Genomic DNA, 57671 nt, shown 5'->3' with positions numbered 1-57671 from the left:
TTTAGGCTTAATTAAGGCTGCCCAAAGGTTTGATGAAACAAGAGGTTTTAAATTTATTTCTTATGCAGTTTGGTGGATTCGTCAATCAATTTTACAAGCCTTGGCTGAACAAGCAAGAATCGTTCGTTTGCCATTAAATAAAATTGGTTCCATCAACAAAATCAACAAAACTTTCTCTCAGTTAGAGCAAGAGTATCAGCGTGAACCTTCAGCTGAAGAAATTGCCAACATTTTAGAAATGAGCCCAAAAGATGTAAAAGAAGCGTTGAAAGCATCTGGTCGTCATGTTTCTATGGATGCCCCTATCAATCCTGAAGAAGAAAATACGCTTTATGACATCTTATTAAGCAATGATGAAATTAGTCCTGATAAGGCTTTAATTAGAGATTCGCTTAGAAAAGAAATAGAGCGATCTTTATCTACACTATCAAAAAGAGAAGCCGCTATCATTCGTTTGTATTTTGGTTTAAATGGAAAACCACCATACTCACTTGAGGAAATTGGAAAAGAATTTGGCTTAACTCGTGAAAGAGTTCGTCAAATTAAAGAAAAAGCCATAAAACGAATGAAGTCAACTTTTAGAAGTAAAATCTTAAAAACCTACTTAGGAGAATAAATACTTACATTATTGAATGATATTTAAAGGATAAGGGAAAAAATTCAGCATTTCTTTCTTATCCTTTTTTAATTATATCTTTGCGCCAAATTAAAATACTAATATTAAACAATCAGATGCAAACAATTGTTTCACCATCGTTATTATCAGCAGATTTCACCAATCTGAAAGCTGACATTGAGATGGTTAATAAAAGCGAAGCCGACTGGTTTCACCTGGATATTATGGATGGTGTTTTTGTTCCTAATATCTCATACGGACTACCAGTAGTACAACAAATCAATAAAATTGCTGAAAAGCCATTGGATGTTCATTTAATGATTATTGATCCGGATAGATATGTTGAAGCTTTTCAAAAAGCTGGTGCAGACTATCTAACTGTACACTACGAAGCATGCACTCACCTACACCGTACCGTACAAAATATCAAGCAACATGGAATGAAAGCTGGTGTTTCTTTAAACCCACACACTCCTGTATCTGTTCTTGAAGATATTATTCAAGATATTGATTTGGTATTGCTAATGAGTGTAAATCCTGGATTTGGAGGGCAAAGCTTTATTGAAAACACTTATAAAAAAGTAAAGCAATTAAAAGCTATGATTGCTGAGAAAAATGCCAATACAATAATTGAAATTGATGGTGGTGTTAATTTAGAGACCGGTAAGAAATTACTTGATGCAGGAGCTAATGCGTTAGTCGCAGGTAGCTTTGTCTTTGGATCTGATGATCCAACACAAACCATATCAAATTTGAAAAACTTATAATATTTCAGAAAGAGGCTGTTTTAAATGATTAAAACAGCCCTTTTTATTTGTATACCAATTAGATACTTTTCAAATATTAAATTGTAAGTGAGTTACTCTGACTTATGATACAGCCTCTTTTCTTTTAAACAGTTACGGCATCTTTGCCTTCCAGGTAATCCTGCAAATAAGCAAAATGCTTTGTTAGTTTTCCTTCTTTAGCTATGGTAGCTCGTTCTAAGATTCCCTCCGGGTCATCACCAAATAAAGCTTCGTAAACATTCTCAGCCAAAGCTTCTCCAAAGTCTATAGATGAATCACGGGGCAATTCTCCTGGTAAATTATCAACTGCCATAACCGTAACATTACGTTTATCTACAAACGGAATGGCCTCTTCTTCAGTAAATCTATCATATCCATAAAATGAGGATGCAATGGTGGAAGGTCTCAGAGTCGAAGGCAATGGTCCATCAATGTCACAACTAACATCTGCGATTACCGAAATTCTAAAATCATCCTCTTTATAATCCTCAGGAGTTAAGAATTTTGGTGCTTTTGGATCCCAATAATGACAAGCTATATATAAATCCGTAACTTTTGAGAATTTCTTAAATGTTGATCGATACATCTCAGGATGATCGTAAAAATGCTGCAAATTAAAATCCGACCCATCAACTCTTTCGACGTATTTATCTGGATCTATTCTGCACACTACAGGCTCATCATATTCTGTAGTTAAAAACTCTTCAGGATCAACTTCCTTCAAATTTAAAACTCGAATGGTTTGCATAGCACCCATTGCAACTCTTCCTCCACCTGTTATCAGAATTTTAATTGGTTTTAAAGTTATCTTTTTTAAATGCCTGTACATTTCATTCATATCCAAACAGGATCGTGCAGGAGGTAAATCAAAGAAATCAGTTCTCATACCCCTTGCTCGCAAAGCTTTGTAGGCTCCAACAACTCCAGCCCAATGCCCAAATGCAACAAGTCTCTGCCCCAAAGTATTGGTTAGATATTCATAATCAATCAATGTAATGTTTCTTTTTATTACTTGTCGGAGTAATTCCCGATTATGAGCTTGCTGTTTTGCTGTATGCGAAAAAAACAGATAGGTTTTATTGGGTATTAAGGTGGGAATATTCACTTCCTTTACTCCTATTAAAATATCGCACTCCCTGAGGTCTTCAGTCAAAAAATAACCTTGATCACGATACTCTGCATCGGTAAAACATCTTATATCGCTAGGTTGAATAAAAATGCTTACATCAGGATATTTTTCCAGTATTTTCAAACCCGTTATAGGTGGAATAGCCACTCTTCTATCAGGTGGATTTTTTGTCTCTCGAAGTACTCCTACTCGAATGCGATTCTTCATAATTCAAAATTTTAGGTGTGAGTCAAAGGTGTTCCTAATAATTTAAGCTTAACTGATATCAGAAACACTATACTTATTTAAATTTAATAAACATTTAACAGATTTCAGAATTTCCATTAAATTTTTAACACACTATTCCATTACTGATTTTTAATATGATACAAAAACTGGTAAGTAAAAAAAGCACTAAAACAGCTATTTCTGATCTAATAAGTTTAACAGCTAAATGTTTTTTACTAATTTTGCGTGAATTCTAGGGGCTGACGTGGTTTTGACAGCATGTAGAATTGATATGTAAGCATGTCGAGCGTTGTGATTCCAGCTCGTAAATATCGGATCTCACACTTTTTAATTGGCGAAAATAATTACGCTCTTGCTGCTTAATCGAATCATAGTAGATTAAAGCTTAATTGCGGCACAAGGTTGCTGCGACGAGACATCCCGCTTATGGTTCCACCTTGTTCCGGTAAGTATATGGGATGCTGGCAATTCAGGGTTAGCTGACTTCAAGCTTCGGGGAGTTCGCGAAATTTAGAAGATAAGCTAAGGTTTCGGGTGTGCTTTCCCTACCCTTAGTCGAAAACCAATAAATCACTAAGCATGTAGAAAGCCTATTGGTCGCATGTTTGGACCAGGGTTCGATTCCCTGCAGCTCCACACAACACAATACCCGTTTGAATCAATGATTCAAACGGGTATTGTGTATTTATTAAACTAGCCTGAATATTAAAAATACATCTAAACATATTATCCTTCTAATATAAAACGAAGCCCTTCATTCTTATGAATAAAGGGCTTCTGATATCAAATAAATATTTGATGTGAGCTTCTATTTAATTTTCCAAATGCCAAAATGCTCTCTTTGGGATAGCCTGTCGTTTAATTCCTGGGCCTTCCCACTCAACAACCAAATCAATATTATCTGAACATTGATAGAAACCCATCTGAATTTGGTGCAATCCCTTCTCCAATTGTAACTGTGCCTGTTGACCAAAAGTAACTGTTTTTCGTCCATCGCTTTCAAACAGTTCTTCTCCATTAATACTCAACTTACATCCATCGTTCGATGACATGTAAAAAGTATACTCACCCGATTTTGGAATGCTGATCAATCCTTTAAAATCAAGTCCAATCCATTCTTTTCTTAAGCAAACATCTAAAGTGGGAACAGAAACAATTCCTGTTTTCGCAGGCTCATCCAATTCATAATCATAAACAGAACGGTAAATTCCTTCGAAATATGAGTACTGCAATCCTTTTTGGACCTTCTCTGCAAGATAGTTTCCAGAGTTTTGCTTTGTTAATCTTCGCTTAACTACAATTCCGGGTTCACATCCTTCTTTATAGGTTCTGAAACTCAAAATTGAACTTTTATTAATTTTAAATGGATTTTTAAATTGTTGGCTTTGTTTATCTGGTTCTGATCCGTCGAGAGTATAGTAAATTTCTGCTTCGGGATCATTGCATTTTATATCTACCAAAAATTTGTCGATAAACACATCTGATGGTTCCGTCAAGTAAGCAATTGGCGAAGCTTTAAACTCAACAGTCAAATCAAGATTTACACCCCATTTTTTATTTGGTTTATTCGCCATTTCAAATACCAAATTTCCTCCTTCTAGAATATCTGAATGTGATAAAAAACTCACGTTCAATTCATTTCCATTTAGTTTTGCTGATTGTATATACTTGTTCTCCCCACTATTGTTATTTGCCGTAAGAGTAAAAGTTTTTCCATTATCCAAATGGATTTTCACTTTAGAAAATATCGGCGAACCAATGGCATATACAGGTTTACCCGGACAATCGGAATAAAAGCCCATTGCGCTTAATACATACCAGGCCGACATTTGACCACAATCTTCGTTTCCACACAAACCATCAGGCGTATCCTGGTATTGTGTAGTCATAATTTCACGAACCATTTCTTGTGTTTTCCAGGCTGCTCCAGAATAATTGTACAAATATGCCATATGATGACTTGGTTCATTTCCGTGAGCATACTGACCAATTAGACCACTTACATCCGTATCATCACCAAGTTCGTGTTCCATTTCGGTTACAAATAATTCATCGAGCCAATTTTCCAACTCCTTTTTTCCTCCCAATAAATCGATTACACCAGGAATGTCATGCGGAACAAAGAGGCTGTATTGAAAGGAGTTTCCTTCGGTATAATTGTATCCAACTGCTGTAGGATCAAAATTGGGAACCCATTTGTGTTCATCGGTTTTGCCACGCATAAATCCAACTTCCGAATCATAAATGTTACGATAGTTTGAAGCCCTATTCATGTAATAAGAATATCTGTCGGCCTTCCCTAGTGCTCTTGCCACTTGTGCTATACACCAGTCATTGTATGCATATTCCAATGTTTTGGATACGGCCTGACTACTTTTATTTGAAGGTACATATCCTAAAGTTCGGTAGGCTTTTAATCCTCTTTTATCAAGCATTGCAGTTCGCTCCATTTCGGTGTAAGCATCCTCCAAATTAAAATTTGTAATTCCTTTTACATGTGCATCTGCAATTAACGAAACAGCATGATAACCAATCATACAACGGGTATCGTTAGAAGCCAATTCCCACATTGGATATTCTCCAAACTCTTTACTCTTTTGAACCAAACATTGTGCAAATTCACCAGATCGATCTGGCTCAATAATGGTTAACAATGGATGTAATGCTCTAAAAGTATCCCACAAAGAAAAAACCGTGTAATTCGCAAATCCCTCTGCTTTATGAACTTTCCCATCCATACCCCGATACATACCATCAACATCCTGAGAAACATTAGGCGTTAACAAGGAGTGGTAAAGTGCGGTATAGAAATTACGTTTTTCCTTCTCGCTTCCTCCTTCTACCTCAATTTTCCCAAGACTTTTAACCCAACTCTCTTTTGCATTAATTCTTGCTTTTTCAAAATCAATTTCTTTCGCTTCTGCTTCCAGATTTTTGCGTGCCCCTTCGATACTAACATTCGATAGAGCTACTTTAATTTCTATGGTCTCACCATCCAAAACATCAAAGAAGGCAAGAGATTGTAGCTGAATTCCTTTCGCTTGTCGTTCTGATATGACTTCCTTCTTATCTTCAAATATTTTTGCAGATTCAAAAGGCTTAGAAATCTCCATTGCAAAAAACAAATGTTGATCACCAGCCCAATATTTAGATCTTCTTTTTCCTTCAATTCGATTATTACCAACAATTCTTATTTCTGATTCAATAACCGGGTCACGATGGATTAGATCTAATAGTAATTTGACTTTTCCCGCTTCTTCAAAAGTGTATTTGTGATATCCAACTCTGTTCCCCGCAGTCAGCTCTACTTTTACCTTGTAATCATCCAAATAAACAGAATAATAGCCAGGTTCCGCACTTTCAGAGTCAAGAGAAAAACGTGAACGATAACCCGCATCCGGATTTTTACTTGTTCCTGAATTCAAATTGACCTTACCTGTAATAGGTAATAATAAAACATCTCCATAATCGGAAACCCCTGTTCCTGACAAGTGAGTGTGGCTAAATCCGATAATAGAAGAATCGGAATAATGATAACCTCCGCAACCATCCCAGGATTCGTCGTTTCGAGTATCAGGGCTTAGTTGCACCATTCCAAATGGAACCTGTGCACCAGGGTATGTGTGACCATGAGCACCTGTTCCGATAAAAGGATCAACATACTGCGTATAATCCTTTTTTGTATCACACGAATGCAAGATTATACTTAAGACTAAAATTGATATAAAATTTCTCATTATTGTGGTCCAAATTGTTAATTATAAATATTTATCAAGACACCCCTTAAACATTTTTTTGTTAAAGTATATATAACGAAAGGTTCCAGCGCAATATAGCTAACTGGAACCTTAAGGTTGTTTATTAGATCTTCTAATTCGAACTATTCAGCAGTACCAAATAATTCCAATTCGCCAATCATTATTCTTTTGTTATCGTTCTCTTCTATTTCAGCAGTCATAGAGATTCTGTGGTAAGAGTAATACTCTGAATTGGTGAAAGTAAATTCTTTTCTTTCTTCGAAAGCTACTATTCCTGTTTCAGATACAGAGGTAATTTCAGTCCAGTTTTGGCCATCATTCGAACCTTCTAATACAAAAGTATCAGGTGTAAACACATAATCGATGCCTAAAATATTAGCAGTTGCTGTAATTGCTACTTTAGTAACATTGTGTTTAGCTTCTGTTTCGAAAATAAACCAAGTGTTGTCATTCATATTAAAAAATGCAGTTCCTGCATCATTATCAAAAGCAAAACTTGGTAATCCCCAATCGAAAAAGTCAAAACCTTCCTCTTGCCATGTAGCTGTAGAATTATCAGTAATATCAACAGTTTCTGAAGAAGAACCAGAATCTCCACCTTCTTTGGTTCCCATTAGCTCTAATTCTGCTAACTGGAAAATTCCACCTTGATCGGTATTTTCAAAATCGAATTTGTAGAATTTATACTCTTTACTATTGCTAAACGTAAATGTTTTGGTTTGCTGTCTTTCTTCAAAAGCAACATCCTCTCTTGTATCTAAAACATCCCAGTTTTCGCCATCGTTACTAGCCGAAAGAGTTACTTTTTTAGGGTCTCTACCTGGAGCATCATCAGCAGATGTTAAGGTATAAGAAGAAACAACTGAAGGAGTTTCACTCTCTAAACGTACCCATGTATTGTCGGTAAAAATCAAAAACTTACTAGCTATATTGTTATCAATGATATTTCCTATTTCTTCAGCAGCAGGAGAATCAAACTCAGTATCTCTAATAGCTGTAAAGCCTGTATCTGTAATATCAATTAGATCTGCTACAGGCTCCTGATCAGTATATACAGGCTCTTCTCTAGCCTCTCTCATTTCTTTTAAATCAGCATCTATTTCAGAAATTTTTCCTGAAGTAATATCCGACTGATACTCGTTCCACAATGCACTTACCGAAGCATCTGCTCCCAAGACCATTTTAATTGCTTCTTCCCACGACCATGGGTTCAAATTTTTTGCAGTAGCATTAAACTTATGAATGAACTTAGGATCTTTTGAATGCAACCAATCGATAAAGAAAGCCGAAGTATTGTAACCATCGTTCCAGTGTCCACCAGCTTGACGCTTGCTAATAGGAGTAAAGCCTTCAACATAGCGAACGTAATCAGCTAAACCTTCAATAAAACCATAAAAATCAGTTCCCGGCTCATATCCACCAGCTCCTTGAGGCTCGTATTGGTACCCATGAGTAATTTCATGAATCAATACTCCTTCTATTTCTCTAATCAATTCTTCATCGCTTAAACCTTGATTTTTCTTTTGAACCAAATAGCTTGAGCTAAAATCGATTTTAATATGTGGAGTAGCTCCTCTTTTAGCAGAAATAGTTTCAGAATCTTTTACTGTATAGGTAATGTCAGTAACCTGATTTACATCATTAGCTAACAAGTACATTTCGAAACATACTTTTAAGCAAGCACGCCTGATAAAGTCTTGCTCGTTAGGTATTAACTCCTTATACAATGCACCATTTTCATTAATGGTTTGATTGGTAAAATGAATCGTTGGAAAAGTGAAGTCACCCCATCCTGCATCATCTGTTACTGTAATAAAATCAACAACTTCTTTAACATTCTCACCATACTCGTTGCTAATTTTTAAGATTGCCTTAAAAGATCCTAATTCGTTATAAGTAACAACAGGATTTTCCTCAGTACTAGTAGCAGGAGAACCTCCCTCGAAAGTCCACTCAATATTTTTTGCATAAACCGATGAGTTGGTAAACTGTATTGCATCTCCAGGAAATACAATTTGCTTATCGGATACAAACTTGGCTTCTACATTGGCCTCAACTTTATCAAGTTGAAACGATTCTTCTTTATCGCAACTGCTTAAAGTTGCTAGTAATGCAATAAAGAAAACACTTACTAATTTTCTCATAATTAAAATTGTTTAGGGTTATTTATTTTTACAATCAAAATTGATAATTATTAATTATTCGCTTTTAAATACTCCTGATACTCATCCCATAACGATTGAGTAGTTTGATCAAATATTTTATTGGTAGCTGCATCCCAAGACCATGGAATAATTGTTTTTGCTGTTTGGTTCATCTTGTATACAAAATCAGGATCCTTTGTGTGCAACCAATCGATGAAAAAAGCAGTTGTTTTGTAACCATCATTCCAATGACCACCAACTTTTCTGTACTTATAGCTAGAATATCCTGCTTTTAATCGAACATAGTCAGCTATTCCTTCCAAAAAGCCGAAAAAATCAGTTCCTCCCGTATAAGCTCCTGCTCCTTTTGGCGAATACTGATAACCATGAGCCAATTCATGATACAAAACACCTACAATCTCATCTACCAAATCCGCATCGCTCATTTCTCCTTTTTTATTTTTCAGGTACAATGAGCTAAAAAAGATATTGATATGTGGTGGATTCCCTCCTTTTGCTGATATGGTTTCTAAATCCTCTATAGAATAATCTAAAACATTTAAAACATCAATTTCATCAACACTTCTGTACAAAATCTTACAAACATCTAAACAGACATTATTGATTAATTTTTTAGGATTTGGCACCAATTCTGTATACAAATCGCCATTTCCTCCCAAAGTTTCATTTACGAAGTTAATTTTAGGATAAGAGAATTGATTCCAAGCACCTTTGCGTTTAACATTCACATAATCGTTTAAGATTATAGTGTCTTTCAATCCCTTATTCTCAGCTATTAACTGCACAGGATATTTCCCAAAACTTTCATATTTCACCTTTGGATTTTTTGCTGTACTTGTTTCTGGCTTTCCTCCTTTAAAATACCAATGGTAAGCATCTGCCTGTACAGACAAATTGTTAAACTCAACCAATCCTTTTGTAAAAAAAGCTCTATTTTCCGCTTTAAACAAAGCTATTGGAGTGTTATCATTGCTATCCCAGGTAGCCAATAGTTCTACTTCGGAAAGTTGCAAAATGTCAGTTCCCTTATTTTCCAATTGCAAACGATAATATTTATAGTCTTCTTTTGCAGATACTGGATAGCTTAGTTTTTGATTGCGCCCAGAAAACTGCAAACCTTCTTGCCTATCAATTTCTTGCCACGATTTTTTATCATTACTAGCTTCTAAAACGCAAATCACCGGATCACGTTCTTCGGCATCTCCTCCCGAAACCAGGGAATAGGAACTTAACTTGCATTTTTTTAAAGTGGTAAATTGAATGCTAGCATTGCTATTAAATGTTAAATATTTCGAATAAATATCACCATCAACCAATTTACTAACATCTTCACCAACAGGAGAATCATCTCTGTCAGATATTACTTTACACTTGTAATCCGTTACATTTACAGGAGTGGTTTCCTGCAAATTACAAGACATAAGTAGTGCTGTTACACATGCTAACAGCATGAGTTTACTTGTGTTTTTTATCATGTTTATTTTATTTCGCTTACTGTTATTTTTAAGTGATTTAAAAAGGGTTTTCTATAGCCAAAAGTCAGGCTTCCAGCCATAGAAAATCACATTAAAATTATTTTGTAGTAGAATAAGGATAAGAATCCTTTGAAATTCCGCGCTTTTTATTTGGGCGACTGCTCATTTCGAATAACAACTCTCCTCCATTTACAATATCAGTATGGTTCACATAGTTTTTATCCCACTTTTTACCATTTAATTTTACCGATTTGATATAAATATTCTTCGATGAGTAATTTTTAGTTTTTATGGTAAACTGCTTGCCATTTTCCAAATTTAGAACTGCCTGATCAACCGAAGGTGCTCCAATTGCATACTGACCAGAACCAGGACAAACAGGATAGAATCCTAAAGATGAAAAAATATACCAGGCCGACATTTGTCCACAATCATCGTTTCCACACAAACCATCAGGTTTGTTCAGGTACTTGGTTTTCATTATCTGATTGATTCGTTCTTGTGTTTTCCAAGGCTTTCCTGCCCAATTGTACATGTAAGCAACATGATGACTAGGCTCGTTTCCGTGCACATATCCACCCATAATCCCCTCACGGGTAATGTCCTCGTTGTGCTCAAAATATTTGTCTGGAATATGCATGGTAAAAAGCGAATCCAAATGATCTGAGAAACGCTTCTCACCCCCCATTTTGCTAACCAAACCACTAACATTCTGAGGAACATATAAGGAATAGTTCCACGAATTTCCTTCAATAAAACCAGCTGCATGAGTATCCAAAGGATCGAATGGACTTACCCACTCTCCTGCTTTGCTTTTAGCTCGTACATAGCCTGTATTATCATCAAATAAATTTCTCCAATTTTCCGATCGCTGTATGTATTCTTTTGCAATAGCATCTTTTCCCATTGCTTTAGCCAATTGTGCAATTGTGTAATCATCGTAAGAATACTCTAATGTGATTGATGCTCCCACTCTGCTTGTTTCGTGAGGCACATACCCATAGCTTAGGTAATCACCAATACCATCGTATTTTTTATAATTTGCACTTGATAAACAAGCCTCCAAAGCTCTTTCTTTATCAACTCCTTCCAATCCATTCACCAAAGCATCAGCAATTACAGGTACTGCGTGGTAACCAATCATACACCAATTTTCATTACCAAAATGACTCCAGATAGGAAGAATTTTATGAACACTTTGATCGTAATGTGCCAACATGGAATTAATCATATCAGCCGAACGTTTTGGCTGTATCAGCGAAAGCAAAGGATGTTGTGCCCTGTAAGTATCCCACAAAGAAAAAACAGTATAGTTTGTAAAACCTTCAGCCTGATAAATGTTATGATCCAAACCTCTGTATTTCCCATCCACATCCATGTATTCAACAGGATTGATGAATGAATGGTATAAAGAAGTATAGAAAGTAACTTTTTTCTCTTCAGACGCCGCCACTTGCACACGACTTAACTGCTTTTGCCATTCTGTTTTGGTAGCCTTTCTAACTTTGTCGAAATCGAAATGAGGAATTTCTGCTTTCAAGTTTTTTAATGCTCCTTCGGTACTCACTGCCGACAAAGCGAATTTTACTTTTATCTTCTCATTTTCCTCGGTAGAAAAATCAAAATTCGCAGTTAATGCTTTTCCGGCCATTTCTGGAAAATTATCCGTTTCGTCGAATTTGCGCCAAAAACCATTGTACACCACTTTTTCATTATTACGACATCCGTAATTTTTAATAGGCTTAGAAAAAGTCATGGCAAAATATTGGTAATTCGATCTTGCCCAACCTCTTGTTATTCGATAGCCTGTTACCAAAGTATCATTTTCAACACGAATGGTAGACCACAAAACCTTGCCATCGTAATTATAAATTCCATGAGTTAAATCAAGAATAATATGAGCATTATCGGTAGCAGGAAAAGTATACTGATGAAACCCTACTCGCTGGGTGGCTGTTAATTCAGCTTTCACCTTATAATCATCCAATTCAACGGTGTAATATCCAGGCTCTGCTTTTTCAGTTTCTTTTCGAAACATTGAACGGTAACCTTTTGATGTATCGTCAATTGTTCCAGGATTGTAATTTACCTTCCCAACTGTTGGCATGATAAGGAAATCCCCTAAATCGGAATGTCCTGTTCCACTTAAATGGGTATGACTAAAGCCAACAATAGATTTGTCTTTATACTGATACCCTGCACAGTAGCGGTAAACTTCTTTATTATACTTTCCCTCATGAATAAATTGTACACTATCTGTATCGGGACTCAGTTGAACCATTCCGAATGGAGCACAAGCCCCAGGAAAGGTATGTCCCATTTCTTCCGTTCCAATAAATGGATCTACATACTTTGTTAAATCAGTATCCTGAGCAAATGCTCCTCTTCCAAAAACAAGAAAGAAACAGCAACTTATGGCAAAAATAATTGATCTCATAAATCTGTATTTTAGTAATTTGTTACTAATTTATAAAAATACTTTTGTCTGGCTTTAAGCCGATTACTTCTCTTTTAAATCATCAGAAAATGAAGGAGGGCAAGCTGATTTTGATGATGCAAAGCCTTTATTCATAACATCACCTAAAACAAACTCTATTTTCCCTCCATTCACTATATCTGAATAACTAAACCAAGCTTTGTTCCAATCAATACCATTTATTTTTACCGATTGGATATAAATATTTTTCTCTGAAAAATTCTTAGCAATAACTTCTATTGCATTACCATTGCTCATGTACATTTTGACATATGGTAAAGCTGGAGAAGTAATTATGTACTGATCGCTACCAGGACAAACTGGATAGAAACCCATAGCATTAAAAATATACCAAGCCGACATCTGTCCACAATCATCATTCCCACAGAGTGAACCTGGTTGATTGCCATATTGCGTTTCAATAATTTTACGTGTTAACTCTTGAGTTTTCCATGCCTGTCCTGCATAAGAATACAAATGACTAATATGATGACTAGGCTCGTTTCCATGCCAGTAATCTCCTATTCGACCATGAATATCATCTACTCCTAAATAATCTTTACCCTCTTTATTGGCAAAAACAGCATCTAATTTCTGAGTAAATTCCTGATTTCCAACATAGCAGTTAATTAATCCCTGAACATCATGAGGAACGGTCCATGTATACTGCCAGGTAGTACCCTCGGTAAAAGCACCCAAGTGTTTGAAGAAATGAGGATCAAAATCTTGCATCCACTCTCCTTTACTATCTTTAGGTCTCATCCAACCAATTTCTGAATCGAACAAGTTTTGATACGCCATTGCTCTTTTTGAGAAACGCTCAAAATCTTCAGTTTTTCCCATTGCCTTAGCCATACGAGCAATGCAATAATCATCGTAAGCATATTCAAGGGTTTTCGATACCGATTCGTTTTCTATATCGTATGGCACGTAACCTAATTTTTCGTATTCTTTTGTTGCATCGTATTCGGGATGAGTTGCCGAATGAACACATGCTTGATAGGCCAAATCCCAATCTACACCTTTTACTCCTTTAAAGTAAGCATCAACAATTACAGGCACAGCATGATAACCAATCATACACCAGGTTTCGTTATTCCAAAAAGACCAAATTGGTAACATTTTATCCGGGCTTTGTTTGTAATGCTCCAACATAGAATTAATCATATTGGCATTTCTATCGGCCTGTGTTAAGCAAAACAACGGATGCGTTGCACGATAAGTATCCCACAAAGAAAATACGGTATAATTGTCAAATCCTTCTGCTTTATGAATATTCTGATCAAAACCTCGGTAAGAACGGTCTACATCAAAATAGGTGTTGGGTGCCATAAATGCATGATATACGGCTGTATAAAAAGTTTCTTTTTGAGCTTTGCTTCCTTCTACTTCGAATTTAGCCAATTCGTTTTTCCAAAGGGCTTTTCCTTCAGATTTAATTTTTTCAAAATCCCAATGGGGAATTTCTGCATCTAAGTTTTTCATGGCATTTGCAGTACTTACTGCCGAAACACCCACTTTTACCATAATTTGTTCCGCTTCTTTTGTGCTATAATCGGCAACAAACTGAATGTCAGGACCAGCTGACTCGACACTACTTCTAAATCGGTAGGTTTTATATGAGTCGTATTTTTCTTCCTTTTTGTTCGAAAAAATACGAGTAGCATCGAAAGGACGAGAAAATTTAGCAGCGAAATAAACATAGCGTTCTTTCGCCCAGCCTTTTACCTGATGCATCCCAGTAATGGTGTTGTCATCCTCAACTCTAATATTCGACCAAATTACCTTATGACGCAATACATGACTCAAATCCAAAACAATATGTGCACTATCTGATTCTGGAAAGGTAAAACGCATTAATCCTGCTCTATTACTAGCTGTTAATTCCGCTTTAATTTGGTAGTCATCCAACAAAACAGAGTAATAATTGGCTTCAGCAATCTCATTTTTATGAGAAAAGCTTGATAAATATCCAGGTTCTGATAAATCTTTTTTCCCTTCGTTAATGTACAATTTACCTGTTGTAGGCATAAATAAAATATCACCTAAATCAGGAATTCCTGTTCCATGCAAATGAGTCATGGAAAAACCATAGATGGTACTATCAGAATATTCGTAACCCGAGGCAGCACCCCAATCCCATTTTTCAGTATCTGGACTTAATTGCACCATTCCGAAAGGAACCTGAGCACCAGGATAAGTATTTCCTTCGCCTAAAGTACCCACCAAAGGTTTTACAAATTTTGTGTAATCTCCCCCACTTTTAAGATTTCCATTCTTTTTTGCTGAACATGCTTGCAAAAGCGAAGCTGCAAAAATGAAAACTCCTAACAATAATTTATTCATGCTTTACTATTTTCTATTAACTACAATAATTTAGGCAGCTAAATCTTATTAGTTGAACTGGGCAACAAGTGCCCAGCTCAAATTTCTTAATTAATAACCTTCGTTTTGTTTCAGGTTGGTATTGATATCTCTTTGAGTTTGTGGTATTGGAAATAGAATTCTTGTAGCGTCACTAGTTGATTCTTTTTCCCAACGAGGCTGTAAATATTTTCCAAATCGAATTAAATCGGTTCTGCGGTGTCCTTCGTAAGCAAACTCTCTACCACGCTCTGCCAATAACTCATCTAAAGTTAAGGTAGTTGTTGTGTATTTGTTTTCTTCAAATTTATCTCCAAATGCACGTCCTCTCAATTCATTTACCAAATTAACTGCAGTTTGATCTGCTTGTCCGTTGTTTTGACGCATAATTGCTTCTGCTTTGTTCATAAGCACCTCTGCATAACGAATTAAAACAATATCGTACTCTTGATTCCAGTTTAAACCTGCAATAGCCTCATATTTTTTACAACGTGCTCCTTCAAACAAACCTTCACTATGAAAAGTTGTTACCTCTTTAGAATAAACAAGCTGTCCACTACCTGGATTTCCTGCTTCAATATAAACAGGAGTTCCATCTGCATAAAACTGAGGACCAACCGCAAATTGATTTTTACGAGCATCATCATCACTATAAGAATCATAAAAACCCTCTTGTGTGATAATTCCGTTCCATCCACCTGCATCTACGTGATTGCTCCAGTAACAAGTAAGTGCGTGCAAAGGTGCTGACATAGAAGATCCTCCTTTTTGGGTAAGCACCTGAATGTTTTCTTTTGATAAATTATTATCTTTTGAGAAAGCATCCAAGTAGTCTGCCTCTAACTCATAGAAATCAGAAGAAATAACCGCATCACACATTTTTATAGCATCCGCATACTTATCAACCCCAATATAAGTTTTGGCATTTAAATACAAACGAGATAGTAAAGCTTCAACACTTTGCTGACTAAAAAATCCTTGAGCATAAGGTTCGAAAGCATTTGGTAAATTACCCTTAACAGCCAAAAATTCTGTCTCTACAAATTCGAATACTTCTTGTGCTGATTTTGTTTCTGGATAGTAAGGATCTCCTACTTTTGTTACAATCGGAATGTTTCTCCAAAAGTCAAGACCAATCATGTGCATGTATGCTCTGTAAGCTCTCAATTGTGCTTGCATTTCAGCTTTAGAAATGGATACTCCCATTTCTTCAAAATCCTTATCTTCTATCCCCTCAAGAACAGCATTAGCAAAACCAATACCTTCCCAAACTGTATTCCATGATGATTCTATCTCGCCGTGACGAGTACCCCAGGTATGCTTGTGCAATTCAGACCAAAGCGCATTATCATAACCATGATTTTCTGATGTTTTGGTTGTCCATGCTGCCATATCTGTACCTAAAGTTCTCAACTTTAAATAGTAATAGGTATCACAGAAAAGCAAATGCGACCAAGGACGCATATAAGCTCCTTCAATTTCCTCAGCTGAAGTATAAAAATTAGTAGTTAAATTACTACTGTACACTTTCTCATCTAATTCGGAACAAGAGTACTGCATGAACAATGCCAGGACTCCTACTATAAATAATGATATTTTTTTCATTCTATAATCTCCTCTAATTAAAATTTAACAACAGCGCCAATTGTAAATGTGCGTGTTACAGGGTAAAAATTCAAATTATCAAATCCTGGGGTTATACCAGAATGGCCTCCAAGTTCAGGGGATAATCCTGAGTAATTAGAGAAAGTATGCACATTGCTACATGAAGCATATACTTTTGCATAGGAGATACTCTTCCATTTGCTTGTATCAAAAGTATATCCTAAAGAAATATTCTGAATTTTTAAATAATCTCCATCCTCTAAATAGTAATCGGAATATTGAGAAGGAGCACGTAATGGACTTGATAAAGCAGATGTATAAATATTACTTTGAGGAAATTTATCAAGATTCTCCATATAAATTCTACCCACATTAAGCACTTGATAATCGAAAGCACCACGCATAAAAATCTCCAAATCGAACCTTTTGTATTGCAAACTATTGGTTAAACCAACAAAATAGTTCGGCATTCCATTACCAATTACTTCTTTATCGGTATCAGCATGGTAACCTTCAACTTCATCATTAAGATCTTTGAATACCCATCCACCTTCTTCATCGAACTTATCGAAACGAGGGCCATAAAAATCACCAATCGATCCACCTTCTTTTACTCTGTAGGCACTACCTAAACCATTTCCAGGTAATTCTCCAGCATAAAAAGGAACTGGTTCTTCATCGGCATTGGATAGTTTCTCAACCTCGTTTACATTGTAAGAAACATTAAAATTAGTGTTCCATTTTACTTCTGTATCTTGAAGAATTTTAGCATTAACACTTACCTCAATACCCTTTGAAGAAATCTCACCAATATTACTAACAATGGTAGGCTTAATTAAAGAAGGAACAGGAGCAGCTGCGCTATACAACATATCATCTGTTTTTCTTGAGTACAAATCTACACTACCATCAAAACGATTTTTTGCGATAGCATAATCGAAACCAATATTGTACTCTTTTTTACGCTCCCATTTCAAATCAGGATTTGGATTTTTTTCTAAAGCGTAAGCACTTACCACATTTCCATTAAACACATAAGGCAAACCTTCCTGAACAACAGTTGATAATGAATTATATGGTCCTGTAGCAGGGTTACCAGTTTCACCATAACCAACACGCAATTTTAGGTAATTAACAAATGATAGACTTTCCATAAAATCTTCATCAGATATGGTCCAACCTGCAGATACTCCATAAAAATTACCCCATTTGTTATTTTCTCCAAAAATAGAGCTACCTTCTCTGTTGTAACTAACTGTTAATGCATATTTATCATCATAAGTATACACTAAACGTCCTCTCCAAGATTCAAGGGTTTTCTCACTTCTTCCACTTCCCATACTTGCAGGTCCATTCAAATCCTGAACTCCATCATCATTAACAGGATTTGTTAATTTAAGTCCTGAACCAATAGAATGCCATAAAAATTTATCGTTTACAAAGCCCGAGTTACTCATAGAGTAAGTATACCAAGTATCTTCTTCGTGAGTATAGTTGGCCATTACATTAAAATCGTGCTTATCGAATCTTTTTCTGTAGTTAATGTTTCCCTCGTAAGTATATTTATAGCTATAAAAAGATGATGTACTTGCCACACCCTTAATATCATCTTTTGCTAAATTTTCATTTTTCGATGAAGTATAAGATCCTGAATTTGCATCTTCTACTTTCCAGGCAGCTCTACCTCCAACTGTTAAACCTTTTACTACTTCGAACTCAGCAAAAACATTCGCTAATAAAACTTTCTTAATATTCTCTGTAGAGTAATTTCGTATGTTTCCAATTGGGTTATCTACGCCAAATTCCTGGAAGGTTGCAAATTCTCCATTTTCTTCATAAACAGGTCTGGTAGGATTAAACTTTGCAACAGAACCAAAAGCGCCATAATCTGCTAATCTATATTTTGCTTGAGAAGCAGATAAACTCAAACGCACATTTAATCGATCGTTAATTGCTTTGTGATTGATGTTAATACGACCACTTAAGTTTTTCTTAAAAGATTCTAATGCAACACCTTTATTATCCATATAATTAATAGATGCGCGATAATTAGAATTTTTATTTCCTGCACTAAATGCGATATTATGAACCGTGTTGTGATTAGATTGTAGCATTTCGTCGTACCAATCGGTAGAAGCATCACCTGTTGCAACGCCCATCTTATTTCCTAAAGCTCGAAACTCATCAGCAGTTAAAACATCAGGTCTTTTACTGATCTGATCGAAAGCATAATAGCCAGAATATTCAACAGTTGGTTTTGATTCTTTCCCTTCTTTGGTAGTAATTAAAATCACACCATTTGTACCTCTGGATCCATAAATTGCAGCTGCAGAACCATCCTTCAAAATTGAAAAAGTAGCAATATCTTCAGGAGCAACAATATCTAAAGATCCAACAGCAACACCATCAACAATAATTAGTGGCGATTGACCTCCTGTAGAAGTTACCCCACGAATTAAGATGTCTGGACTAGCATTAGGATCTGATCCTTTAGGAGTAGACACTGTTAAACCTGCTACACGACCTTGAATTTGTTGCACTGGAGAAGAAGCAGTTACCTTAGCAATATCATCAGTATCAACAGTAGCTACCGAACTGGTAATTTGTTTTCTTTGAACAGCACCATAACCAATTACAACAACTTCCTCTAAACCTTGTGTATCGTCTTGAAGTGTAATGTCGAAGCTTGTAGCTTCAGATACTATAACTCTCTGCGTAGTCATACCTATAAAAGAGTATAGAATAACCTGATCTGACTCTACGTTATCGATTTCGTAATTTCCATCAAAATCAGTTACTCCACCACGTGTGGTTCCTTCGATAACCACACTAACTCCAGGCAATGGCAATCCATTAGAATCGATTACCTTACCCGAAATTTTCTTTTCCTCTTGCTTATTTTGTTGAAGAGGAGAAATAACAATATCCGTATCTACAAGCTTGAATGTTAAGTTTGTACCATTTAGTACTCGATTAAGAATTTTCTCAACAGATAAATTTTTTGCATCTACACTAAACTTTTTTGATTGAGGCAATTGCTCATTCTTATAAAAGAAATCAAAGTCAGTTTTTGCTTGTATTTCTTTAAACACATCTACAATAGAAACATTCTGCATTTTTAATGTAATACGTTTCTCTTGATTGATGTTCTGTGCATACCCTACAGATGCAGTAGAAAGTAGCAGCAATATGTTCACCAAACAAACAATTGCAAACCGTCTGCCATATTCTCTCCATTTAGCAGACATTAAAAACGATTTTTTTTTCATAAATTTAACGGTTATTAATTAATGAATCTTCTTTTCAATAAAGAGGTTTATTTTGTGAGGGGAAATGTTACCGCATTTCCCTTTTTACACTTAAAAGCTCCTTACCGGCAATAGTATTTTCAACTTTTTTCTTCCTTTACACTACTAAAACGTTTTAGTAAATGGTAAAATAAAAAATCAATTGTTAATATTTATTCAACAGGGATAATGACAATAACATCCCCTTTATACTCATATTTAATCTTAGTTGTGTGATTAATTAATGACAAAACATGTTCAACAGGTTTAGTCCTCTTGATAACTCCAGAGTAGTGCATATTTCTAAAAAACTCCTTCGGATATTCAAACTTTACATCATACCATCTTTCAACCATTCGAATCAAATTATCGAAACTTTCATTTTCAAAAACATAACGACCTTCACGCCATACGGTATAGTAATTCGTATCTACCTTTTTTAATGACAACCTATTACTTAATCGGCTATAAATCAATTGCTGATTAGGCTCTATAATGACGGCTCGTCCTGCTGCTTTTACCTCAACGCTTCCTTCTTCAAGCGTTGTGTAAACATTCTCTTCGTTTTCGTAGGCTCTAACATTAAAAACGGTACCAAGTACTTTTAAGCTTTGTCCTTTCACATTCACAACAAAAGGTTTTTCCTTATCCTTGCTGACATTGAAAAATGCTTCTCCACTTAATGTTACTACTCTCTGCTTTTTATCGTTATCGAACGAAAAATCCAATTTCGAATCAGAATTTAACCATACTTCGGTTCCATCAGCCAGGGCCAATTTCGATCTTTGCCCTTTTGGCACTTCTAGCTTATGAACCAGCTTTTCTGGTTTGTTCATCGAATCTAAAAACATATTGGCACCCCATCCCAGGCCAAATACTACAATAACTATTGCGGCAACCCTCATCCACAAAGCAAAACCCTTCTTAAGGGTGTAAGTTTTCGGAATTTTCAACAGATCAATTCGATTGGATAAAATCCTCCATTCTCTCTTCAGGTTTATTTTTCCTTTTTCAGAATGCATTTTATAGGAATCCCAGATATCCTTTTGCTGGAAATACTCCTTTTTGTTTTCGGCATTCGAATAAACCCAATCAAGAAACTGAATCTGCTCCTCCTCACTAAGCTGTCCCTGAAGGAATTGTACTATTTTATCCTTATTACTCATCTTTAATTCTCGGTTTCTATTCTACATGATCGGAAAAATAGATTTTACCCTACCTCCAATTTTCGCTTTTTTTTATTTTTATTAATCCACAATGACATCAAATGATCAGTTTACTATAGGGATCAGTAACTTAGGGAAGAAAATTTTATATTACATTCTAATTCGACCACATCATTTTATAAAAAATCAGAGCCTTTAAAGTATATGTACATCAATAAAGGAAGATATTCCTTTAGCTCAAGCTTAAGAATTTTAAGAGCTTTGGTGATTTGTTTTTCAACGGCTTTGACCGAAACACCTAGCTGTTCTGCAATTTCCTTGTTCTTAAGGCCATTAAAACGACTCATAACAAACACCTGACGACAACCATCAGGCATTTTATCCATAGCTTCTTTAAGTTTTTCTTCTAACTCTATTTCGATGATACTTTTTATTCCATCGTTATAATAGGCGAGCTCATCAAGATTTAATGATTCTGTACGATAAGTGTCTTTCACTTTTTGGCTTTCGATTTCCTGAAGACATTTGTTGCGAACCATTCGAAAGAGGTAGGCAGATAAAGAGGATTTAATGGTAATGTGTTCTTTGTTCTGCCAAAATATCATAAATACGTCATGAACCAGATCTCTTGCCAAATCATCATCTACAAATTTGCAGGCATAGAAATACATAGAAGTATAATACTCTTCAAACAATTCTTGAAAAGCATATTTACTTCCTGCCTTTAATTTTGAATACAAATGGTTGCTTAAATCTGTCATGGACTTTTTTCTTCAAAGCCAAATTTAGAAATCTTTTTCTATTTTAAGAATGTTCTGAAATAGCAAGTTGGTTAACACAACAATTTTCAAGACCAATTCCTCCTGAATATATTATCAAATGTTATTTTATTGAATTTGAATAGGATAAATATGTACAATTCATTCAAGCCATTTATATGTTTCAGTTTAAGCAGGCTCTCATTAGGATCACAGCAAATCATTATGGGTTGTTTTTAGCAAATACAATTCAAAGCCTGATTTCCTACAGCCACCACCAGGAACAACAAACACAAATCCGGCCACTGCATTTATCTTTTATTCATACTAAAAGCCATCCTCCGGATTCACCTGATATTATTTTAGAATTGGGATAAACTTGAAATTCAGTTGGTTTTTTAAACTCTTTCTAAATTAACATAGAATAAATATTTAAAAGTAGATGCTTATTACAGCAGACAAATCCTTGAAAACATAAACAAACACAAAGCTTTCGTGTAAATGTCACAATTAAAATAAGTAAATGGCTCCTACTGTTAATAAAGGTTAATTCTTGAAAGTGGGTTTGAAGCTAGTTTAATTTTTTCTAGCTTTATTATTGATAAGAAAAGCCTCGCAGTCTTTTGAACAAACTTTGGACGGTTTACGACATCAGACTGCGGGCTAGTATTCACAGGTAAATATACTATATAATATGACTTTACCATTTTACTTACGAAAAAATCCTCTCACTCAGCGTGAAGATGATTTTTCGGCACAAACTCTGGTTTTCGAAACTTCCGAATTTGAAGCCATTGTTTCCAGAGCTGTAAAACGCCACTCTTCCTTAAACGAAGTTGATGCCACCTTGGCTGTAAATGCTGTGTTCGAACAGATTCACGAAGAGCTATTGGCAGGCAACAACGTTATTACACCCATGTGTAATATTCGTTTAAGCATTGCAGGTGTTTTTGATGCTGACCATATGGAATTTGATCCGGAGTATCACAAAGTCAATCTGAACTTTACTCCAGGCGTCAATTTCAGGAATTTAACACAGGAAGTGAAGCTGAAGAAAATAACTGCTTCGGACGTGCTTCCTAAAATTGATGGATTCGAGGATTCGGAAACTGCCAGCAAAAACGAAAAGATTACCCCTGGCAAGGGTGGCATAGTAAAAGGTTCCAAGCTAAAATTGAACAAGGACATTGCCGATGAAGGTTTGTTCTTTATTGCAGCCGACAATACCGAGCACAAGGTAACCACCTACATGCGCAACATGCCATCTGAACTGATTTTTACCATTCCCGATGGTTTAACCGCTGGCAAGTACAGTTTAGAGATTCGTACTTATTTGGAAGGGAAAACCCTACGTACTGGACAATTAGACTATGAATTAACCGTAGACTAATCTCTCCCATTTTCTCAGGAAACTCTCCGAAGCTCTTTTTTCGGGGAGTTTTTTTATGCCTGATATGCTTAGAATAGCCTTCTTACAAAACTTAGTAGGCTTCTGGTCGAAGACTTAGTATGCTTCTGGTCGGAGACTTAGTATGCTTCTGGTCCGACACTAAGTATGCTTCTGGTCGGAGACTTAGTATACTAAGTTTTTAATTTTGGCTATTTATTGCTTTTGATGGCAGGCAAATTCTTCCCATCTATTTTATTAGTTATAATTTTTATTGTTTAAATTTGGTTAACATTTAAGTATTATCCAACCCTTAATCTTAACACCTTAAGCACTAATAAACAAAACACATGACTAATTCAACCCAACTCCATGAAACATTTAAAAGTGTTTTAGATATAAATTTAAATGAAAGGTTAAATATTGATACTATCTTAATCACTGAATGGAACATAAGTAAAGATTTACTTTTTACCTATCACACATTATTAAAGGAGGCAATAAGAATTTGCAAACAACAAATTGAGGTTATCCCAAAAGACGTAACCAATGATTTATATAAGTACTGCAGCTCATTTCTCACCCAAATCAGTATGATTAAGATCAGTTCTAATGGGAAATCAAAGTACAGAATTTCAATTGGAGACACATCAAAAATTATAAAGTGGACTGATGAAATTTTAAACAATGAATTTTACTACACAATTTCAACGATTAAGCTTTTTGAAACAAGGGTCGATCCTGATTTAGAATTTGATAAAATCTTTGAACGAAAACATAAGTTACTACTTGAAATGGAAGATAATATAAAAACCATTCATAAGGAACTTCAAAATAAAACAAAAAAACATATTACTTCGGATTACGCTCAAATTTTCGGTCAAGTTTGGGAAAAACATAGAAGCTACTCAGTTCTTTGGTTATTATTGGGAGTTTTTATCGCTTTTGTTTTTGTAATATCTTTCTTTTACGGTATTTATGACCACTTTCCAACAGAAAACTTAAGAACCTCAGGTGAATTTGCAAATTATAATATTGGCAATATTATTACTCGAGTTTTAATTATTTCAATTCAGATATACATTATTAGTTTCTCTTTTAAGCAATACACTGTAAACAGGCATTTGCAAAATCTAAATCGACATAGGGCAAACGCTTTTGAATCATATAAATTATTCGATGCCATACTAGATAAAAAGGATACAACAAACAGAAACGAACTAATGCTACAATTAGCTAAAGCTATCTACGAGCAAACTTCTACTGGATACCTTTCTGAAAAAGGTTCTAATTTTAATTTAAGCTTAACAGAGATTACTAAGATGTTGGGGCAAAATGCACCAAAATAAAATCAATATTTTATAGAGATGAAAGATTTAAATGACATTATTGAAAAATTAGAAGGTATCTATAAAACTTTTGGGATAATAGGAGTAATATTAGTCCTCTTATTGATAATAGGCACCTTTATTCTTTGGAAGTTCCTCATTAAAAATATTGAAGAACACGCAAAGTTATCTGTAGGTAAAGAATTAATAGAATATACAAAGAAACTTGAAGAAAAGATTGTTGCATTAAATTCTGAATTACAAAGAATATCTAATAAAAACATTGGAAATGACAACAAAGAAAGAGAAGCAATCCTTGACTTTATAGATTCGTATGGAAATTGGCTACATGGAACTCTAGGCACTCATACTTTTTCACGAGTTCATAACATTAATGATATAAATAAAGCAATCAATCGCATCAATAAGGCCTATTGTAAAACAAATGAAAAGTTAAATAAAATGTTATTTTGGACCAGTGAATCGAACATTATTACTCCTGCAATAAAATTACAAAAAGAAATTCTTAAATATTCTAACAGACATGAAGTTATTCTGGCTCATTTAAGAAGAAATATAGAATATATTGATAATGAAGACATAGCTATGGATTTACTTCTGAATGATAAAGATAATAAACCTTTTATAGATTTGCTTCCTGAGTTAATCAAAGAATCAAATCCAGGGACATTATCACACATGATAAATTCAAGGATTATTTCTAAATTCTATAATACTGCAAGCGAACAGTATATAACAGTTGAAACTGAAAATAAAACTTTTCAAAATATTACCAGGGAGTATCTATATAAGTCATCAAAAATAATAACTCAACAACAGCAGTTAAATTTCATTAATCAAGACTGAAAGTCTTATAGCATCAGCAAAGGGCAAAGCCCTTTGACCACAATTGTATAAAACCCCAAAGCCCTGAAGGGGCGTAAGCTCACGCCCCTTCAGGGCTATTCATTAATTTATTCATAAAGTAGGGCGTTGCCCTACTCTATTGCTTGCGCCTTTTCAAGGCTTCATGTAAATAACTTTGTTCCCTCAGCATAAACTGCAGCATGAAATGAAGTTCGATAAAATCAATCCCTTCGTGTGGCTTTACAACGAAATGCTATTTCATTTATAAATAGTAGAATAACAACCCTACAGCAACAGTTATATTTCATTAAATCAAGACTGAAAGTCTTATAGCATCAGCAAAGGGCAAAGCCCTTTGACCACAATTGTGTAAAACCCCAAGCCCTGAAGGGGCGTGAGCTTACGCCCCTTCAGGGCTATTCATTAATATATTTAGAAAGTAGGGCGTTGCCCTACTCTAGTGCTTGCGCCTTTTCAAGGCTTGCTGTAAATACCTTTGTTCTCTCAGCATAAACTGCAGCATGAAATGAATTCAATGAAATCAATCCCTTCATAATGCTCTAAAACAAAATACTATTTCACCTATAAATAGTAGAATACTTTAAATCAAGACTGAAAGTCTTATAGCATCAGCAAAGGGCAAAGCCCTTTGACCACAATTGTGTAAAACCCCAAAGCCCTGAAGGGGCGTGAGCTTACGCCCCTTCAGGGCTATTCATTATTTTATTTGAAAAGTAGGGCGTTGCCCTACTCTTATGCTTGCGCCTTTCCAAGGCTTACCATAAATGCCTTTGTTCTCAAGACACAAACTGCCAAGCGAATCCCATTTCAAAGGCAATTTATATTGGCCTGTATTCAATTTTCTTTTCCCAAGTAAATAAATTGCAGTAAATTGAGCTTTAGTTTGCTCACATGAAGACAAAAGGAAAAACAATTCGAGCTTAGCCCCCAAATTATTTGCTACCCCAAAATTTATATTGGCAATTGGATTGCACAATCGATCTTGCCAATTAAGATGATGCACTGTTATACTGTGGATGATCTATTCTCTTTGCAATAATCAACTGTACGGATGAATCCGTAATCAAAATAGGAGGTAGCATATGAGTACAAATATCAATTACGCCAAGCATTTTTTTGAAGCTTGCGAAACAGGTAAAGGCTGGGAAAAGTGCAGCGAGTTCTGTCATCCAACAGCCACTTTTTCTTCTCAAACGGCAGCGTTGGCCGAAATTAAAAGTCTTGAAGCCTATTGCGAATGGATGAAAGATCTTTTCACCCCCATCCCCGATGGTCGTTACGAGTTAAAATTCTTTGCTGCAGACGAAAGCACCAATTCCGTGGCAGCCTTTGCTGTATTTCATGGCACACAAACCGGACCGGGAGGACCTTTTCCTCCAACAGGAAAAAAGGTTGCTGCTGACTATGTTTATCACATGGAATTCGAAAAAGATAAGATAAAACACATGACCAAGATTTGGAATGATTATATCAGTCTGCAACAGCTTGGCTGGGATTGAGCATAGGTGTTTTTTTAGAGTCTCAACAGCTTAAACTTGCTTAGCATCGCAAAGATGCTTGGCAAGTAACAGATTTTTCCCATTCATGACATTCAACATCTTTCCTATCAGCGATATTCTTTATCTTGTGCATGAATAAAAACACTAATAAATCACGATATCATGAAAAAACTTACTGCATTTGCTTTGCTATTGGTGAGCATCACCTTTGCAGCACAAGCACAATATGCTGAGTACTTTACGAACGCTACCATGCGTTTGGATTACAATCATATTGGTAATGCCAACGAAGAACACTTTGCTTTCGACCAAATGGTGAACGATGGCGAGTGGGCCGGAAGTAAAACTGCCTTGCTGGATGAACTGAACCTGGGCAAGTACTTCTTCGAGATTAAAGATCCTAAAACTGGCAAATTGCTATACTCAAGAGGTTTCTCAAGCATTTACGGCGAGTGGGAAACTACTCCTGAGGCTGAAAAGGAATGGGGATCATTCCATGAATCGGTACGTTTTCCCTGGCCTAAGCAAGAGGTTGAATTGACGATCCTGAAAAGAAATATCAAGAATGGTTTCGATTTGGTTTGGACCTATATGGTAAATCCTGAGCATCATCGATCGTTCCGTGGCGAGGTGAAAAATCATTACACCACTCACGATATCGTGGTAAATGGAAATCCTGAAAATCAAGTGGATATTGTGGTTTTGGGCGAAGGATATGCAAAGAAAGACATGCCGAAGTTCAAGAAAGATGCAGAACGCTTTGCCGAGGTTCTTTTAAGCACTGAGCCTTTTGCCAAGTACAAAAATAAATTCTCGATTAGAGCGGTAGAAACTCCTTCTCCTGATTCTGGTGTAAACCACCCTCATCAGGACATTCATACTCGTTCGGCTCTATCGGTTACCTACGGTGCTTTCAATTCGGAACGCTACGCTTTGGGTTACGACAACAAAACCATTAGAGATGCTTCGGCGGCTGTTCCTTACGAGTTTACAGCAATTCTTATGAACGATTCGATTTATGGTGGTGGCGGTATCTACAATCTGTACATTACTGCTGCGGTTGATAATGCTTTCCAGGAGTATCTGTTTGTTCACGAATTTGGTCATCACTTTGCCGATTTGGCGGATGAGTATTACACATCGGCAACGGCTTACGAAATGGATGCGGAACACCTGGAGCCTTGGGAGCTAAACGTTACTGCCAATGCCGATCCTGAAACCATCAAATGGAAAGATATTGTAACGCCAGGCACACCTATTCCTACGCCTTGGGAAAAGGAAAAATACGACAAGCACAGTATCGAAGTTCAAAAAAAGCGTGTTGAAATGCGCAAGGCCAAGGTAGAAGAAAAGGTAATGGAAGACTTCTTCATCAAGAAGCGCGCGTGGGATACAGAACTGCTATCGAATATGGAACACAGTGGCAAAGTTGGTGCTTTTGAAGGTGCTCAGTACAAATCGAAAGGTTTGTATCGTTCTGCGGCCAACTGTATCATGTTTACCCGTCACAATCAATTCTGTCCGGCTTGCCAGAGAGCGATTAAATTGATTATTGATCAGACTACGAAATAGGCTATTGGCTTTTTGCCACTGGCAATTGAATTAAAAACGGCTGTAAGTTTTATGCTTGCAGTCGTTTTTCTATTTATTATCGACCACCTCATCCTATCCTTCTCCTCAAGGAGAAGGATAGGATGAGGCAAGAAATAAAAGATTGCATATTCCGTCGCAAATAAACAACTCACTCTAAAGTAAGATAGCAGTTGCGACGATTTACATGGCCCTTCAAACCCGGGGCGTTGCCCCGGGCTATTAATATTTGAGCCCTTCAGGCTCTTTCTTCTTGAATAAGTTTACCGTATTTGTTTGAAAAGTTGTCAAGGAGAAGATAGATTTAGGTAAATAATATGGTAGCTCCCCAAAGTCCCCTTTAGGGGATTTAGGGGGTAGGATGCAGTAAATATATATGTAATGGTAAATCCAAGGCAATGTCTTGGATCTACGATTTATACTTTTTGCTATATCACCCTAAGAGATAAAAGTAGAAAGATAGCTTGCGCTAAAAAATAAAAGGACCGTAAGTATTTCAACTTACAGCCCTTTATTTTCTATAGTATCATATGGTAGTTAAAACTCCATTGTCTTTAGATTCTCCTGCCATTTCCATGCTGAAAGCAAGGTTTCATCCAATGTACTTTCTGCCTTCCACTTTAGTTCTTCGTTTGCAAAAGTGGTGTCTGCATAAATCTGCTCGATATCGCCTTCGCGTCTGTCGGTAATTCTGTGTGGCACCTTCTCTCCTGTCGATCTCTCGAACGAGTTGATAATCTCCAATACTGAAACACCGTTTCCTGTTCCCACATTAAAGAATTCGCAATTGGTTTTGTTCTGATCATTCAACAAACGTGCAATGGCAACCACATGTGCTTTTGCCAAGTCAACCACGTGAATGTAATCGCGAATGGCTGATCCATCAGGGGTGTTGTAATCATCACCAAATACACTTAATTCCTTGCGAATCCCAGCAACAGTTTGTGTAAGGAAAGGGATTAGGTTGTTTGGAACACCCAATGGCAACTCACCAATTAAGGCACTTTCGTGCGCTCCAATTGGGTTAAAATATCTCAAAGCAATTCCTTTCAAACTTGGATTTGCCTTGCACACATCACGGATGATGTCTTCACAAATGCTTTTGGTATTTCCGTATGGCGATTCAGCTTCCTTACGTGGAGTTTGCTCCGTAACTGGCAATTGATCTGGTTGCCCGTACACAGTACACGATGATGAGAAAACCAGGTTCTTCACCTCAAACTCCTGCATGCATTCCATCAGGTTCATTAAAGAGTTTAGGTTGTTGTGGTAATACATCAATGGTTTTTCAACCGACTCGCCCACTGCTTTTGATGCAGCAAAGTGAATAATGGCCTCAAGATTTGTATGCTTTTCAAAGAAAGCTTTCGTCTTTTGTTTATCCGTTAAGTCGAAACACTCAAATTCTGGTTTCGTTCCTGTTATCTTCTCAATCTGATCCAGAACTTCCACTTTCGAATTTGAAAGGTTATCAACAATTACCACATCAAATCCATTGCTCTGTAATTCTACTACCGTGTGAGAACCAATAAAACCAGTTCCTCCGGTTACCAATACTTTTTTATTCATTTGTTTTTTTGATTTATTGCTTGCATCACTGTCTACTTTAAAAGACAGGCTTAAGTACAAAACTAAACATATAATCTTTAACTGGAACAGAATATTTGTCATAAGGTGTCGCTCCCCACGAATTATCTCCTGCTACTCCCATCATTTTTAAATCCAGATTAATGAAAACACCATCTTTCTTCACAATATCATTGGTATGCCTAAAATCCTCATGAGTAATCTGATCGAAGTCTTCCAACGGGTTGTGATGAGCAGAAAATCCCAATTTACCCTTGGAAGTGATTCTGATCCCCGCCCCATTTTGATTCCTCAGTTCGAACCAGCGAACATCCGTTTTGTAACCATTCTCCTGAGGGCGTACATAATTGAAATACTGGTCGGCTACTTTTCCCTTGTACAAACCTACAAAGGCGCTTCGGTTTCTATCTACATAATTCTCATGCGGACCACGTCCAAAATAAGACAGGTTGTCAAAGTTTACCGGCAATTCCATACGCATACCAAATCGAGGCATATCAGGCAAATCCTCTTTTCCTAGCTTGATATTTGTGGTAATTTGAATCTCTCCTCCGTTATCAATTGCATATTCCACAACCTGCTCCGAATCAATTTTAGGGTGCAGGTAAGTTGCTTTTACCAAAACCTTAGCATCCTGCTTTACACTTTCAATACTCGATAATTCGATGGAATTGGTGACTTCTCTCCAAATGCCCAATCGCTTGATCATGTTGCTTCCCTTGTCATTGTCATTGGGAGCTCTCCAAAAATTGATGGTAAATCCTTTTTGTAACAGTTCCATTCCTCCCATTTCATATGAAGAAAGAATCCCTGTTTGCTTGTTAAAGGTGATTTCAAAGTTTTCTCCTATCACTCGAATACTTTCCGATTGATCTACCACGTCTAAGTCAGCATGTTCTGTTTTTACGATTTCCTTTTCTTTAAGCAAAGGCAATTGAAACTGATCGTGTGCCACTTCAAATCCTTTAGGGCGAAAAGGCTGATCTTTCTTCAGTACAACTGAGAAATCAATAAAGTATTCACAACCAGCTTCCATTTCGATATCTCCAATCGGAATATGAATCAATTCACTTTCTTGTGCAGTCAGGTTAAAATTATCCAGTTGGCCTGATTTTACATCTTTACCATTGGCTGAGATCTTCCATTGAATTTGATAATCTTTTAAATCTATAAAGTCGTGGAAGTTCTTGATTCTAAAAATGCCTTTTTCAAGATCTTCAGCATAAAATCTCACATTCTGATAGGCATATTTCACCTCCCACATGGCTGGATGTGGTGTATAGTCCGCAGAAATGATTCCATTCACCACAAAATTGTCATCCGATGGCAATGTTTTTAGACCATAATCGCCACCATATGCCCAAAACTCTTTCCCACTCTCATCAGTTTTTACCAAGGCCTGATCAATCCAATCCCAAATGTATCCACCTTGCAACTGTATGTTTTTCTCATCGTAAATTACTTCCCACAAGTCAACCAAATTGCCATTACTATTGCCCATGGCATGCGAATATTCGCTTATAATCATTGGCTTGCTTTGCTTTTTCGAAGCATACGAATTCAAATGCTTTACTCCTGGATATTGCGGACAATACAAATCGGTATTCTCTCCCATAATTGCACGTTCGTAATGAATTGGTCGGGAAGGATCACGATCTTTTATCCACTTGTAAACGGCGGTAAAGTTCTCACCATCTCCTGCCTCGTTGGCCATCGACCAAACAATTACCGATGGATGATTCTTATCTCGTTCAACCATTCGAATATTTCGATCGAGATGAGCCTCTTTCCATTCCGGATTTTTAGCCAAAGAATGCTTTCCGTAGTACATTCCATGCGATTCGATATTGGCTTCATTGGTAATGTACAATCCATACTCATCGCACAGCTCATAAAAACGCTCATGGCAAGGATAATGACTGGTGCGAACCGCATTGATGTTGAATTGCTTCATCAAAGCAATTTCTTTTATCATGTTTTCTTCACTTACCACATGTCCATGGTACTGATCGTGTTCGTGGCGGTTGACTCCTTTTATTAAAATAGGCTTTCCGTTGATATAGAATACTGCATCTTTGATTTCTACTTTTCTGAAACCTACTTTGCAAGTTAGTACCTCATCGATATTATTCTTTTTATCCTTCAGGAGGATTAACAAGGTGTACAAATTAGGTGTTTCTGCAGTCCATTTCTTCGGGTTCTGAACCTCTGCAGCAAAGCTCAGCTTTAAATCTTTCTTCTTATGAATCTTTGCTACTTGCGATTCATTCACAATTAATTTCTTGTTTGCATCTAACAGCCTGTACTCTACCGAATAATTCCCTGATTTTAATTGATGCTTATGGTTTTGTAAATCCACATCTAAAGTGAATAATCCATTCTGATATTGGGAATCTAAATCTGCCTTGGCAAAGAAATCACGAATGCGAACTTTTGGAGTTGAATACAGGAAAACCTCTCTCTCTATCCCACTTATTCTCCAAAAATCCTGGCACTCCAGGTAAGAACCATTCGACCAGCGATATACTTCCACTGCCAGAACGTTTTCACCTTTCTTCAAATATTTTGTAATATCCCATTCAGCAGGCGTTTTACTGCCCTGCGAATAGCCTACTTTCTTGCCATTTACCCATAGGTACATGGCCGATTTTACCGCTCCAAATTGTATAAAGATTTGCCTTCCATCCCAGTTATCAGGTAGGGTAAATGATCTGCGATAAGATCCAACCGGGTTGTAGTCATGAGGAACTTTTCCAGGGTGTTTGGGATAGATCTTTTCTGTAAATTCCAATTCGTCCGAAACAGGAGCTTTGTAATCGGCGAATTCGTATTGATGATTCACATAGATCGGGTAATCATAGCCTTCCAGCTCCCAGTTCGAAGGAACATTGATATCCTTCCATTTTGAATCATCATATGCAATTTGATAAAAATTTGCTGGTCGATCTGCTGGTTTTCTAACCCAGTTGAACTTCCAAACTCCATTCAAGCTTTTGTAATATACCGATTGCTGCTTTTTCTTAGTTAGCGCAGCATCAATTCCCTTAAACGGAATAAAGGAGGCATGTGCTGCCTCCTTATTTTGATCAAACATTTTTGGGTTTTCCAAATCATTCCAAATATTCTGTCTTTCTTGAGCTTGTATAATTAAGGTTGATATTACCAACAGAAATAAACCCAAAAATGTTTTTCTACGCATCTTCTTCTTTTCTAATTAATGAACATTCAACTGACCTTTTGAATCTGCTTTTTTCAGATTACGAACACTTGTGCTACCTGCTCCTTCCATGCTCAAATCAATTGGTTTATTTGTTTTCCATGCTCCACGGGTGAAATCAGGAATATCGATTGGACGAGATTTGTTTGCAATAGACCACTCACTTAATGGTGTGATACAACTCCATGCTGCAGCATCGTACACATCCATATCTACTGGCAATCCGTTACGTAAACAATCGATCAATCTCCAATCCATTACAAAGTCCATTCCTCCGTGACCACCAACTTGCTTGGCCATTTCACCTACTCGGCGAATAATTTCAGGAGTATATTTCTCTTCCAACTCTTTAAACTGCGCATCGTCGATAACATTGTGTCCAAATGCGATGTGCTGTTTTGGCCATTTTTGTGCGAAACATTTGGTTCCACTCAACATGTGAATTCTTGAATAAGGACGTGGAGAGCTGATATCGTGCTGAATCATGATGGTTCTTCCTTTGTTGGTACGAATCATTTGCATGTCCATATTACCACGCATATCCCAGCCTACAAATTGCTCGAAGAATGGATCTTCCTGAGCCATTTCTTTAATTCTGTGTTTCAAAGTGAAATCATCCGACATCATCGCTGTAAGATAATCCATCTTATCACCACGGTTGATGTCCATTGCCTGACAAATTGGTCCTAAACCGTGAGTTGGGTAAACATTTGCTTTGCGCTTATTTTCATGTAAACGCCACATTTTGGTGTAAGCCCCGTCGGTCATTTGTGCGTCTTTTGGCTTGTTAAAATGCCAGTAGTCCAAGTCATGAATGTAAGCACCTTCACCGTGAATCAAATCACCAAATGCTCCTTGTTGCGCCATGCTGATGGTCAACATTTCGAAGAAATCATAACAACAGTTTTCCAAAATTACACAGTGCTTGCGTGTGCGTTCTGAGGTTTCAACCATTTGCCAACACTCATCTAAAGTTTTGGCTGTAGAAACTTCAACAGCAGCATGCTTATCACCTTCCATTGCAGCAATCGCAACAGGTACGTGCCATTCCCAAGGAGTTGCAATGTATACCAAATCCACATCACCGCTCTCACAAAGCTCTTTAAAGCCTAAATCTCCATTCACGTACTCTTTGGCTTTTGGTAAACCTGCATCAGAAAGTATTTTTTGTGCTCCATCAACAGCTGCTTGACGAGTGTCACAAACCGCGGTAACTTCAACACCTTCGATATATGTCATGCGCTTCACAGCTCCCGAACCTCTATCTCCAATTCCAACAAATCCTACTCTTACCGTTTCAAGTTTAGGTGCAGCATAACCACACATGTTAAAACTCATTTTTGGTAGTTTTCCCGTTAATTCCTTTATATGAGGTAAGTTGCTTTCCTCTTTGATTCCTGCACACGATGCTAAAGGTGCAGCTGCAATTACTCCAGCCCCTAAGGCCAGGTTACTTAAAAATGATCTTCTGTTTGTTGCCATTTATCTAATGTTTTAATAGTCTGTTTATCAATTTAGTTTTGCTGACTAAATTTAATCTTTTTATTTACATTTTGATTAATAAAACCATAGTTAAAAGGAGAAAATAAACCTCTCCTTTTAATTAAGGTAATTTGGTGAAATCAATATATGGTTGTGTTTGTGTTTTCTTTCTTATAAAATCTGTATCAAATGCTACTCTATCACTAAAAAAGCCACAGTTTCTTAAATAGAATTTCCCATTTTCTTCTCCACCTGCATAGTCTCTTCTAGCATCTTTTCTGGCAGTAGCATCTGCAGTAAACTTAGCCTCGTTTAATTCATGCCATACACCATTTGTATCCACTACCCATTGATTGTTGTAATAAGCTTTTCTGCCGATAGGTCCCATTTCTGTTATGAAATTCTCTAAAAATGAGTGAGGCCTCTTCAAGTAAGTGCTTGTTTTAGGTCTTCTAAAACTTGCAATCAATTCCCATTCTCCTTTTTCAGGAGCATAAAACCATGCTGTATAGTCGGTACAATTATTATCAGCAGGAACCCCTTTCAATAAGAACTTGTAAGTATTATCCGCTTTCCAATTGTATACTTTGTAACTCTGTCCACCTGATCCTTCATTACCAAATTTACCAGTAGTTACGCCCTCTCCTTTCTTCAATAATTTAATCTTGTATTCTTCAGGAATACTGTTTGGGTCATCAGTTTGATAAGGACTCCAAACTGAAAATAGAATTCTTCTTTCTGTTTCCGAATTTACCTGGATGCCAAAATAACCTTCACCAAAACCATTGGCCATAAAATAAGAACCAACTACGTCCTGACCTTTAGGTACAGTAAGTTCATTGTAAAACCATTCAACATTTTCTACATTTTCAGGAACCTTATAGGCTAGATGAACTGAAGGTCCTCTTCTTCCCCAATAAAAATCATCCTTTACACAAATCACTGGCTTTGAGGTAACTTCTCCCCCAATTAAAATATCAGTAAAAGTACCAAAGGTGGTTCCCGATTTTTCAACTCCTTTTACATCTACATAATAATAACCCGATTTTGCTACAGTAAAGCTGCCAATAGCTAATTTTGAAAAGCTTGAATTCGAAAGTTTGATTTCTTTATTCTCATTATTGAATGAAAACATAACTTTTGATTCACCACTTGTATTTTTTGCTCTAACTCCTAACTGTATTTCCCCTGCATGCTCTACCCAAAACCAAGTTCTTATTACTGATTTTTTGTTGTTCCAGTTACTCACACCATTCTCTGTAATCATTTGACTATTCAGGTTCGTGTGATTAATCACCCATGAGTTTCCGGCAATCGGCACACTAACGGTATAGTTAACCGGAGTCTTTTTATTTTTTTCTTGGCTACTTTTACCGCATGCGCTAATAGAAGCCACAATGCAGCTTCCCAAAATCAGTAGATTTAAAAATTGTTTCAACATCTTGTTTTTGTTTAAACTTTGTGTCCTCATTACTCATTCCCCTAATAATGAGGGACACAAAGCACATTGCCTTTGCTTGAATTTATTACCTATGGTATTTCCCAAACTCAAGGCATTTTGTTAAAGGATTTTAGCAAGAGGAGACGGCTTGGATCTGAAGACCCGTTTCTACCAAATGTATGTAAATGACTGTTCAATAATTTCAAAACTGCCGCCTCCTACTTCTACTAATCACTAACTATAACTATTTCAATAAAATATTTAATAACGATTATTGGCTAAGAATAACTCCCTCATAAAATGTACTTTCAAAATGAAATTCTTATACTTCTCCAAACTCTTCTTCTAATTCTATAGAACAAAAATGATAAATATCTCTATCTAGAAAGTAGACATATTACGCTAAGAGGTAGATTTTTTCTCAAATTGCTAATAATCGTATTAATATCTCTTTTACAAAGGGTCTTATCGTTAGTTGTTTTATTAAATACAGTAAGCTTTTTGTAACAACTAAACACTTACAACATTATTATCAAAAACACATAATCTCAGCCAATGCTGCAAATTGCTGACCATCGAAAGCCGAGTTCATGATAATCTTAAAATAACGGAATTCAGCTTCATTACTGAGGTTGATATGATGAATAGTATTGATTTCCTTCAACTGAAAATTACCCATACTTTCCCACTGGATATTATCACTACTTACTAATATTTCAATGTCCTTCACCTTTCGCATGCCATCCCTCTGTAAAAATGAGAAACCGGATACGTTTTGAATATCACCCATATCGATAGTCAGGTAATGTGGATAAGATGTTGCATTCTGCGACCATCTAGAGTGCCAAAATGTTTTTGCATCACCATCCAAAACATAACTCGCTAATTCTTTATTTTCCTCAGAACTAAAATCAATAACTTTCCAATTAGTTCGGTCTAAATTTACTTTATCACCAAACTCTATAATTGGCTCATCATTTTTAAAAGTGAACGAATAGGAAAACTTAGATATCTCACCATTAACATGATTAAATAATAATCGTAATACATATGGTGTATTCCCCTTTTGGTGGAATTCACTTATAGGCATACTCACCTCAAAAGAATTATCTTTACCTACTGGTGAAGCCCAACTAACTGCATCATAATCGGCATTATCAGTCGCAGGATCACAATAAAAACCAACGTAATTAACATCTTTATCCGTATTAAAAGTTCCGGATAATTTGAGCTTACCATCTTCATAAGATGCTAAAATGCTGCCAATAGTAAGAGTTGCAGAAGTATAAAATGAATTCTCAAAATCACTAACAACTTGACAATTATTAAGAATAGCACAACTAGCTTCAGTTAAAAATGTGGGCGTTTTTCCGTAAGTATAGTTCCCCGAACCCATTAAAGAAGTTCCCTTCGAGCTATGACTAGCCTCTGATACCTTCTCTTTGTTATGAGGAAGATTAAGGCCATGCCCAAGCTCATGCAATAAACCTCCAATATACTTGGTAGCATCATTTCCTCTTTTACTATCCTCACCAAAAAACTGGACATCCATCTCTGTATAATCTAAGGCAAAGCAGTAACGCCCCCAACCATAAAAAGGAACATCTGGATTGTCATGATCCTCAACAGGAGTAAGTATGAGCGTATGATCACTACTTTTTTCGTCTGGATTGGCCTCAAAATATTCATCAATCTCTTCAATTACTTTTGCTCCTCCACCCTCGTAAGGATAGTTTGCAGTTGGGTATTGGCCTTGTATATAAATAACTTTTACACGCTCCTTTTCCTGATCAACCAACATATTAAATGTCTTATCACCAAAACCGTATTCTTTCATATACTTTCTGTAGAACGCTTGACCGTGTAATAGAATTTCACTCAGTCGTCGATGAGAATCTTTTCTTTCTTTTACATCGGTAGGAAGAAAATACACAACGTTCAGGTTGTATTTCGCTGTAGAGCTGTAATTATAGGTTACCTCTTCGGGAGATAATTCTTCAATTTCCTGAGCTTTTTCTTTTGAACATCCTCCCACAAGAGAAAGCATAAAAAAAACACAACAAACCGTTATTAATAGATATAATGTCTTCATTTTATTGTTTATTACACTGTAATTAAGCTTTATAAAAAAACCAACAATAGACTCCACAAGTATCTCTGTAAAAAAGATTCATCCATTTAAACTTGTTTAAAAACAAATCGGCTAGTCCTAGACTACATGTCTTAAGTATCCCTTGTAATCCATTGATTTTTTCTAATTCTATACAGTATCTAAAGAATGTAACTTTACCCTTACTCTATGATATAAGTTCCAATTTCTGCCATAGCAGCATTATTGGAACCATCATGTGAAGCTTTAGCTATAAACTTAAAATATCGAAAGGATTTTTCTGTGCTAAGTTCTATGAGTTGCTGACTGGTATTCTTTTGCAGAACAAAATCGCCCAGGCTCTCCCAGTTAGTATTGTCATCACTAATTTGAATTTCCAAATCCTGAACTGTTCTGGAAAGACTTTGCCTTTGAGTGAAACTAAAACCATTTACAGTATTAGATTGTCCCATATCAACAGTAATTTGATGCGGAGCTGTCGCAGAACAACCTCCTGACCAACAAGAATGCCAGTAAGTGTCCACATCTCCATCAAGAACATCTGCAGCCCGGCCTGTTTCTCCTTCTCCTCCTTGGTCTTCCTGAGTACTATAATCTATAACCGACCACCCCGCTCTATCCAGTATTGTTTGGGTTTTAATGGCAGGAATTTCTAATTTAGAAAAATCTATAGCAGGTGCTGTTCCATTAGCTGTTCTCGAAAAAGAGGTATTGGGTGTTTCATTATCACTGAAAAAGCCACAATTTCTTAAATAAAAATGATCACCTTCTTTTCCTCCATCATAATCTAATCTTACCCCTTGACTTCCTGTATTATCAGTTGTAAATGTAGCATTAGTCATTTCGCTCCAGTTCCCTTGTGTATCATACACCCATTGGTTGGTATAATCCACTTGACGGGTCTCATCCCCCATTGTGGTATTGAAATTCTCTAAAAACGAATGCAATCTTGTAAGATGTTGGCCAGTAGGGAAAGGTCTTCTAAAACTGGCAATCAGTTTCCAGTCGCCAATTTCAGGCGCAAAGAAATAAGCTGTATAATCAATCGAATTGGTAGCATTGGATTCACCTTTTAATAAAAACTTATAGGTTGTTCCAGGTTTCCAATCATAAACCAAATAACTCTGTGCTCCCGAGCCTTCTCCACCAAACTCTCCTACGGTTACGCCTGTTCCATAGCCAAGAGGTTCAACGGTATACTCTGCAGGAATCTGATTTGGATCTTGTGTATCGTATGCACTCCAAACAGAAAATAAGATACGTCTTTCGGTTTCTGAATTGACTTGCATACCAAAATAACCGGATGAAAAACCATTGGCCATAAAATATGAACCGATTGGATCTTTTCCTACAGGTACGGTCAACTCATTGTAGAACCATGTAATGTTTTTATTTGCTGGCTCTTCATAGTTTAAGTGAACAGAAGGTCCTCTTCTTCCCCAATAAAACCATTCCGAATCCACATAACTTATATTAGACTTCCAAGACGAATCCCCTAATAAGATATCAGAGATATCCCCAAATGAACTTCCACCATTGCTCACACCTTCCAATTCAATAAATTGATACCCGGTTTGATTAATTGTAAAGGTGCCTATATTATAGTCTTTAAAGGTATTTCCCTTATCAAAAGTAATCTCTTGCGTTTCCTCTCCAAGCGATATTTTTAGCGTGCTGGCTACGCCAAAATTGGCACGAATCCCCACTTGGATCGTTCCAGTAGTTTTAGCATAAAAATAGGTGCGAATTTTATCACTTGAATTCGTCCAGTTTTTTATACCTCCTGATACAATCGTATTCCCGGTAGCTGCAGGATTCGTAACAACCCAACTATTTCCTTCACATGGAACTGAGATTGACAAATCGTAAATTACGGGTTTATCTTTTTTTACACTTTCTTCTTCGAGTAGAGTTTCTTCCTTACTGCAAGAACAGAAGAATAACGAAGCAGATAGAAGTGTTAATATGCCTAATTTGGTAATTTTCATGACGAAAAAATTTAATTAACAACTGATTGTTATTTTGCTTAGTTTTTGTCAGGTTTTCTAATAACTAATAAGTTCAAAACCTAAAAAAATACCTCAGGGCAAGCCCCGAGGTATCAAAAGGAGTTTACCAGGTAAACAAATATAGTTCCCCCCCAGAGATCGGGGGAGGGGGAACCACATTCTTACTATTCCACTGGATTAAGGATTTTGCACCAAATTTGGCTGTGCCAAAATCTGAGCTTCCGGAATAAAATCAACTACACGAGGGCTTGTTGCAGGAACTGTTAGTAAAGGATTTGCTCCTCTATCATGTGTTCCTGGGTACCTGCGATCTAATGTTAAACCATTTCTGAAAATATCATAACGACGATGAGCTTCATAAGCAAGTTCCAATCGACGTTCGTCAAGCACAATTTCCAACAAAGTTTTACCAGCAGGAACTGCATCGTAGGTATCAATATTTGCACGATCTCTGATAACATTAATATCTTCTAACGCACCCGATGTGTTTCCAGTTTTAGCACGTGCTTCAGCACGATTCAAATACATCTCTGCCAAACGTGAAATAACTGGCGAGAACAATTGTGGTTGACCTTCTTGGTTTGAACATTTTATTACAAAATATTTAGGATACCCTTGTCTTACAGGCATTTTCTTAGTTAACCTCACATAAGTTTTTCCACTGATATTCTCACCTTCTGTAATGAAATATTTCGTGTTCCCATTTACTATTTCACTTGAAACAGTCTTTGTTCCATTGTAATCATATTCCCAAGTGCCACCATTATTTGTAACAGCATACATTTGAAACATTTTAGAACCAACCGGTGATGCTTTATCGTAAGAGTAAGTAATCTCATACTCGTCACCATCTTCATATTGAGGGTCAATGAATTTATGTCTTCTATCTGAAGGATTTTGATCAAGTAAATCTCTATATGACTCTGAAGCATACATTTCACCCCAGCCTACACCATCAATTGTAGCATACATACCACCAAAAGCATACCAGCCATAATCATCTTCATCTTTTAATGCTCTACACGCAAATATAATCTCAGAATTCTTTTCTGGTACCATAGTTGGGAAAGTTTCATAATCTGAGCCAGTTAACAATGAAAAATTCTTTGAATCAATTACTTTAGTTGCATATTCTTCTGCTTTTACATTATCTTCCATATATAAATATACTCTAGACAATAAAGCATTGGCAGCTTGCTCTGATGCATAAATATTATATTCTGCATCAATTCTCTTAAATTCACTCATCAGTTCGGCTGCTTTTAACAAATCAGCCAAAATCTGATCGTAAACCTCCTTAACTGTTGCGCGAGGAGGCAAATTATCTGCGTCAGGTTCAGCATCTAAAATAATTGGAACCCCTAGATTTGACGTTGGGTCTTGAGTATAAGGTCGGCCCCAGATATTTACTAAATTAAAATAAAAGAAAGCACGTAAATAATGCATTTCACCAATAACGTGATTCAAACGAGGCGTACCTGTTTCTGCTTTATCGATTACTTTATTCGCATTTACAATCCCTTTATAGCAACCAGACCACAAACTATTCAGATGTCCATTGGTTGGCGTGTGCTGGTAATTGTACATGTAAAATAATGGATCGGTAGTAGAACCACTTAATGCAACATTGTCACCTCCAAATTCGCCATGAAAATGGTAAGGACGCATAAATTCATTCTTTTTCAATAGTGCGTAAGTACCTAAAGCTGCCGCTTCGATACCTAATTCGTCCGCAAATACTTTATCATCTGACAAGTCCTGAAATGGTTCTCTTTCGATATCACAAGAGCTTATAGAAAGCGCTAATAGAATCGCAATAAAAGAATATATATTTTTCATTTTTATCTTTTTAAACATTAATAATCATTACTTATTAAAAATTTATTTTTACGCCTGCCATAATTTTCTTGGATAGAGGATATAATGCACCTGTCTCTGGATCCATACCTGACCAGTTTGTTAGTGTAATCAAGTTATCACCACTTACGTAAACTGAAGCATTAGAAATCTTAAGCAGGTTTAATACACTTTCAGGAAGGTTATATGCCAAGGTTACATTACGTAAACGGATATAACTAGCATCTTCTAAATAGCGTGATGAATTTTTATTGGCATTAACCCCACCATTAAATGATTTTGGATGAGTCGCAACATCTCCTGGCTTTTCCCAACGATTCCAACCATCATGCATATTCATACTATTAAAAGAGGCATAAGAGCCATCACTGTCAAACAATTCTCTATTACTATTGTATTTGTAAATATCCTCAACAAAACTAATATTTGCCGATAAAGTGAAATCATCGAAAGTAAATTTATTAAGGATACCTCCAGTATAAGTTGGAGTACCTTTGGTACCGGTAAATTGCAAGGTTGCTTCAGCATAATCAGAAGTTAAACTAACTGTTTTGGTACCATCTTCATTTTCCGTAACTTTTTCCCAAAGTGGTTCACCGTTAGCTGGATTTGCTCCGTACCATATACGTTGATATTGCGCATCCATATCATGACCTTTTTCGATTCTGGTATTACCACGTGTATAAGCTTTATCTTCGTATATTTCCTCAACCCTATTTTTATTGTAGGCAAGATTCAAGGTCATATCCCACTTAAATCTGGAAGTTTTAATAATTTCAGGTGAAATTGTTAGCTCATATCCTTTATTGGTAACGCGTCCAACATTCATCCATAGGCCATTATATCCAGTTAAAGCAGGAAGTGGTACATAAGTTAACAAGTTGTCACTATTTTTATAGTACAGGTCTAAGTTGATGCTAACACGGTCGAATAATCTTGTATTAATCGCTGTATTGTAGCTGGTTACCTTTTCCCAACTAATATCAGGATTCCCTTTTTGATAAGGTGTAGCAGCACTACTTCCATTATACTGATCTACAAAAGCGTAGTACCCAAGATATTGAAATCCTCCTGGAGCATTACCTACCTGCCCCATACTAGCAGACCATTTTAATGTGTTTAACCATTCTACTCCTTTCAGGAATTCTTCGCTATGTGCATTCCAACCCAAACTAGCTGACCAGAAGTTACCATATTGTTTGTTAGGACCGAAGCTACTTGATCCTTGTCTGCTAAATGAAGCGGTAGCCAAGTATCGATCATCATAGGCATATTGTAAATTCACAAGCATACTCTGTTTTGCACTTTCCCATTTTGCTCCACCTACACTAGCCGCTTCAGCTGTAGTATTAAGTGCGGTAAGACCTGCAGCAATACCCTTACCTTTAGCGTTGGCGTTGTCTGAATGATAATCCGAATATTCCCAAGCAACAAACGCATTCAGCACATTCAGACCAATAGTCTTATTAAAACGAAGCATTTGGTTGGTAAAACGAGTACGGCTAAAACTATAACTCTCATATAAAGTTCCTTTATCCGCCTGTCCTCCTATAGAACGAGGATCTGTATACGATTCATAGTGACCATTATTAAGAGCAATGTTATTCATGGAAGAAAAAGTCAACCAGTCATTAATTTTATAATCAAAGCCGATATTTGCACGAAGATTGTTGCTGCGTGAATTACCATAGTTGTATTGCAAATCATATAGGTAGTTATTTTCATCTCTACCATACCAAACTTTATCATTTGCACTTAGATATTCTTTTCCGCTATCCACTCTTGGATCTAAAACAGTACCATCAGGCAAGTAAGCTTCATCCCATGGCATGTAAGTAAACATTGCATAAGTAGAATGCTGCTGATCTTCAGTTGTACTATAATCACCAGATAAATTTAGCTTTATCTTCAGGCGATCTGTTGCATTAATGTCAAGGTTTGCAATAGCCGAATAACGTTCATATTCATACCCTTTTAAAGCACCTGTCTCATTATAATAAGTACCAGATAAATAAGCAGTCATTTTTTCATTTCCACCAGAATAATTCACATTATATTCTTGAGCTTTTCCTGTTTGGGTACCTATTTTCATCCAGTCAGTATCAGTATTTAATACATCCTCAGTTATATCAGGATTCCATGTTTTTTGATAATCATATAATTCCTGAGAATTCATCAAGGAGAAATTCCCTGTGTTAAATGTTGTGAATCCATAAGTGGCATTGACATTTATCTTGGACTCACCTTTTTTCGCTCTCTTGGTTTGCAATAAAATCACTCCATTTGCAGCCAAAGATCCATACAAGGCTGTTGCTGAAGCATCTTTCAGCACAGTCATACTTTCTATATCTGCAGGACTAAATCCAGGATCAGAATTACCCATGATAACACCATCAACTACCCAAAGAGGAGATGTTGTTCCTGACAAAGAGCCTTTTCCACGTATTGTAATCTCTGTACCAGCACCAGGTCGTCCACTTCCGGCAGATGAGTATACACCAGCAACTTTTCCTTGAAGCATAGAAGCTACATCCGACACAAAAACATCTTTTAGGTCATCACTATCCAGCGCTACTGCTGAACCTGTTAAGTTTGATTTTTTTGTTGTACCGTATGCCACAACTATCACCTCATCCAAATCACTTGTTGAAGTATTCAAATTAACATTAATTGTAGACCTGCCATTAACTGGCACTTCTACTGACTCATAACCAATAAATGAAAAAACCAAAACAGCATTAACTTGTTCTATTTCCAATGTATAATCACCATCAAGGTTAGTTGAAGCTCCTTGAGTTGTCCCCTTAACAATGATACTAACTCCCGGTAACGATTCCTTAGTCTCTGCATCTAATACTTTTCCTCTTACTTCCAAAGATTGAGCACTAGCAATAGCTGTGAAAAACAGCATGAAAATAAACAAGCCTATCGTCTTTTGAATGCCCGTAGTATTGCTCCTTATTCTATTTTTTATATTATTTCGATAAAAATCGATTTGTTGCAAATATTTCATAATTATTATCTTAAAATCTTTATTAGATAATTAAACTATTATCCTTATTGTTCTCACTTGTTTTAAATCAACTTCCTATTAATAAGGTAGCATCCCGTTTTCAAAAACTTTTAGCTCAGCCATACATGTAGAACTAGAGCCAGGTGTTTTTGTATCAATAATTCTAATTCTAAAATATTTAGAAGCGTAATTCTTGTCAAATGAAACATTATTCCACTCTGGGTTTAGAGCAACATTGTCTAATCTATCCGAAGTCCATATAGTTGTGTAAGTGGTGCCATCCGAACTTGTTTGAACATCGAATTGAGCCGGGTTATTACCTCTTGCGTGCTGGTCTCTTGTTGCAAATTCAAATCCTCCGATATTTTTAGCTTCGGCAAATGTAATTTCGATGTAGTGAGGCAGAGGAGCTGCACCTTCTGCATAGTCAGAATGCCAATATGTATTCAGATCACCATCAACTACATTTTCCTTAGGTCCTTCCCAAGCAGATTGTGTAAAAACTTCAATCATATCCGCTGTTAGGGTATGATAAATTTTTCCCGCTTTAGAAGTAAAAGAAATAGTTTCTCCATAAGCCGTACCTGCTGCATTCGATGCATAAGCTCTGGCTTTATAAGCCGTTTTAATAGATAATCCCTCTAGAGTAACTGAATAATCCCAATCAGTTTCTAAAATACCATCTGGGGTGAATTCACCAGCTTCTGTAAAATTATCTTCTATCGTTGGCTCTGCATCTCCAGCAGCCCAACAAATTCCCATAGCAAGAATTTTTGATCCTCCGTTTGATGTAACAATTCCGCTCACAACAGCATCCTCTCCTGTTATGTCAGTAACTTCTCCTGTGCTTGTCTCAGGTAAACTTACCGTTTCATCATCCTCACAGCCAGTAAAAGAAATTGCAACCATCATAAATAATAAAAATGAAATCCGATTAAGATTCACTTTTAAAAATTTCCGATAATTACTACTTTCATTCTTTGTTGTTTTCATAAAAAAATTAGGTTTTATGGTTATTAAAATGACTCTCCCCTATTTGATATCTATGGTAACATTTAAATATTAACATTTACATACTTAAAAGATTCAAGTCTTAATATTTCTTGATTATTCGGTAACTGTAATAACTAATAATTGAATAACAAGAACCTATGCAGTTCGTCATACACAACTAAGTTTTCTGCACATTTTCTTCATGTCTTTCATTAGCATTTTTCTCCTAGATCAGCTATTAATTGTTTTTTCGTTTGGCTGATGCCTTTAGCTAACAATCACGATTTAGACATTAATCAATCCAAATTTGAAAAATGCTTGTTTGTTTATGGGGTAAATATTCCGCGATTGGGTGGAGATTTTAGAATATCCATCGTTTGCATTTTTTTTCATTATAAATACCAAGCTGTTTAAACCGATGTAAACACCCCATTTAAAAGGTGTTGTAGGAGGATTAAGGACTTAGTATACCATGAAGCAAAAAATCAATATTTCCACCTGATCATGGATTGGTGGACGTTTTAAGCAAATACGAGTGTTTTTTCAGCATTTACTTATTATTTAAGCAACTGCACTATTATAAATTCCATTTTAAATGTACCTTGTAATACTTTTAAAAAAGTCTGTTAAAAAGTGTGCAACATAGCTTGACAGGCTTTATTTGGATACGTATTTTTGGTGATTCCTGAAGAACGAGAAAGATTGACTATGTGCCTAATCAATAAATACAATTCTAGCATTTTAGTATTGGTGTTGCTCTTAACATCAATTGCTTCATTCGCCGACGAGACTGCCAACTTTATTCATCTGGAAGCGAAGTACAATGGACAACAAACCAATGCCATTAATGTTGTTGAAGATTCGAAAGGATATCTTTTTATCGAATCATATGATGGTCTTTTAAAATATGATGGATATGATTTCAAACTTATTCCTCAATCCAAAATATTTAGTCAAAAGGCACATTCAAGTTCCCTACTTAAATTATTAAAGCAAAAAAATCAAACCATTTGGGCCATATCCCGCAAAGGCGATATCTCAAAATTATTGCCATCAGGTAAATTTCAAGAGTATACCTCTGTAATAAATAATCCTAACGAAGATTTTCAGCTAGAATCAACAAATATTAGCGATACAATAATTTGGATGGGATCAAACAATGGAATGGTTATTGGTCAATCAACCAGAACAAAAAAAATAATCAAATTCAATATTCAATCTAACGAAAATATTACGTCCATTTCTCAGGATAACAGAAATACCATTTGGTTTGGGACACATAAAGGACGAATATTTAAAGGCAATATTAGAACTAAAGATTTGCAAGAAATCAAAGGCCCTTTTAATAATCCCTTTAACACAATTGTACTAAGTACCGATAACTACAATAATCTATGGATTGGCACGGAATTACATGGTTTATTTCACTATGATACAAAGACCAATAAATATGAGGACTACAAAGAAAAGGACTTAAAACTTAACTTTGTTCCTTCCAATATGATTATTCGGGTTTTTAAGGATAGCAATGGTTTAATTTGGATGGGAACCGATGGTGGCGGACTTTATAAAATTGATCCTAAAACCAAACAGGTAAAACGCTATACGCAACAAAAAACCAACCCTTTCTCTTTGCAAAGCAAAACAGTAATTGGAGTTGGTGAGACCAATAACAAAGACATTTGGGTGTTTACCAATTATGGTAATATTAATATCATTGCTCATGAATCGAATACCGTTGGCTATCATTGCGGTAGCATAGATGGATCGCCAACCCGAATTTTGTCGGTACTTAAAGCTAAAAATGGAAATTTATGGTTGGGGACTGATGGAGAAGGATTAAGCAGAATCGATGCCAATGGAGATGCTACTCACCAGTACATTGCAAACACGAGTTCTTCCAAAGGAATTCCTGGAAACTATATCCAAGCCATTGCTGAGGATAAGAATGGAAATTTATGGGTAGGAACCTATTTAAATGGTTTAGCTTTTTTTAATAAAAACACCAACAAATTTATCCGAATAAAAACTGCTAACCAATATGGACAAGTTGGAACTGATGTTCGCTCCATATACATCGATAAAAAAGATAGGGTTTGGATAGGGAGTAACATTGGAATCTTTGTTTTTAATGACAAACAGCAACAAATCGCTTATTTCCAGTATAACAATCAGGATTTACAAGGAAGTATTGCAGAATTCTTTATTGAAGATGAAATTGGACAATTCTGGATTGGAATGTTGAATGGCGGCATTTGTTTAATGGACGAGTCCGCAAATCTACAAAACTCAAGATTCATCACTTACAAATTATCACCCTCAAACAATATAACAGAAAGCAGTGTTCTGCATGGCGTATCCAATCAATCTGGATTCTTGTACTTGATTAACGGCTACTCAAAATTGGTACCGTTCGATATTCGCAAAAAAGAAGTGGTAGCTATTACAGGTTTTTCTTCTGACCAAATACATGGTTGCGATGCAATTATTTCAAGCGACAAGGATAACATTTGGCTTTCAAAGAACAATGGGATTTCACACCTTGATTTACAATCGAGTGAAGAATATTTTTACACATGGAAAAATGGCATTATTAAAGGCAAATTCCTTACCGGAAGTGCATTTAAAGATTCAAAAGGGATCATTTACTTTGGTGGAATTGAGGGAGTCAATTACTTCAATCCGAACGACATGCGGACACAGAAAAAAGACTTAAACCTATACATCAATCATCTCGAGATTGTAAACAGAAATGCAGAAGAAATCATTCCGGAACAAGTTGTTAATGGAATCGAGCAAACCAAAAAATTACAACTCAATTACAAACAAACTTCGTTCTCGTTCAAGTTTTCGGTAATTGATGATCACCTGGGGCCAAACTATACTTATGCTTATCGCCTAAAGGGATTTAATGACAATTGGATAACAACAAGGGAAAACAGAGTAGCCACCTATACAAATATTCCTTATGGGGACTATACTTTTGAAGTAAAAGCTGGGACAAAACTTAACGATTGGAACATCTCTGCCAAATCAATTGACATCGAAATTCTTCCTCCATTCTGGAAAAGATGGTGGGCATACACCATTTATTTTCTCCTACTTTTTGTAATCAGTTTTTTCATTATCAGGTATTACATTATGTGGGTAAAACTAAAGCAAAAACTATTGGTAGAAGAGCTTCAGAATGAAAAGAACAAAGAACTTTATGCAATGAAAATGAATTTCTTCGCTAAAATGTCGCACGAAATTCAAACCCCATTGACACTAATACTGTCTCCAATTGATAATATGATTGAACGAGCGGAAGGAAATCTACTGCTATCACAACGCTTACAAGTAATTAAAAACAATGCAACTCGCCTTTCGAGAATAGCCATGGAGTTAATGACCATTCGAAACAAAGAAATGGGAAAACTTAAAATTCGGGCTAGTGAAAACAATGTAGTAAACCATTTAAATAAAGTTGCTCTATCCTTTATGGAACAGGCGCGTTTTAAGCACATTGATTTAATTCTGGAATGCAAATCGAAGAAAGTCATGCTTTGGTACGATTATCAAAAACTGGAGCACATTATTTATAACCTATTGGCCAATGCCTTTAAGTTTACACCACGCGATGGAAAAATCACACTTGAAATTAAAGAGGAAATCAACAGTAACAAAGTTTATATAAAAGTTATTGATACTGGAATTGGAATTCCAAAGCATGATTTGGAGAATATCTTTAATCTGTTCTATCAATCGAAAGATGGCAAAAGCATAGGAGGAACGGGCATTGGTTTAGCACTTACCAAGGAGCTTATTCTACTACACAAAGGTGAAATAAAAGTAGAATCTGAAATTCACAAAGGAACCATATTCACCATTGCATTGCCCATGGGAAATGAACATTTCAGTAAGGAAGAAATCATCATTCAAGATATTGTCCAAACTAAAGTTGAAGAGACAAAAAGTATTACTAAACCTAAAGAAGAACAGGTCGAACCATCCATTGATGAAAATAAAAGAAACTTGTTAATTGTTGAAGATAATTTTGAAATGCTACTATTTTTGGAGGATAGTTTTAAACCTCATTATAATGTAATTACTGCCCAAAATGGTCAGGAAGCATTGGATAAAGCAACTTCTCTTATACCTGATATTATCCTTAGTGATGTAATGATGCCAATTATGGATGGCGTTACACTTTGCAAACATTTAAAAGAAAAAAGAAGTACCAGACATATTCCAATTATTTTGCTTACAACTAAAAATGCAACCGCATCAAAATTGGAAGGATTACAATTTGGTGCAATAGAATACCTTAACAAGCCTTTTAATATTAAAGAGCTATTGCTTAAAGTGAATAACATTTTGGAAGCTCAACAAAGATTAATTGAGCAATACAGGGCAGAAATATTAACTGAAAGTAAAGAAATTGAAGTTAAATCACCAGATGAAAAGTTTATTGAATCAGTAATTATGGAAATGGAACGAAATTTCGATAATCCTGATTTTCGTCTTGAAGATTTGGCCGAACCATTAAACATGAGTTACTCAAATATCTACAGAAAATTTCAAGCACTTACCGATAAAACTTTGGTTGACTTCATGCGAACTTTCCGTTTAAAAAAGGCAATTCCTTTGCTTGTAAAACACAACTTCACCATTTCCGAAATTGCATTTCAGATTGGCTTTAACGATCCCAAATATTTTTCGAAGTGCTTTAAAAAAGAGTATGGTGTAACTCCAAAACAATACAAGCAACAAAACAATTCAACAACTGACAATATCATTGAAAATTAGCAATGACAATATTTAAAAGATACAAATTCCTTCTCTTTTTTCTAACTGCTTTTCTTTTTGCGTTTGTATTTACAGCAAGCCTAAAAGGAATCGATAAGTACACTTCAAATGATCAGTACTGCATTTCGTGTCATGTTCATACCCATGCGGATAACAGCTGGAAACAGGCAAGTCATTACAATAACAAAAGTGGTGTAGTGGTACACTGTGTTGACTGTCATCTTCCTCCAAAAGATCATATGAATTATTGGCCCGAAAAAATCAAAGCCGCATCTAAAGATTTGTATTCTTTTTACTTTACCGATCACTCAAAAATCGATTGGGAAGAAAAATCGAAATTAAAACATGCCAAGAATTACACATACAATGAATCGTGTATCAACTGTCATGAGAATTTGTTTCCTCTTCATCTTTCAAAAGAGGGTGACAAGGCGCATCTATATTACAAAAACAATAAAGATAAACTGGATTGTATCAACTGTCATTTAGATGTAGGACATGGAGGCAAGAAAATGCACAAGCCCAACATAGCATTCCTGCAAAAAGATAAAATAACTGAAGTATATAAAAAGGCCACAAACATTTCAAACTTTGAGGATTTTACCGAACAAATTCCTGGTTCAGATGTATCATTTGAAATGGTTGCCATTCCAAAACCAGACACGATTGCTCCATTCTTTATGGGCAAAATTGAAGTATCGTGGAATGAGTACAAAACATTCCTTGAGGAAACAGAATCGGAAGGTAGAATTATTGAAAATAAAGAAGATGTTGATGCCATTAGCGGAGCAACTCCACCTTTTGGCGATCCATCGCAAGGTTGGGGAATGGGTACCAGACCTGCCATTACCATGACATGGCATGCTGCTCACACTTATTGCAAATGGCTTTCGCAAAAAACCGGCAAAGCTTATCGCTTGCCTACAAAAGAAGAATGGATTCATGCCTGTAAAGCCAACAGCACGGAAGATTTTTTCTTCGGAGGCAAAGTAAAAGATTATAAAAACAGAAAGTTCCCTATGAACCTATTCCGATCTCCCGATGAAAAAATCAATGAATATGTGATCTGGTCGGAGAACGGCAATGAAAGAACAGCTCCCCCAAATCAGGTAAAACCCAATCCTTTTGGGCTAATCAACATGCTAGGCAACGTTAAGGAATTTTGCTCTGATGAGATCCATATCAATGGCACAACAGAACATGTTGTTATGGGGGGATCCTTTAATAGTAAAATTGAAGATCTGCTATACCATAAAGTCGATCATACACAGCATGAGGCCTGGATGATCACAGATCCACAAATTCCAAAAAGCATTTGGTGGTATTCAGATTGTACCGATGTTGGATTCAGAGTAGTTTATGAATTTCCTTTAAAACAAAGCAAGAGACATGAATAAATCATACGAACAAAGTCGCAGAAAATTTATCCGTAATGCCGCAGCTGCAGGTATAATTGGTGCTGTTGGTTTCAATAGCCTTTTCACATCTTGCAATAATGGCGCACAAAGAGAATATGATTTTCCACCTATGCTGCCAACCGCCCCTGATGGTCCACTTTTAAAAGCTGGAGTTGTTGGCTGTGGATATCGTGGAACGGGTGCCGCCCTTAACTTTTTAAATGCAGGCCCCAATCTGGAAATTGCAGCCTTGGCAGATGTTTTTCAGGATCGTGTTGATGCATGCCGAAACCAAATAAAGGAAAAGAAAGGTGTTGATGTATCACCTGACAAATGCTTTGTTGGTATCGATTCGTTTGAAAAACTGATGGAATGCGACTTAGATGTAGTGATTTTAGCAACTCCCCCTCACTTTAGACCTCAACATTTCGAGGCTTGTGTTAAGGCAAAAAAACATGTATTCATGGAAAAGCCTATCGCAGTTGATCCAGTTGGCGTTCGATCGGTAATGGTTTCGGCGGAAAAAGCTAAAATGCTTGGTCTATCGGTTGTAACTGGTACAATCAAACGTCATCAGCAAGACTATATAGAAACCTTTAAGCAAGTAAATAAAGGCGCAATTGGAGAGATTGTCTCAGCAAATAGTTATTACAATGTTGGGAAACTTTGGCATCGAAACCCAAGAGCCGATTGGTCGGAGTTGGAAAATATGATTCGCAATTGGGTAAACTGGTGCTGGCTTTCGGGCGATCACATCGTGGAACAGCATGTTCACAACCTTGACACGGTAAATTGGTTTGTTGGCAAACACCCTGAAAAAGCACTGGGTTTTGGAGCCCGCCACCAACGAATAACAGGCGATCAGTACGACATGTTTAGTGTGGATTTTGTTTACGACAAGAACATTCATTATCACAGCATGTGCCGACAAATTAACGATTGTTCCAATTCAGTTTCCGATCGAATTCAAGGAAGCAAAGGATTCACCAATTGCGAGAATACCATTTTTGATTTAAATGGATCCATAAAATGGACTTTCGAATATCCTAAAAAAGGCACAGGCAAAAACATCAGCCGATTACAAACCAATCCGTTCGATCAGGAGCATATCGATTTGGTAACTTCTATTCGAACCAACCAGGCAATTAACGAAGCATTTCAAATTGCAGAATCTACCCTAACAGGAATTATGGGAAGAGTTTCGGCCTATACAGGCAAGGAGGTTACCTGGGATGAGATGATGAATTCTGATTTGTATTTGGGTCCAAAAACCTATGCAATTGGCCCTGTAGATATCCCAAAAGAAGTTCCTAAACCTGGAAAAGCTCCTTCGAATTAAAATTCTAAACTCCTTAGTCCCTGATTACATATCAGGGACAGCAACAAAAACATCTGAAATAGACTTATGTTTTTAGCAGACTTATAGCCTCTTTAAAGCAATCTCTTTCTGTTTCCAAGCGATCAATGGTCTTTTCCATCTCTTTAATTTTCTGTTGCAAACCTGCTATTTCTTTGTTCTTTTCTTCCACCGTAGGATTATAAGCTTTACCATCAAGATGATTGGCAATTTCCTGGAAAAGGTTGATGTCAAGTGCAAGGCAGATTGTCCAAAGTCGATCTACCTGCATGGTTGATCGTTCCAATAGCTGAAATAATGATACGGAGCTGATATTTAACTTACGAGCCATTGAACTAAGAGAAATTTTCTGCTTTTTTAGCTCATCCTTAATCCTCTTCTGAAGATTAATGGGTATTCTTTCCTGATCGATTTTCATTTCTTATTTGTTTTATTAGTAAAAAATCATAGATCATGAATATTATACTACTATGAATAAGTAATTTACGATATTTTTCTTGTTTTTTACTCCATTAGTCTAGTTTTGTAAATAAATTTTCTTGTTTTTAATATCATATTATCAGCCTTACACTACTAATATTGTATTTTTTACATATATTTATTAGTTCTTAACATTAATTATATTGTTTTATACTATTCTTTTGTATTAGTTTACTAAATTGAATAAGGTATATAAAAGAAAAAACCCAAAGGTCAGATGAACATCCTCACTTTGGGTTTAAAAATTATATTTTGAAACAAGCTATTCTTTAATTTCCGTTGGTTTATCGTCTGACCAAGGAACCAACTTCGATTGATAGTAATTGATATCCTGAAGCTCGAATCTTGTTTTTTGTTTTCCCAATCGAACTTTGTACTCATCCCACGAATTGTCTTTGTCTGGCGACCAACCCAATTCAGCATAGCCCAATAAACGAGGGAAAATCAAATATTCGATGTCATCCATTGTTTCGATGGTTTCGGCCCAAAGAGGAGCTTCTATACCGATAATATCCTCTTTGTAGATTCCTTCCACATTTCCTTCCAAAGTCCAATTGTAAGCCTTATCCACCTCAAGGTATCCTGCCCAATGCAATCCTAGTGGCGAGATGGAGTCATACTGCATATCCATATAAGCACGAGTTGCCGGCGACATTAGTATTTTAACATCCTGCTTAACGGCTTTTAAAGCGTTTTTAGGCTTGGTTTGCCAGAACTGTGCAACAGCATTTTTATCAAGCTCAGCAGCGGCAATATCAGCCCATCCCAATACTTTTTTATTGTGGGCAAGTACAATCTTCTGAACCCTCTCTATAAATTTGATATAGTCATCCTTTTTGGTTGCATTCGACTCATCGCCTCCAATATGAATGTATTCACCTGGAGTTAGGGTTGCTAATTCACGAATTACGTCATCAATAAATTTGTAAGTAATTTCTTTATTGGTTGCAAGTGTACTAAAACCAACACGTGTTCCAGTATATGCATTTCGAGCCTTTCCATCAGCATTCAATTCTGCATAAGAAGCCAAAGCAGCATTGGTATGTCCTGGCATATCAATCTCCGGAACAATGGTAATAAATCGATCTGCTGCATACTGCACAATCTCTTTGTATTGTTCTTGCGTGTAAAAACCGCCTTCTCCTCCACCTACTTCTGTTTTTCCACCAATTTCGGTCAGCTTAGGCCACGATTTTATTTCAATTCTCCATCCCTGATCGTCTGTCAAATGCAAATGCAATACATTCATTTTATAGGCTGCCAAGTAATCGATGTATTGCTTTACTTCATCAACATCGAAGAAATGACGAACCACATCCAACATGGCACCGCGATATCCATATTGTGGATAATCTTCGATGGTTCCGCTTGCAATTAACCAAGGTCCTTCTTGCTTCTCCTTGGCTTCAATTTTAGCTGGCAACAACTGACGAATGGTCTGAATTCCTCTATACAATCCTTCTGCCTTATAAGCTTGTAAAGAAATTTTACGTGCATCAATTGCCAAATTGTATCCTTCTTTGCCTAACTTTTCAAATTTATCATCAAGAATTAAGGATATGCCTCGGCTTCCCAGTGGCGTTTTCAATTCTTTTATTTTGGGTTGAAATCCTGTTGCAGGTGCAATCAGTTCCACCAAATGACTTGCAATTTTCTTTGCTTCCTCATTTCCTGTTTGGATATGAATTTGAGTATGCTTAGTCCATTCAAAAGAACTTCCTGTTGCTTCCAATTTTACGGGTTTCGGAATCAAGTTTTCTTTCGCTAAATCCATTGGAACCGGCTCTTTACAAGATGTGAATACTAAAGCAATAAAAAGTACAAATAGTAAAGGTTTTAGTTTAGTCATCGTTGTGTATTTTGATTGTTTTTTGTTGATTCAAATCATGATACGATCTTCTCATCGTTCCAAATTAAGGCTGCTGCTCCTAATATTGCAGCATCATCGCCCAATTGAGAAGGCAACAACTTCACTTTGTCCTTGTATAAGAACAACATATTCTCATCCATAGCTTCTTTCACCGGATCGAATAGCAAGTCACCTGCCTTGGCCAAACCTCCAAATAAGAAAATAGCCTCTGGAGCTGTAACTGATGCCACATTGGCCAAAGCTTCCCCAAGCATTTTTCCGGTGTATTTAAATGTTTCCAATGCTACAGAATCACCTTCATTAGCCGCTTCGGCAACCATTTTAGCATTCAAATTATTAAAAGGAACATCACGCAATGAACTTTCTCCTAAATGCTTTGCCAATAATTTGTATACAGATCTTTTTACTCCTGTTGCTGATACGTAAGTTTCCAAACATCCTTTTCTACCACAAGCACAATCTCTACCTCCCGGACGAACAATGATATGTCCTACTTCTCCGGCAAAACCTTCATATCCATATAGCAAATCACCATTAACAACAATTCCACTACCCAGGCCTGTTCCCAGAGTAATAACCATGAAATCAGACATATTTTTGGCACCACCAAAAATTCTTTCTCCTAATGCAGCAGCATTAGCATCATTGGTAACTTTTACCGGAACATTTAATTTCTCATTTACCATTTTTGCAATTGGCAGTGTACCTTTCCATCTTAGATTAGCAGCATTCTCGATTGTTCCGGTTCTATAACTACCATTCGGAGCCCCTATACCAACACCAACAATACTCACTTCCGTTTCAGCTTTCTCAAGCGAAGATTTTATCTCTGCAATCAAATCCTCAATATAATCTTCAAAATGCTCCTTTGTTTGGGTTGGAATATTTCCCTCAGCTATAGTATTCCCCTTAGAGTCAATACATCCAAATACTGTATTTGTCCCACCAATGTCGATTCCAATTGCTATTTCTGTCATTGTGTTATTTATATTTTCTTTCGGCCAATGGGCCAATTAATTATTCCAGGCAAAGAACTCCAAAAGTTGAAGGAATGTGAAAGTCTGGCTGCTCTAAATTTGTTTCACCCAGAAAATCCACTTAAAACCTGCCTCAATATTTTCGTCTGGTAAATTTGTGCAAAATCCACGATACAATCCAGTTTCGATTCAATTTTCTTTTACCCAAAAACATCTTTCAATGAATAAGAACCTGTTACTCGAATTAGATATTGGTTCCTAATAAAAAAAAATGGACCGAAGGGCCTAAACCCTCCGATCCTATGGTATTTGTGTGTGGTACTAAAACGGATTTTCTTCTACAGCTTTTTCCAAATCTTTAGCCATTGTAACAAACTCCTCGGCGGTCATTTCTTTCATGTAAACCAATCCATGAGTTGCTCTTACCAATGGGTGATCATTTTCGTAGAAGAAGTTTTTACCCAACAAGAGTTGAATTTGCTTTAACTGCTGTACCCAAACTTTTTGAGTCAGCTCATTAAACTTGCCATCGTACTCATAACTTGGGAAAGATGCATTTACCTGACTCATGTAACATTCGGTAAAT

General features: G+C 36.3%; 33 protein-coding genes and 1 other RNA gene (2 of these 34 cut by a window edge). 11 read left to right on the top strand and 23 right to left on the bottom strand.

Annotation, left to right across the window (positions count from 1 at the left end; all coding sequences use genetic code 11):
- Window positions 1-616 carry the 3' portion of an RNA polymerase sigma factor RpoD/SigA gene (locus M0051_RS05680; RefSeq protein WP_120241668.1) on the top strand. It extends 251 nt beyond the left edge of the window, so the window shows 616 of its 867 coding nt (coding positions 252-867); the start codon falls outside the window, past its left edge; it ends in the stop codon at window positions 614-616.
- 116 nt (window positions 617-732) lie between these two features.
- Entirely contained in the window at window positions 733-1383 is a 651-nt protein-coding gene (gene rpe / locus M0051_RS05675) for a ribulose-phosphate 3-epimerase (protein WP_306740587.1), read from the top strand.
- A 124-nt stretch (window positions 1384-1507) separates the two neighbouring features.
- On the opposite strand, the gene M0051_RS05670 is transcribed toward rpe, so the two are convergent.
- Window positions 1508-2740 (bottom strand): NAD(P)-dependent oxidoreductase, encoded by a 1233-nt coding sequence (locus M0051_RS05670; protein ID WP_306740586.1) that lies wholly within the window; start codon window positions 2738-2740, stop codon window positions 1508-1510.
- Between the two features lie 256 nt (window positions 2741-2996).
- Between M0051_RS05670 and ssrA the strand changes: the two genes are divergently transcribed.
- Window positions 2997-3400: a transfer-messenger RNA gene (gene ssrA, locus M0051_RS05665) on the top strand.
- Between the two features lie 173 nt (window positions 3401-3573).
- Here ssrA and M0051_RS05660 read toward each other — a convergent pair.
- The 9 genes from M0051_RS05660 to M0051_RS05620 form a co-directional block, all read right to left on the bottom strand.
- Window positions 3574-6498 (bottom strand): GH92 family glycosyl hydrolase, encoded by a 2925-nt coding sequence (locus M0051_RS05660; RefSeq protein WP_306740585.1) that lies wholly within the window; start codon window positions 6496-6498, stop codon window positions 3574-3576.
- 143 nt (window positions 6499-6641) lie between these two features.
- Entirely contained in the window at window positions 6642-8663 is a 2022-nt protein-coding gene (locus tag M0051_RS05655) for a basic secretory protein-like protein (protein ID WP_306740584.1), read from the bottom strand.
- 50 nt (window positions 8664-8713) lie between these two features.
- On the bottom strand, window positions 8714-10159 hold the full coding sequence (locus tag M0051_RS05650) for a basic secretory protein-like protein (protein WP_306740583.1): 1446 nt from the start codon (window positions 10157-10159) through the stop codon (window positions 8714-8716).
- A 97-nt stretch (window positions 10160-10256) separates the two neighbouring features.
- A complete protein-coding gene (locus tag M0051_RS05645; RefSeq protein ID WP_306740582.1) occupies window positions 10257-12596 on the bottom strand; it encodes a GH92 family glycosyl hydrolase in 2340 nt (779 codons plus the stop codon).
- A 63-nt stretch (window positions 12597-12659) separates the two neighbouring features.
- Window positions 12660-14981 carry a GH92 family glycosyl hydrolase gene (locus tag M0051_RS05640; RefSeq protein ID WP_306740581.1) on the bottom strand — a complete coding sequence of 774 codons (2322 nt, stop codon included), beginning with the start codon at window positions 14979-14981 and terminating at the stop codon, window positions 12660-12662.
- Between the two features lie 90 nt (window positions 14982-15071).
- Window positions 15072-16604, bottom strand: coding sequence for a RagB/SusD family nutrient uptake outer membrane protein (locus tag M0051_RS05635; RefSeq protein ID WP_306740580.1), 1533 nt, complete (start codon window positions 16602-16604; stop codon window positions 15072-15074).
- Window positions 16605-16621: 17 nt separating this feature from the next.
- The gene (locus tag M0051_RS05630; RefSeq protein ID WP_306740579.1) at window positions 16622-19873 is read right to left on the bottom strand and encodes a SusC/RagA family TonB-linked outer membrane protein; all 3252 of its coding nucleotides are present in this window, start codon (window positions 19871-19873) and stop codon (window positions 16622-16624) included.
- A gap of 191 nt (window positions 19874-20064) precedes the next feature.
- Complete coding sequence (locus M0051_RS05625) at window positions 20065-21057, bottom strand: FecR family protein (RefSeq protein ID WP_306740578.1); 993 nt, start codon at window positions 21055-21057, stop codon at window positions 20065-20067.
- 176 nt (window positions 21058-21233) lie between these two features.
- Window positions 21234-21818, bottom strand: coding sequence for an RNA polymerase sigma-70 factor (locus M0051_RS05620; protein WP_306740577.1), 585 nt, complete (start codon window positions 21816-21818; stop codon window positions 21234-21236).
- 691 nt (window positions 21819-22509) lie between these two features.
- Here M0051_RS05620 and M0051_RS05615 point away from each other — a divergent pair.
- From M0051_RS05615 to M0051_RS05595, 5 genes are all read left to right on the top strand, one after another.
- Entirely contained in the window at window positions 22510-23205 is a 696-nt protein-coding gene (locus M0051_RS05615) for a DNA-binding domain-containing protein (protein WP_306740576.1), read from the top strand.
- Window positions 23206-23552: 347 nt separating this feature from the next.
- Complete coding sequence (locus M0051_RS05610) at window positions 23553-24551, top strand: hypothetical protein (protein ID WP_306740575.1); 999 nt, start codon at window positions 23553-23555, stop codon at window positions 24549-24551.
- An 18-nt stretch (window positions 24552-24569) separates the two neighbouring features.
- Window positions 24570-25397 (top strand): hypothetical protein, encoded by an 828-nt coding sequence (locus M0051_RS05605; RefSeq protein ID WP_306740574.1) that lies wholly within the window; start codon window positions 24570-24572, stop codon window positions 25395-25397.
- A 1103-nt stretch (window positions 25398-26500) separates the two neighbouring features.
- A complete protein-coding gene (locus tag M0051_RS05600) occupies window positions 26501-26917 on the top strand; it encodes a nuclear transport factor 2 family protein (RefSeq protein WP_306740573.1) in 417 nt (138 codons plus the stop codon).
- Window positions 26918-27079: 162 nt separating this feature from the next.
- Window positions 27080-28489 (top strand): M64 family metallopeptidase, encoded by a 1410-nt coding sequence (locus M0051_RS05595; protein ID WP_306740572.1) that lies wholly within the window; start codon window positions 27080-27082, stop codon window positions 28487-28489.
- A gap of 555 nt (window positions 28490-29044) precedes the next feature.
- Here the strand turns inward: M0051_RS05595 and galE are convergent.
- The 9 genes from galE to M0051_RS05550 all read right to left on the bottom strand — a co-directional run bounded on the left by galE (window position 29045) and on the right by M0051_RS05550 (window position 46216).
- Window positions 29045-30076, bottom strand: a complete 1032-nt coding sequence (galE, locus tag M0051_RS05590) for a UDP-glucose 4-epimerase GalE (protein WP_306740571.1) — start codon at window positions 30074-30076, stop codon at window positions 29045-29047.
- Between the two features lie 37 nt (window positions 30077-30113).
- A complete protein-coding gene (locus M0051_RS05585; protein WP_306740570.1) occupies window positions 30114-33293 on the bottom strand; it encodes a glycoside hydrolase family 2 TIM barrel-domain containing protein in 3180 nt (1059 codons plus the stop codon).
- 15 nt (window positions 33294-33308) lie between these two features.
- Window positions 33309-34793, bottom strand: a complete 1485-nt coding sequence (locus M0051_RS05580; protein ID WP_306740569.1) for a Gfo/Idh/MocA family protein — start codon at window positions 34791-34793, stop codon at window positions 33309-33311.
- 121 nt (window positions 34794-34914) lie between these two features.
- On the bottom strand, window positions 34915-36234 hold the full coding sequence (locus M0051_RS05575; RefSeq protein WP_306740568.1) for a DUF3472 domain-containing protein: 1320 nt from the start codon (window positions 36232-36234) through the stop codon (window positions 34915-34917).
- 532 nt (window positions 36235-36766) lie between these two features.
- Window positions 36767-38326, bottom strand: a complete 1560-nt coding sequence (locus M0051_RS05570; RefSeq protein WP_306740567.1) for a discoidin domain-containing protein — start codon at window positions 38324-38326, stop codon at window positions 36767-36769.
- Between the two features lie 200 nt (window positions 38327-38526).
- Window positions 38527-40332, bottom strand: coding sequence for a DUF3472 domain-containing protein (locus M0051_RS05565; RefSeq protein WP_306740566.1), 1806 nt, complete (start codon window positions 40330-40332; stop codon window positions 38527-38529).
- 198 nt (window positions 40333-40530) lie between these two features.
- Window positions 40531-42192, bottom strand: a complete 1662-nt coding sequence (locus M0051_RS05560) for a RagB/SusD family nutrient uptake outer membrane protein (protein ID WP_306740565.1) — start codon at window positions 42190-42192, stop codon at window positions 40531-40533.
- A 34-nt stretch (window positions 42193-42226) separates the two neighbouring features.
- Entirely contained in the window at window positions 42227-45223 is a 2997-nt protein-coding gene (locus tag M0051_RS05555) for a SusC/RagA family TonB-linked outer membrane protein (RefSeq protein WP_306740564.1), read from the bottom strand.
- Between the two features lie 78 nt (window positions 45224-45301).
- Window positions 45302-46216, bottom strand: a complete 915-nt coding sequence (locus tag M0051_RS05550) for a discoidin domain-containing protein (protein ID WP_306740563.1) — start codon at window positions 46214-46216, stop codon at window positions 45302-45304.
- Between the two features lie 708 nt (window positions 46217-46924).
- Here M0051_RS05550 and M0051_RS05545 point away from each other — a divergent pair.
- Genes M0051_RS05545 through M0051_RS05535 form a run of 3 tightly spaced genes read left to right on the top strand, consistent with a single transcriptional unit; the run spans window position 46925 to window position 53740 of the window.
- Complete coding sequence (locus M0051_RS05545) at window positions 46925-51004, top strand: ATP-binding protein (protein WP_306740562.1); 4080 nt, start codon at window positions 46925-46927, stop codon at window positions 51002-51004.
- 2 nt (window positions 51005-51006) lie between these two features.
- Window positions 51007-52401, top strand: a complete 1395-nt coding sequence (locus M0051_RS05540; protein ID WP_306740561.1) for a NapC/NirT family cytochrome c — start codon at window positions 51007-51009, stop codon at window positions 52399-52401.
- On the top strand, window positions 52394-53740 hold the full coding sequence (locus M0051_RS05535; RefSeq protein ID WP_306740560.1) for a Gfo/Idh/MocA family protein: 1347 nt from the start codon (window positions 52394-52396) through the stop codon (window positions 53738-53740). The genes M0051_RS05540 and M0051_RS05535 overlap by 8 nt, the downstream gene beginning before the upstream one ends.
- 64 nt (window positions 53741-53804) lie before the next feature.
- Here the strand turns inward: M0051_RS05535 and M0051_RS05530 are convergent, their stop codons facing one another.
- From M0051_RS05530 to M0051_RS05515, 4 genes are all read right to left on the bottom strand, one after another.
- Complete coding sequence (locus M0051_RS05530; protein ID WP_306740559.1) at window positions 53805-54176, bottom strand: helix-turn-helix domain-containing protein; 372 nt, start codon at window positions 54174-54176, stop codon at window positions 53805-53807.
- A 324-nt stretch (window positions 54177-54500) separates the two neighbouring features.
- On the bottom strand, window positions 54501-56087 hold the full coding sequence (locus M0051_RS05525) for a beta-N-acetylhexosaminidase (RefSeq protein WP_306740558.1): 1587 nt from the start codon (window positions 56085-56087) through the stop codon (window positions 54501-54503).
- Window positions 56088-56122: 35 nt separating this feature from the next.
- On the bottom strand, window positions 56123-57085 hold the full coding sequence (locus M0051_RS05520) for an ROK family protein (protein ID WP_306740557.1): 963 nt from the start codon (window positions 57083-57085) through the stop codon (window positions 56123-56125).
- Window positions 57086-57406: 321 nt separating this feature from the next.
- Window positions 57407-57671 carry the 3' end of a glucosamine-6-phosphate isomerase gene (locus M0051_RS05515; protein ID WP_306740556.1) on the bottom strand. The gene runs 2063 nt beyond the window's last position, so only the last 265 of its 2328 coding nucleotides appear in the window; the start codon falls outside the window, past its right edge; it ends in the stop codon at window positions 57407-57409.

Source organism: Marinifilum sp. D714, assembly GCF_030851345.1.
Lineage (GTDB): Bacteria > Bacteroidota > Bacteroidia > Bacteroidales > Marinifilaceae > Marinifilum.
The sequence above is the reverse complement of the archived record's forward strand: the minus strand, read 5'-3'. Positions and strand labels throughout refer to the sequence as shown.

Coding starts and splice junctions, on each gene's coding strand:
- rpe (WP_306740587.1), top strand. CDS start 733: ATGCAAACAATTGTTTCACCATCGTTATTATCAGCAGATTTCACCAAT.
- M0051_RS05670 (WP_306740586.1), bottom strand. CDS start 2,740: ATGAAGAATCGCATTCGAGTAGGAGTACTTCGAGAGACAAAAAATCCA.
- M0051_RS05660 (WP_306740585.1), bottom strand. CDS start 6,498: ATGAGAAATTTTATATCAATTTTAGTCTTAAGTATAATCTTGCATTCG.
- M0051_RS05655 (WP_306740584.1), bottom strand. CDS start 8,663: ATGAGAAAATTAGTAAGTGTTTTCTTTATTGCATTACTAGCAACTTTA.
- M0051_RS05650 (WP_306740583.1), bottom strand. CDS start 10,159: ATGATAAAAAACACAAGTAAACTCATGCTGTTAGCATGTGTAACAGCA.
- M0051_RS05645 (WP_306740582.1), bottom strand. CDS start 12,596: ATGAGATCAATTATTTTTGCCATAAGTTGCTGTTTCTTTCTTGTTTTT.
- M0051_RS05640 (WP_306740581.1), bottom strand. CDS start 14,981: ATGAATAAATTATTGTTAGGAGTTTTCATTTTTGCAGCTTCGCTTTTG.
- M0051_RS05635 (WP_306740580.1), bottom strand. CDS start 16,604: ATGAAAAAAATATCATTATTTATAGTAGGAGTCCTGGCATTGTTCATG.
- M0051_RS05630 (WP_306740579.1), bottom strand. CDS start 19,873: ATGAAAAAAAAATCGTTTTTAATGTCTGCTAAATGGAGAGAATATGGC.
- M0051_RS05625 (WP_306740578.1), bottom strand. CDS start 21,057: ATGAGTAATAAGGATAAAATAGTACAATTCCTTCAGGGACAGCTTAGT.
- M0051_RS05620 (WP_306740577.1), bottom strand. CDS start 21,818: ATGACAGATTTAAGCAACCATTTGTATTCAAAATTAAAGGCAGGAAGT.
- M0051_RS05615 (WP_306740576.1), top strand. CDS start 22,510: ATGACTTTACCATTTTACTTACGAAAAAATCCTCTCACTCAGCGTGAA.
- M0051_RS05610 (WP_306740575.1), top strand. CDS start 23,553: ATGACTAATTCAACCCAACTCCATGAAACATTTAAAAGTGTTTTAGAT.
- M0051_RS05605 (WP_306740574.1), top strand. CDS start 24,570: ATGAAAGATTTAAATGACATTATTGAAAAATTAGAAGGTATCTATAAA.
- M0051_RS05600 (WP_306740573.1), top strand. CDS start 26,501: ATGAGTACAAATATCAATTACGCCAAGCATTTTTTTGAAGCTTGCGAA.
- M0051_RS05595 (WP_306740572.1), top strand. CDS start 27,080: ATGAAAAAACTTACTGCATTTGCTTTGCTATTGGTGAGCATCACCTTT.
- galE (WP_306740571.1), bottom strand. CDS start 30,076: ATGAATAAAAAAGTATTGGTAACCGGAGGAACTGGTTTTATTGGTTCT.
- M0051_RS05585 (WP_306740570.1), bottom strand. CDS start 33,293: ATGCGTAGAAAAACATTTTTGGGTTTATTTCTGTTGGTAATATCAACC.
- M0051_RS05580 (WP_306740569.1), bottom strand. CDS start 34,793: ATGGCAACAAACAGAAGATCATTTTTAAGTAACCTGGCCTTAGGGGCT.
- M0051_RS05575 (WP_306740568.1), bottom strand. CDS start 36,234: ATGTTGAAACAATTTTTAAATCTACTGATTTTGGGAAGCTGCATTGTG.
- M0051_RS05570 (WP_306740567.1), bottom strand. CDS start 38,326: ATGAAGACATTATATCTATTAATAACGGTTTGTTGTGTTTTTTTTATG.
- M0051_RS05565 (WP_306740566.1), bottom strand. CDS start 40,332: ATGAAAATTACCAAATTAGGCATATTAACACTTCTATCTGCTTCGTTA.
- M0051_RS05560 (WP_306740565.1), bottom strand. CDS start 42,192: ATGAAAAATATATATTCTTTTATTGCGATTCTATTAGCGCTTTCTATA.
- M0051_RS05555 (WP_306740564.1), bottom strand. CDS start 45,223: ATGAAATATTTGCAACAAATCGATTTTTATCGAAATAATATAAAAAAT.
- M0051_RS05550 (WP_306740563.1), bottom strand. CDS start 46,216: ATGAAAACAACAAAGAATGAAAGTAGTAATTATCGGAAATTTTTAAAA.
- M0051_RS05545 (WP_306740562.1), top strand. CDS start 46,925: ATGTGCCTAATCAATAAATACAATTCTAGCATTTTAGTATTGGTGTTG.
- M0051_RS05540 (WP_306740561.1), top strand. CDS start 51,007: ATGACAATATTTAAAAGATACAAATTCCTTCTCTTTTTTCTAACTGCT.
- M0051_RS05535 (WP_306740560.1), top strand. CDS start 52,394: ATGAATAAATCATACGAACAAAGTCGCAGAAAATTTATCCGTAATGCC.
- M0051_RS05530 (WP_306740559.1), bottom strand. CDS start 54,176: ATGAAAATCGATCAGGAAAGAATACCCATTAATCTTCAGAAGAGGATT.
- M0051_RS05525 (WP_306740558.1), bottom strand. CDS start 56,087: ATGACTAAACTAAAACCTTTACTATTTGTACTTTTTATTGCTTTAGTA.
- M0051_RS05520 (WP_306740557.1), bottom strand. CDS start 57,085: ATGACAGAAATAGCAATTGGAATCGACATTGGTGGGACAAATACAGTA.